This window comes from Shewanella sp. 2_MG-2023, assembly GCF_030548905.1.
GTDB classification, from domain to species: domain Bacteria; phylum Pseudomonadota; class Gammaproteobacteria; order Enterobacterales; family Shewanellaceae; genus Shewanella; species Shewanella electrodiphila.
This window is the reverse complement of the sequence record NZ_JAUOSO010000001.1, coordinates 461,372-519,042: the sequence shown is the minus strand read 5'-3', so window position 1 is coordinate 519,042 and position 57,671 is coordinate 461,372. Positions and strand designations below refer to the sequence as shown.

48 protein-coding genes (2 of these 48 running past the window's edge) are annotated in these 57,671 nt (G+C 40.9%); 28 read left to right on the top strand and 20 right to left on the bottom strand.

From position 1 onward, the window contains the following. On the bottom strand, positions 1–1,408 hold the 5' portion of the coding sequence (locus Q4600_RS02225) for a hypothetical protein (RefSeq protein ID WP_303518389.1). It extends 1,355 nt beyond the left edge of the window; only the first 1,408 of its 2,763 coding nucleotides appear in the window; the start codon lies at positions 1,406–1,408; the stop codon falls past the left edge of the window. Positions 1,409–1,662: 254 nt separating this feature from the next. On the opposite strand from Q4600_RS02225, the gene Q4600_RS02220 reads away from it, so the two are divergent. The 4 genes from Q4600_RS02220 to Q4600_RS02205 all read left to right on the top strand — a co-directional run bounded on the left by Q4600_RS02220 (position 1,663) and on the right by Q4600_RS02205 (position 8,617). Next, positions 1,663–2,949 carry a hypothetical protein gene (locus Q4600_RS02220; RefSeq protein WP_229370611.1) on the top strand — a complete coding sequence of 429 codons (1,287 nt, stop codon included), beginning with the start codon at positions 1,663–1,665 and terminating at the stop codon, positions 2,947–2,949. Positions 2,950–2,951: 2 nt separating this feature from the next. Beyond that, positions 2,952–5,396, top strand: coding sequence for a LamG domain-containing protein (locus Q4600_RS02215; protein WP_303518386.1), 2,445 nt, complete (start codon positions 2,952–2,954; stop codon positions 5,394–5,396). 101 nt (positions 5,397–5,497) lie between these two features. After that, positions 5,498–7,075, top strand: coding sequence for a general secretion pathway protein GspF (locus Q4600_RS02210; RefSeq protein WP_102438942.1), 1,578 nt, complete (start codon positions 5,498–5,500; stop codon positions 7,073–7,075). A 1,008-nt stretch (positions 7,076–8,083) separates the two neighbouring features. Further along, entirely contained in the window at positions 8,084–8,617 is a 534-nt protein-coding gene (locus Q4600_RS02205) for a HEPN domain-containing protein (RefSeq protein WP_303518384.1), read from the top strand. Positions 8,618–8,694: 77 nt separating this feature from the next. Here the strand turns inward: Q4600_RS02205 and Q4600_RS02200 are convergent, their stop codons facing one another. The 4 genes from Q4600_RS02200 to lolB all read right to left on the bottom strand — a co-directional run bounded on the left by Q4600_RS02200 (position 8,695) and on the right by lolB (position 12,572). Then, positions 8,695–9,699 carry an FAD:protein FMN transferase gene (locus tag Q4600_RS02200; RefSeq protein WP_303518382.1) on the bottom strand — a complete coding sequence of 335 codons (1,005 nt, stop codon included), beginning with the start codon at positions 9,697–9,699 and terminating at the stop codon, positions 8,695–8,697. A gap of 205 nt (positions 9,700–9,904) precedes the next feature. Further along, the gene (locus tag Q4600_RS02195) at positions 9,905–10,852 is read right to left on the bottom strand and encodes a ribose-phosphate pyrophosphokinase (RefSeq protein WP_102528060.1); all 948 of its coding nucleotides are present in this window, start codon (positions 10,850–10,852) and stop codon (positions 9,905–9,907) included. Between the two features lie 104 nt (positions 10,853–10,956). Beyond that, the gene (ispE, locus tag Q4600_RS02190) at positions 10,957–11,841 is read right to left on the bottom strand and encodes a 4-(cytidine 5'-diphospho)-2-C-methyl-D-erythritol kinase (RefSeq protein ID WP_303518379.1); all 885 of its coding nucleotides are present in this window, start codon (positions 11,839–11,841) and stop codon (positions 10,957–10,959) included. A 101-nt stretch (positions 11,842–11,942) separates the two neighbouring features. Beyond that, positions 11,943–12,572: a lipoprotein insertase outer membrane protein LolB gene (gene lolB / locus Q4600_RS02185; RefSeq protein ID WP_241906410.1), complete on the bottom strand. Its 630-nt coding sequence runs from the start codon at positions 12,570–12,572 to the stop codon at positions 11,943–11,945. Positions 12,573–12,889: 317 nt separating this feature from the next. Between lolB and hemA the strand changes: the two genes are divergently transcribed. From hemA to Q4600_RS02135, 10 genes are all read left to right on the top strand, one after another. After that, positions 12,890–14,140, top strand: a complete 1,251-nt coding sequence (gene hemA, locus Q4600_RS02180; RefSeq protein WP_229368126.1) for a glutamyl-tRNA reductase — start codon at positions 12,890–12,892, stop codon at positions 14,138–14,140. A 14-nt stretch (positions 14,141–14,154) separates the two neighbouring features. Next, entirely contained in the window at positions 14,155–15,240 is a 1,086-nt protein-coding gene (prfA, locus tag Q4600_RS02175; protein ID WP_102528056.1) for a peptide chain release factor 1, read from the top strand. 86 nt (positions 15,241–15,326) lie between these two features. Further along, a complete protein-coding gene (gene prmC / locus Q4600_RS02170) occupies positions 15,327–16,181 on the top strand; it encodes a peptide chain release factor N(5)-glutamine methyltransferase (RefSeq protein WP_303518376.1) in 855 nt (284 codons plus the stop codon). Between the two features lie 146 nt (positions 16,182–16,327). Then, entirely contained in the window at positions 16,328–16,723 is a 396-nt protein-coding gene (locus tag Q4600_RS02165; RefSeq protein ID WP_102528054.1) for a SirB2 family protein, read from the top strand. Between the two features lie 9 nt (positions 16,724–16,732). Then, entirely contained in the window at positions 16,733–17,521 is a 789-nt protein-coding gene (locus tag Q4600_RS02160; RefSeq protein WP_229368122.1) for a SirB1 family protein, read from the top strand. Positions 17,522–17,836: 315 nt separating this feature from the next. Continuing rightward, positions 17,837–19,090 carry a DUF819 domain-containing protein gene (locus Q4600_RS02155; RefSeq protein WP_102528052.1) on the top strand — a complete coding sequence of 418 codons (1,254 nt, stop codon included), beginning with the start codon at positions 17,837–17,839 and terminating at the stop codon, positions 19,088–19,090. Positions 19,091–19,150: 60 nt separating this feature from the next. Beyond that, a complete protein-coding gene (gene kdsA / locus Q4600_RS02150) occupies positions 19,151–19,999 on the top strand; it encodes a 3-deoxy-8-phosphooctulonate synthase (protein WP_102528051.1) in 849 nt (282 codons plus the stop codon). A 1,680-nt stretch (positions 20,000–21,679) separates the two neighbouring features. Next, positions 21,680–22,309, top strand: a complete 630-nt coding sequence (locus tag Q4600_RS02145) for a hypothetical protein (RefSeq protein WP_303512198.1) — start codon at positions 21,680–21,682, stop codon at positions 22,307–22,309. 305 nt (positions 22,310–22,614) lie between these two features. Continuing rightward, positions 22,615–23,511 (top strand): DMT family transporter, encoded by an 897-nt coding sequence (locus Q4600_RS02140; RefSeq protein WP_303512201.1) that lies wholly within the window; start codon positions 22,615–22,617, stop codon positions 23,509–23,511. Between the two features lie 127 nt (positions 23,512–23,638). Beyond that, positions 23,639–24,805: a YdiY family protein gene (locus tag Q4600_RS02135; RefSeq protein WP_229368106.1), complete on the top strand. Its 1,167-nt coding sequence runs from the start codon at positions 23,639–23,641 to the stop codon at positions 24,803–24,805. A gap of 35 nt (positions 24,806–24,840) precedes the next feature. Here the strand turns inward: Q4600_RS02135 and Q4600_RS02130 are convergent, their stop codons facing one another. From Q4600_RS02130 to Q4600_RS02120, 3 genes are read right to left on the bottom strand one after another with little or no spacing between them, the layout of a single operon-like run. Continuing rightward, complete coding sequence (locus tag Q4600_RS02130; protein ID WP_303512208.1) at positions 24,841–25,557, bottom strand: phosphatase PAP2 family protein; 717 nt, start codon at positions 25,555–25,557, stop codon at positions 24,841–24,843. Further along, positions 25,557–26,555 carry a ketopantoate reductase family protein gene (locus tag Q4600_RS02125; RefSeq protein WP_303512212.1) on the bottom strand — a complete coding sequence of 333 codons (999 nt, stop codon included), beginning with the start codon at positions 26,553–26,555 and terminating at the stop codon, positions 25,557–25,559. Before Q4600_RS02125 ends, Q4600_RS02130 begins: the two co-directional genes overlap by 1 nt. A gap of 11 nt (positions 26,556–26,566) precedes the next feature. Next, a complete protein-coding gene (locus tag Q4600_RS02120) occupies positions 26,567–26,941 on the bottom strand; it encodes a VanZ family protein (RefSeq protein ID WP_102529898.1) in 375 nt (124 codons plus the stop codon). Between the two features lie 169 nt (positions 26,942–27,110). Here Q4600_RS02120 and Q4600_RS02115 point away from each other — a divergent pair, with 169 nt between their 5' ends. The 4 genes from Q4600_RS02115 (at position 27,111) to Q4600_RS02100 (ending at position 31,199) form a co-directional block, all read left to right on the top strand. Then, positions 27,111–27,596, top strand: a complete 486-nt coding sequence (locus tag Q4600_RS02115; RefSeq protein ID WP_102529897.1) for a YajQ family cyclic di-GMP-binding protein — start codon at positions 27,111–27,113, stop codon at positions 27,594–27,596. A 101-nt stretch (positions 27,597–27,697) separates the two neighbouring features. Beyond that, positions 27,698–27,874, top strand: coding sequence for a plasmid segregation protein ParM domain-containing protein (parM, locus tag Q4600_RS02110; protein WP_303512940.1), 177 nt, complete (start codon positions 27,698–27,700; stop codon positions 27,872–27,874). A gap of 353 nt (positions 27,875–28,227) precedes the next feature. After that, positions 28,228–29,940 (top strand): hypothetical protein, encoded by a 1,713-nt coding sequence (locus Q4600_RS02105; RefSeq protein WP_303512218.1) that lies wholly within the window; start codon positions 28,228–28,230, stop codon positions 29,938–29,940. Positions 29,941–30,029: 89 nt separating this feature from the next. Then, positions 30,030–31,199 carry a BamA/TamA family outer membrane protein gene (locus Q4600_RS02100; RefSeq protein ID WP_102529895.1) on the top strand — a complete coding sequence of 390 codons (1,170 nt, stop codon included), beginning with the start codon at positions 30,030–30,032 and terminating at the stop codon, positions 31,197–31,199. A 98-nt stretch (positions 31,200–31,297) separates the two neighbouring features. On the opposite strand, the gene Q4600_RS02095 is transcribed toward Q4600_RS02100, so the two are convergent. From Q4600_RS02095 to Q4600_RS02080, 4 genes are all read right to left on the bottom strand, one after another. Beyond that, on the bottom strand, positions 31,298–32,707 hold the full coding sequence (locus Q4600_RS02095; protein ID WP_303512223.1) for an MFS transporter: 1,410 nt from the start codon (positions 32,705–32,707) through the stop codon (positions 31,298–31,300). Positions 32,708–32,827: 120 nt separating this feature from the next. Beyond that, positions 32,828–33,166 (bottom strand): hypothetical protein, encoded by a 339-nt coding sequence (locus Q4600_RS02090; RefSeq protein ID WP_303512226.1) that lies wholly within the window; start codon positions 33,164–33,166, stop codon positions 32,828–32,830. Positions 33,167–33,578: 412 nt separating this feature from the next. Continuing rightward, positions 33,579–34,163: a peptidylprolyl isomerase gene (locus tag Q4600_RS02085; RefSeq protein WP_248954428.1), complete on the bottom strand. Its 585-nt coding sequence runs from the start codon at positions 34,161–34,163 to the stop codon at positions 33,579–33,581. A gap of 39 nt (positions 34,164–34,202) precedes the next feature. Next, positions 34,203–34,769 (bottom strand): YajG family lipoprotein, encoded by a 567-nt coding sequence (locus Q4600_RS02080; protein ID WP_102529891.1) that lies wholly within the window; start codon positions 34,767–34,769, stop codon positions 34,203–34,205. Between the two features lie 324 nt (positions 34,770–35,093). Here Q4600_RS02080 and Q4600_RS02075 point away from each other — a divergent pair, with 324 nt between their 5' ends. Both Q4600_RS02075 and Q4600_RS02070 read left to right on the top strand, forming a co-directional pair. Beyond that, entirely contained in the window at positions 35,094–36,119 is a 1,026-nt protein-coding gene (locus Q4600_RS02075) for a DUF2804 domain-containing protein (protein WP_102529890.1), read from the top strand. A 55-nt stretch (positions 36,120–36,174) separates the two neighbouring features. Continuing rightward, complete coding sequence (locus tag Q4600_RS02070) at positions 36,175–37,083, top strand: sterol desaturase family protein (RefSeq protein ID WP_102529889.1); 909 nt, start codon at positions 36,175–36,177, stop codon at positions 37,081–37,083. Between the two features lie 271 nt (positions 37,084–37,354). On the opposite strand, the gene Q4600_RS02065 is transcribed toward Q4600_RS02070, so the two are convergent. The 6 genes from Q4600_RS02065 to Q4600_RS02040 all read right to left on the bottom strand — a co-directional run bounded on the left by Q4600_RS02065 (position 37,355) and on the right by Q4600_RS02040 (position 44,724). Beyond that, positions 37,355–38,656, bottom strand: a complete 1,302-nt coding sequence (locus tag Q4600_RS02065; protein ID WP_102529888.1) for an MFS transporter — start codon at positions 38,654–38,656, stop codon at positions 37,355–37,357. Further along, a complete protein-coding gene (locus tag Q4600_RS02060; RefSeq protein WP_102529887.1) occupies positions 38,653–39,000 on the bottom strand; it encodes a cupin domain-containing protein in 348 nt (115 codons plus the stop codon). Before Q4600_RS02060 ends, Q4600_RS02065 begins: the two co-directional genes overlap by 4 nt. A gap of 9 nt (positions 39,001–39,009) precedes the next feature. Further along, positions 39,010–41,403, bottom strand: a complete 2,394-nt coding sequence (locus tag Q4600_RS02055; protein ID WP_303512242.1) for an alginate lyase family protein — start codon at positions 41,401–41,403, stop codon at positions 39,010–39,012. Between the two features lie 2 nt (positions 41,404–41,405). Then, on the bottom strand, positions 41,406–43,721 hold the full coding sequence (locus tag Q4600_RS02050) for a polysaccharide lyase 6 family protein (RefSeq protein WP_303512244.1): 2,316 nt from the start codon (positions 43,719–43,721) through the stop codon (positions 41,406–41,408). 392 nt (positions 43,722–44,113) lie between these two features. Further along, on the bottom strand, positions 44,114–44,530 hold the full coding sequence (locus Q4600_RS02045; RefSeq protein WP_303512246.1) for a hypothetical protein: 417 nt from the start codon (positions 44,528–44,530) through the stop codon (positions 44,114–44,116). Then, on the bottom strand, positions 44,521–44,724 hold the full coding sequence (locus Q4600_RS02040) for a hypothetical protein (protein WP_102529885.1): 204 nt from the start codon (positions 44,722–44,724) through the stop codon (positions 44,521–44,523). Before Q4600_RS02040 ends, Q4600_RS02045 begins: the two co-directional genes overlap by 10 nt. A 313-nt stretch (positions 44,725–45,037) precedes the next feature. Between Q4600_RS02040 and Q4600_RS02035 the strand changes: the two genes are divergently transcribed. Further along, positions 45,038–45,778 (top strand): FadR/GntR family transcriptional regulator, encoded by a 741-nt coding sequence (locus Q4600_RS02035; protein WP_102529884.1) that lies wholly within the window; start codon positions 45,038–45,040, stop codon positions 45,776–45,778. A gap of 1,119 nt (positions 45,779–46,897) precedes the next feature. Here the strand turns inward: Q4600_RS02035 and Q4600_RS02030 are convergent. Further along, positions 46,898–48,034 carry a methyltransferase gene (locus Q4600_RS02030; RefSeq protein WP_303512252.1) on the bottom strand — a complete coding sequence of 379 codons (1,137 nt, stop codon included), beginning with the start codon at positions 48,032–48,034 and terminating at the stop codon, positions 46,898–46,900. A 164-nt stretch (positions 48,035–48,198) separates the two neighbouring features. After that, positions 48,199–49,770 (bottom strand): arylsulfatase, encoded by a 1,572-nt coding sequence (locus Q4600_RS02025; protein WP_102529882.1) that lies wholly within the window; start codon positions 49,768–49,770, stop codon positions 48,199–48,201. A gap of 215 nt (positions 49,771–49,985) precedes the next feature. On the opposite strand from Q4600_RS02025, the gene Q4600_RS02020 reads away from it, so the two are divergent. The 7 genes from Q4600_RS02020 to Q4600_RS01990 form a co-directional block, all read left to right on the top strand. Further along, complete coding sequence (locus Q4600_RS02020) at positions 49,986–50,966, top strand: MoxR family ATPase (RefSeq protein WP_303512255.1); 981 nt, start codon at positions 49,986–49,988, stop codon at positions 50,964–50,966. A gap of 3 nt (positions 50,967–50,969) precedes the next feature. Next, on the top strand, positions 50,970–51,920 hold the full coding sequence (locus Q4600_RS02015) for a DUF58 domain-containing protein (RefSeq protein ID WP_303524342.1): 951 nt from the start codon (positions 50,970–50,972) through the stop codon (positions 51,918–51,920). Position 51,921: 1 nt separating this feature from the next. Beyond that, positions 51,922–52,512, top strand: a complete 591-nt coding sequence (locus tag Q4600_RS02010) for a DUF4381 domain-containing protein (RefSeq protein ID WP_303512259.1) — start codon at positions 51,922–51,924, stop codon at positions 52,510–52,512. 1 nt (position 52,513) lies between these two features. Beyond that, entirely contained in the window at positions 52,514–53,668 is a 1,155-nt protein-coding gene (locus tag Q4600_RS02005) for a VWA domain-containing protein (RefSeq protein ID WP_303512262.1), read from the top strand. After that, positions 53,661–55,445 (top strand): VWA domain-containing protein, encoded by a 1,785-nt coding sequence (locus tag Q4600_RS02000; protein ID WP_303512263.1) that lies wholly within the window; start codon positions 53,661–53,663, stop codon positions 55,443–55,445. Before Q4600_RS02005 ends, Q4600_RS02000 begins: the two co-directional genes overlap by 8 nt. A gap of 1 nt (position 55,446) precedes the next feature. Further along, positions 55,447–56,829, top strand: a complete 1,383-nt coding sequence (locus Q4600_RS01995; RefSeq protein ID WP_303512265.1) for a hypothetical protein — start codon at positions 55,447–55,449, stop codon at positions 56,827–56,829. Between the two features lie 71 nt (positions 56,830–56,900). Beyond that, positions 56,901–57,671, top strand: partial view of a LysR substrate-binding domain-containing protein gene (locus Q4600_RS01990; RefSeq protein WP_303512267.1) — the 5' portion only. 165 nt of this gene lie beyond the right edge of the window; the window shows 771 of its 936 coding nt (coding positions 1–771); its start codon is at positions 56,901–56,903; its stop codon lies off the right edge, out of view.

Genomic DNA, 57,671 nt, shown 5'->3' with positions numbered 1-57,671 from the left:
TAATCACTTTACCTTCTTCGCTATTGGCGACTAACTGCTGAGTACCGTCGGCATCGTTAAGTAGCCAAAGTTCATATAAGGGATCGGCAAGTGCTAAGGTTTGATCCAGTAACTGTTCATCAGTTAATTGACCACATGCACGGATTTGTTCTTCAACAACAACCCGACAAAGATCCCAACTCAATAAATAACGTTGGCTGTTATCAGGTAATGGATATAAATGAGTTAAGCGCCCAGAAGGTGATAGCGCGTCTGCGAAGTTAAATTTAAAATCAAAACTGAGCGGTAAATCGTTTATGGCATTGTTAGTTGTGTTGTCGGTTTCGCCCGATACCGCAGTGGCTTGCTGGTTATCAATATACTCATCGATATTAATTGTCACAGGCCTTTTTTGATAACTCATTTCATCCTGTGATGACAGCAGCATAAGTATATTGCCATTTGGTAATTGCTGCGGTTTAACAAACTCAATTTGTTCATCTTGCTCATCGAGAGTCATCTGATGAGAATGCCAGCCAAACATTAATTCATTCTCGGTGCCATCTGGATTCATTTTGTAGAGGTTAATACCATGGTCGCCACCCATGTCATCCCAACGGCTATAGAGGATTTGACCATCTTGCAATACCAGTGGGTAGAAATCATGACTAAGATTGAAGGTCAGTTGCTCAATACCGCTACCATCATCGTTCATTAAATGGATGTTGAACGTTTCGTTATCGCGGCTTTCATCGAGAGCGGTGTATTGCGGTTTACCTTCATCGAGTAAAATGGCTCGTGATAAGCGCTGGCGGGTTGAGGCAAATATAATCCGTCCATCAGGGAGAAAGGATGCCATCAAATCATCACCTTGTTCGGCGGTTGTATCACTGTCTATTAATCGGGTCAGTGATTGGTCTGATAATTGGTAACGCCATATATTCCAACTAGGTTGCTCATCTTCGTCGGCATCAGCAATTTCTGGCGCGCGAATAGAGACTAAAAATTGTTGACCATCATCAGATACTGATAAATCACGAATATCTATGCGTTGGATAGTGTCAGGATCTTCAGTGATTAAATCGGCAAAAAGTTTAGTGGTGATATTGGTAACGGGTGAGTCAGTAAACGCATTTCGTTTTACAAATAATTGCGCGCCAGGATTAAATTGGCTTGGGTTTCTACTTTGAAAACTTGCGGATTCTGGGTTGTCATCACTGGGCTGGGTAATGAGATCGCGCTGAATGTAAACCACAGGGTATTCAACTAAAACAGGATCAGGCTGTTCATCCTTAAGCGCGGTATCCGTGTTACAACCGCTAACAAGAAGAAACGCCATTAATGCTTGATAACTAAAAGCTTTATAGCGTAAAACTTTATTGTCAAAAGTTTTACGGCCTAATCCCTTTAAGCCGAAAAATGGCTTCATTTATTACCCTTAATATATAATTGTTATTATTGCTATCGTTACATAGTTAAAATGTAATAACTCTTGACATTATTGCCGCCTAGTCTCAGTGTTTCAATACTTTTTAATAAAAATTATTTTGCCAAGTAAAAAATAAAGTTAACAAAAATAAAAACAACAAGCTTTATGATTCCCGAAATACTTATCATTGTCTGCGTTTTTATAACTCTGCCGCTTAAGGCGTTTGTTGGCTGAAATAACGACAAGGAGACAGTATGAAGAGGCAACTTTGTACGGTGAAAAGTCAACGATTTTCAAATAAATTCAATGTGCTAAGAACGCAATTAACACTGAATAAAACCCGAGCCTTTTTGCATAAATTAACACTGGGTTCAATAATTGTTTTTGCTCCTTTGTCTCATGCAGGGACGTTAGAGCAAGCAAAGCAATTACATGATCGTATCGCCGGTGTTCCCGCATCTGAACAAACCCTCAATGATATAGCGCAATTACTCGGCGATAGTAAACCGATAGAAGCGGCTTATTTAGCAATGGAAACCCCAGCTTTTTATTCCACGACCTTAAAATTGTTCGCCACCCCCTGGACTAATATCGATCAAGACAGTTTTGCACCACTAAATGATTACAGTGCAACTGTAATTGGTGCGGTACGAGATGACGTTGATTTCAGGCAGGTACTGCAAGCCGATATGGTGTATGTGGGGAAGAACAGCCTTAATTTACCAGCCTATAGCACCAGTAATAACCAACATTACCAATCATTAGAAGATCAGTTTATTGATTTAAAAGATGGCTTGGAGCGAACCAGTCAGTCTAGCTTAAATGGTTTGCCAAGTGATGCTACAGCAGGCGTACTAACCAGTAGAGCGGCTGCCAAAGCATTCTTTTATTTAGGTACAAACAGAGCCATGGTGCGTTTTACCTTAATGAATCATTTGTGCACTGATTTAGAACCCCTAAAAGATAATACCCGTTCACCTGATAGAATTCGCCAAGATGTTAGCCGCAGCCCTGGTGGCGATAGTCGCTTATTTATCAATAACTGTTTAGGTTGCCACAGTGGCATGGATCCATTAGCTCAAGCGTTTGCATTTTATCAATATGATTTTAACCTTGAAGCCGATCCGGTTGGTGATAATGGGGCTATTGCTTACAACCAAAGTGGCCAAGTTGACCCCGATACAGGCACCAGAGTGCAAGGTAAATACCATATTAACTCGACCAGTTTCCCTTACGGTTACGTCACTGAAGATGATGAATGGCATAACTATTGGCGTGAGGGGGTTAACCAAAAGCTTGGCTGGGATGAAACCCTTGAAGGTAAAGGCTTTGGTGCTAAGTCATTAGGTGAGGAGTTTGCTAATAGCCAAGCTTTCGCTCAATGCCAAGTAAAGAAAGTATTTAAAACCGTGTGCTTACGAGATGCAGAGTCCAATGAGGATATTAACCAAATTGCGGCGACCACTGAGTCTTTTCAACAAAACTCATACCAACTTAAGCGTGTATTCGCTGAAGTTGGCAACTACTGCATGGGAGAGTAACGGTGAAATTATCTCAAAAAACCTTATCTAGCCTCTCGGTGCTGAGTTTATGTTTAACCCTCACGGCATGTGGCGGCGGTGACGTAGAAAGTAATCCGCCTCAACAGCAAGAACCAGACTCTGGCGTGTATACCGGTCCTGCACCTGCCACTGAAGACATTCAAAAATATAAAGTCTCATTGTGGGACAATATCTCAACTCAAAATCGCTGTGGAGCCTGTCATACTGAAGGTAATCAAGCGCCATATTTTGCCAGTCGAGAAGACGTTAACGACGCGTATGCTGCGACTAATCCGCTGGTTGATTTAACTGATCCAGCTTCATCTCGCTTAGTTGAAAAAGTGGCTGGTGGCCATAATTGTTGGTTAGACAGTGATAGTGCCTGTGGTGAAACCATGACCTCGTGGATCAAATTGTGGTCAGATGAACGGGTCAGTAGCGCCAATACGATTGAGTTAACTGCGCCAGTCATTCGAGAGCCAGGTTCAAGCAAAAGTTTCCCAGATGACAGTGCGCTATTTAGCCAACATGTTTACCCCATTGTTAGTCAGTACTGCGTTGATTGTCATAACGAAGGAGCGACTTTTGCTCAGTCACCTTTCTTTGCCAGTAACGATATAGCTCAAGCTTACGAATCGGCTAAAAATGTCATCAACATCGATGAGCCATCTCAGTCTAGATTAGTGGTTCGTTTAGGCAGTGAGTTTCATAATTGTTGGACAAATTGCCAAGAGAATAGCAATGAAATGCTTGCTGCAGTGACTGCGATGAGTGATGCAATTGCTGTCGATGAAATTTCACCAGAAATGGTGGTGTCTAAATCACTACGCTTAACGGATGGTATTACCGCTTCTAGTGGTGGTCGATTTGAAACGGATGTCATAGCCTTATACCAGTTCAAAACTGGCGAGGGTTCTACTGCATACGATACCTCTGGTATCGCGCCAGAAGCGAATTTATCGCTGACGGGTGATGTTGAATGGCTCGGCAGTTGGGGCTTATCTTTTACTAATGGTAAAGCGCAGGCTAGTACCGCCAACAGTAAGAAACTCCATGATTTAATCACCTCAACTGGTGAGTTTTCAGTTGAAGTTTGGGTAACACCAAATAATGTCACCCAAGAAGGGCCTGCAAGAATCGTCACTTATTCAGCGGGTGATGATGCACGTAACTTCACATTAGGCCAGAGCCAATATAACTATGACTTTATGCTGCGCACTGAAGCTTCAAGCACCAATGGCGAACCAGCCTTAAGTACGCCAGATGCCGATGAAGTGTTACAAGCGACACTGCAGCATGTGGTATTAACTTATAATGCTACAGAAGGGCGAAAAATTTACGTCAATGGCAACTTAATTGAAGTGGCTGATGAAGATATTGCGCCGTTGGCATCTTGGGATGACAGCTTTGCGTTGATTTTAGGACGAGAGGCTTCAAACCAACATGTTTGGCAGGGTGATATTCGTTTGTTGGCGATTTATAACCGCGTACTAGAGCAAGAACAAATCAGCCAAAACTATGATGTTGGTGTAGGTGAGAAATTTTTCTTGCTGTTCTCGGTAAGTCATTTAATTGATTTACCCAATACCTATGTGATGTTTGAAGTCAGCCAATTTGATAATTACAGCTATTTATTTACTGGCGCTTCATTGGTTAATATCGATGGGACGCCAGTGGCTGAAGCATTTGATATGCGTTCAGTTCGTATCGGGATTAATGGTAAAGAAAGTGCCCAAGGACAAGCTTATTCTAACGTAGATTTAGCCATTGAAAGCGGTCAGGCGTTAGCTGAACCTATGTCGCTGTCGGCATTAGGCACTATTATTGGTCTCGAAAAAGGTGCCAGTCAGGATGAGTTTTTCCTCACTTTTGAGCAAATCGGTGAGCATGAAAATGTGGTTGTGCCTGGGGTGATAATCACACCTGATGAGTTACCAGCAAGTACCGAAACCGCGCAAATAGGCTTAAGAAACTTTGCTGAAATTAACCACTCAATGAGTGAGTTAACTGGTGTACCTCAGCAAACAACCAAAGTGTTTGATACCTATGCGCTAGTAAAAAGCCAACTGCCGAGTGTCGAAAATATCGATACCTTTATTTCTGCACAGCAAATGGGTGTGACGCAACTGGCAATTGCCTATTGTGATGTCGCCATTGATGACGATAGCTTACGCAGCGCTTGGTTCCCTGATATTGACTTCACGCAAGAGCCAAACGTGGCATTAAGCAGCGCAGAAAGACCTAACTTGCTCAACCCGTTAATTGGTCAACTTATGCCGCTGAATTTATCGAGTCAGCCAGATGCTAACTTGGTTTATAACGAGCTGGATTCACTCGTCAGTAATTTGTCTGTGTGTGGCACAAACTGTAATGCAGAGCGAACCCAAACTATTGCTAAAGCATCATGTGCAGCAGTGTTGGCAAGTGCTGTGATGTTGATTCAATAGGAGCGTAATGATGATAAAAATACCCACACAGATTACGACGCTTCCATTATTGAATATCGACAATCAAGCGGCGGCAAAAAAGAGTTTAAAAGGACTTCAACATGACTAAACGTACTCATCTTCACCCTGACAGTCCTTTATTGTTTTCCGATCATCGTAAACCCATGACTCGCCGTGAGTTTATCTCAACGGGCCTGGCAAAAGGTGGCCAAGCGGTCGCGGGTTTATCATTAATGAGCATGTTTGCTAACCCAAACCAAGCCAATGCTGCGTTGTCTTCTGACTTAGAAGCACTGCGAGACTCATGCGGTATTAGCGTACAAGGGGCGGGTAAAATTCCGTTTATCAGTTTCGATTTAGCCGGCGGCGCCAATATTGCTGGCTCAAATGTGCTGGTTGGTGGCGCAGGTGGTCAGCAAGATTTCTTGTCGACAGCAGGCTATAACAAGCTGGGTTTGCCCGGTGATATGGCGCCATCGATTGCAAACCCTGATGTTGGTATGTCTGATTTTATTAATACTGATTTAGGGCTCGCGTTCCACTCTGATTCAGCGTTTTTACGTGGCATATTGGAAAAGGTGTCAGCCGATACCGCATCACGGATTAATGGTGCGGTGATCCCTTGTCGTTCTGATAACGATACGGGTAATAACCCACATAATCCTATGTATGCTATTGCGGCGGCTGGTGCTAACGGCTCGCTGATGCCACTCATTGGCTCGCGCAGCACTGACTCTGGTGGCAACTCAATGGCAGCGGCTAATTTTGTCGATTTGAGCATGCGGCCAACTAAAATCGATCGACCGTCTGATGTGACTGGGCTTGTGGATGTGGGTGATTTGTTTAACTTATTATCTCAACGTGATGCCGTAACGGTGATGGAAAGTATCCAGCGCATTAGCGCCCAGAAAATGGCTTCGGTGAACACTCAAGTGACTCGTGATGATGTGATTAAAGACTTAGTCAATTGTGGCTATGTGAAAAGTGCTGATTTAGCCGATCGTTTTGGTGATCCTTCGACGCTTAACCCTGTGTTAGATCCTGACATTGTGGGCCCAAGCGGTATCTTTACCATTAATGAATTTGATTCAGAATCAGAGTTCCAAAAAACCGCTTCTATTATGAAGCTGGTGGTCAATGGATTCTCTGGTGCTGGCACTGTCACTATGGGTGGTTTTGACTATCACACCGGTGAGCGTGGCACTGGTGAGTTACGAGATTTACGCGCAGGTCGTTGTATGGGCGCATGTTTGGAATATGCCGCTCGTCGCAATCAACCTTTGATGATGTATGTATTCAGTGATGGCTCTGTTGCCAGTAATGGCCGCATCGATGACTCAATGGAAGGACGAGGCAAGGGCGAATGGACGGGAGATAACTCATCTACAGGTGCATCTTTCTTCTTGGTGTATAACCCAGCGGGTAAGCCACAATTAATGGGCGCAAGTGCCGATCAAATGGCGCAAAACCAACAAATCGGCTTTATGCGCTCTGATGCCTCAGTGGATACCGCATCAGCTCCATCGGCAAATAACGTGAACTTGCTAGTGGATACGGTGTTGCTTAACTACATGGCGTTACATGGTGAACAAGGCCAGTTCAATATGGTGGCACCAAGACAAGGTTTGGGGAACAGTGCGATGTTAGATTCGCTAACAGCGTTTCAACCGATAGTTTGATTAAAATATAAGTTTATTTTGCTGGTTAAATTGAAAGGCTCAGAGGTTTTCTCTGAGCTTTTTTGTTTTTATATTTGTTTTTATATTTGTTTTTATATTTGTTTTTAATTTTAACTGAAAACCAAAACTAGAATCAAAGTCGTGGCGCTTCGCCCACACCAGACTAAAAGGGAGTGGACTGCGACTCCCTCTTAGAACACCCCACAGCTCCGGCGAAATTTAAACAGCAAAATTTCCAACGGAGAATGATCCAGCTTTAAACTTCATTTTGAGTCCGCTTCGGCAAGCTACAAAAATCACTAACGCTTACGATGGGGCGTCCCTTCCCCTCGAAAGCTAGCCAGACATCCATGTCTGGACTCACGCGATTTTCTTACTTGCCTCAATTCAAATTGAACATTCAAAGAAGATCAAAAACACCTAAAACCTATCTATTCAATTTATCGCACAGACTAAATAAACGAACCTGCGGGCACAATGATCTCCGTTGAAAGTGTCCGAATGCGTTGAGCTAATTTGCGTGATGGAGGCAGGACGCCGACATAGCCTCAGTTGAGCCAGGGATGGCGAATCTGAGGCGGTAGCTAATTCGCTCTATAGCATGAGGAACAACACTTCGTCGGAGCGGCAAGGGATGTCGAGAAGGGAAATGCTGTTGTTTCCCTTTCGTCGGGTGTGGGCGAAGCGCCACGACGTGATCTCAATCTCAATGAACTTTGTAAATGAAGTAATGATATAAACCTTCATCACAATTGAACACTTCGAAATATTGATGCTCGTTTATACAATAGGACTCTGATAGAGTGCTTATTAATCAATACCTTTGCTAACACAAGGTACAGAAACAGTCAGTAGGATAAAATTTCGTGTTCTTCTTCAGTTGAATTTTTCAGCTAATTAGATATGCGAACTAAGACTAAAAACTTGGGTATTTTCGTTCATAAATATTTTATCTAATAAATTGTTGTCCATTATTATGGAGTTAATTAGCTAGGAGCTTTTTTATAAATGTCGATTTCATTAAACAACTTTAAACTTGCAATATCTGACGCAAAAGACTTAGTAGAATGTTATGACTTACTCAACGCCAATATAGATACTTCACCGCCTGAAGCCTTAAAACGTGCTGCATTGATAATGACTGTGACCGCTTGGGAAACCTATGTAGAAGATATTGCAACAGAGATATTTACTAGTAAATTTGGTGCGCTTAAAGGCTGCCATATTGGCAACTATCTTGAGCGTCAGTTCTCATCAAAACTTAAAATGTTCCATAATCCCGGTTCGCAAAAAACTAAAGAAATATTTGATGAGTTCTTTGGTGTAAATGTTACTGAGAGCTGGGTATGGAATAGTTATCAAACTCCAAAGCAAGTAAAACAAACTTTAGACTCTTGGTTAAAGCGCCGTGGGGAGGCTGTACACCGTTCTCAAATTGATATTACAAAACCTGATTTGATAAAAAGAAATGAATTGGATAAGTGTATTAGGTTTATATCTGAACTTGTTGAGATTACAGATAAGGCTTTAGAATCTGTATAGATTTTTAACATGCTATTTCACTGAAAATTAGTGGGGCAGCTCAAAGCTCCCCCACGCTTCCTAGTAAAAACAAGCAACTAATTCTCTTGTAACCCTTTAGATACATGTAAGGTTTGTTGATTATCAATAATAATCGCTTCGTATTCTGGCAATTGGTTAATCAGCGCCATGCCTTCTTGTAAGCCTTTTACAAATACGGCTGTTGATAGGGCATCAACGTAAGTTGAGTTTTTACCAATGATGGATACGCTGACCACTTTTCTGGCCGAGTCGCCGGTTTTAGGGTTAATGATGTGATGATAACGCACTCCATCTTCGATGAAGTAGCGCTCGTAATCACCTGATGTTGAAATTGACTCGTTAGCCAGTGGTAATTGCACCGCTGTTTTTTCAGCGGCTCTAGGGTGCTTAATACCGACAAACCATGGGCGGCCGCGTCTGTCACCGAGCAGTCCTGTATCACCACCTGCGCTGACTAAGGCGTGCTTAATACCTGCAGCTTGTAAAATGGTTAAGCATTGCTTAACGGCATGTCCTTTAGCTATTCCGCCTAAATCAATCCGTACATCTTGGTTTTTAAAACGAACACTAGATTGTGATTTGTCTAAGGTTACTGCGCGGTAATCTATAGCTTCGAGGGCTTGGTTTATCTCGGGTTTCGCTGGCTTTTGTCCTTGGCGGTAATCGTATTGATAACCAATTGAGGCGTAAGTGATATCAAATGTGCCGTTTGTCAGCTCAGCAATCTTGTGTGAATCAAGCAGCAAATCAAACAGTTCTTGATTAATCACAACAGCTTCTTTTCCTGCCAGTTGGTTGATTTTGCTTAATTCGCTGTCTGCTTTATAAGGACTCATTAATCGGTCGATGCGATGCATTTCTTGTTCGACGGCGATGATGAGGTTATCTGCAGTTTGTTGTTGAGTTAAACCTGTATTCTTATCTGCTTCTGAAAGCCAAAATTCAACATGAGCTTGGGTCCCCATGACTTCAAAGCTCTTTTGATGCCACTGCGCAGTGGCTTGAGTGGATAAGATTAGGCCAACAAAACACAGTGAGATTAATGAGAAAGGCTTAAACATGGATAATGACTTATTGTTGAATTATTTTTATAGCCAATAGGGTACTGAGTTATGGGTTATTAATCTAGATTGATTTATGCCAAATAACAGCCAATAAAAAACGCACTCGATTGAGTGCGCTTTTTCGATGTCGGCGCTAAGTCGAAGACCTAATTCAAAGACCTAAGCCAGATACCTTAAGCCAGCGACTAATTCAAATAATTGATTAGTGACGGAACATCGCTGAGATAGACTCTTCGTTGCTTACACGACGAATCGCTTCGGCAAGTACTGCTGACATTGTCAGTTGAGTCACTTTCTCTACTTTTAACATTTCAGGGCTTAATGGCACAGTGTCAGTAACGATGACTTCATCAATCACTGATTCTGCGATGTTAGCCGCTGCATTTCCTGAGAACACTGGGTGAGTTGCGTAAGCAAAAACACGGTTTGCGCCATGTTCTTTTAATGCTTCAGCAGCTTTACAAAGTGTGCCGCCAGTATCGATCATGTCATCTACGATGATACAGTCGCGACCTTGTACGTCACCAATGATATGCATTACCTGAGCAACGTTCGCTTGTGGGCGACGCTTATCGATAATTGCTAAGTCAGAATCATCAAGTAGTTTAGCTACAGCGCGAGCACGTACTACACCACCAATGTCTGGAGAAACCACAACTGGGTTATCAAGTTCTTTACCTAACATGTCTTCTAGCAGTACTGGGCTACCGAACACGTTATCAACTGGCACATCAAAGAAACCTTGAATTTGCTCAGCGTGTAAATCACAAGTTAGTACGCGGTCAACACCAACACTTGAAAGGAAGTCAGCAACAACTTTCGCAGTAATTGGTACACGAGCACTACGTACACGACGGTCTTGACGAGCATAACCGAAGTAAGGAATAACGGCAGTGATACGGCCTGCAGATGCACGACGTAAAGCGTCAACCATGACGATAAGTTCCATCAGGTTGTCGTTAGTCGGCGCACAAGTAGACTGGATGATGAATACATCAGCACCACGTACGTTTTCATTGATTTGAACACTGATTTCACCGTCGCTGAAACGGCCTACTACTGCATCGCCAAGTTTGCAAAATAAACGGTCGGCTATTTTTTTGGCTAGTTTAGGGGTAGCGTTACCAGCAAAGAGCTTGATATCGGGCACTTTATGAACCTCAGGTGTTGGCTTTAATGTTAGTGGCTAAAAATGTAGATAAAATACTGTGAACTGAACAGTTGGTTTTACCGTATTACACCTTTAGAAATATTTTAGCTTTGGCTTAATCGAGTCAATAAAGGTGACTGATTCAAGCCTTTAGCAACAAAACCATGCATAGTTGTTGGCAGTTTTGCCAGTGCATCTAATGCGGTTTGCTGCTGTTCGAACTCACCGAAGACGCATGCGCCAGTTCCGGTCATTCTTGACGGCGCATATTCTACCAGCCAGCTTAATGCATTGGCAACTTGAGGGTGCTTTTCTGCGACCAACTTCTGACAATCATTTGTCCAATTCTTATGCATTAATGTATCTATTGCTAATTTAGGCGTGTTGCGAGGAAGCAATGGATCTTGGAAAATTGCCTGAGTCGATACATGTACATCTGGCACGATCACTAAATAGTATAGCTCTTGTGGTTCAACGTTGATGAGTCGTTCACCGACACCTTCGGCAAAAGCAGAAAAACCATTAATAAAAACAGGGACATCCGCACCAAGCTTGAGACCGATTTCAGCCAAGGTTTGTTGCGGTAAATTCAATTTCCACAGCCGATTTAAGGCAATTAATGTGGTTGCTGCGTCAGAAGAACCGCCACCTAATCCCCCCCCCATAGGTAAATTTTTACGTAACCAAATTTCTGCGCCGCCTTGATAATTGCAATATTCTTGTAATGATTTTGCGGCCTTTAGAATTAAGTTATCTTTTTCTGCGACAACTTTAGATAATTCTGAATGTAAGGTTAATGTTTTATTTTCTGTGGGCAAAAAGTCCAGGTAATCACATTGGTCAATAAACTGAAATAACGTCTGTAGCTCATGATATCCATCACTGCGCTGGGCTGTAATGTGCAAAAACAAGTTTAACTTTGCTGGTGCTGGCCAGTTTGCTGAAATAGAGGCTGAAGTTTCATGAGTATTCAATGTCGCGGTGGTCATATAACGCTTCTTTATTAAAGGGCTTATTAGGTTAACTTTATTAGCTTAACGGATTTAACTGAACTGATTTAACTTAACTAATTTATCGTAGTGACGGTAAATTAACGGTTTTCAAGCATTGGGGCTAAAGCTTGCCATTGATTAATTTGGATCTTGATTTGTACATCAGCTCGATTAATCTGTAACAATCTTGGCACATTGGCGCCGCTTTGCTGCTGATAACTCATAAATTTGACTTGCCAATCTCCACTGATGTCTTTACTGGTAAAGGCTTTAATGCTGCCATCAGGGTGATATGCTTCAATTTGGTCGTCACTGGTGACTTGACCTGTAATCCAAAGTGGCAATTTATTCAATGGGATCTGCATGCCGCTAACACGTGAGATTAGCTGCTGTGGATCTCTATCTGTATAGGTTTTGCCTTGTACATCGATACTGGCGAGGCCTTGTTTTGAGCTTAGCGACAGTACCGTTGTGCCAATCACAGTAGTGAGTGTTAACTCATCATGAGGCTGATTAAAGCTATGGTCATGAAACCAGAATAGATTAGTACTGAATTTGTCGGCGTCAGAACGAAAAGCAAGCTTACCTTGTAACTCCCAAGCTTTAGTTTCACTAGCTTGGTTAACATCAATATTGGTGAGTTTATGGGGAGGCTTAACCGAACAAGCGGTAAGAAAAAGACAACAAACTAACATCATGCGTTGCAGGGAAAATGTTAAATATCGCAAAAGAATTCGCTACCTATATATAGTGATGCTTTATTCTACTGACCTAAAGCACGATTGTAAAAATCCATTTAGATATTTGGGTTTTTATTAACCTATAGAAGTAAATATAGTAAGAAAGCTTTGCTTGTTAGGCGTTTATAGGCATCATAATGTTTAATAGAATTGGTCAACTTTCCTATATTTTTGTTAACAAGATAGAATAATTAGAAAAAATATAGACAATTATTCGGTTTTGTTAAGCCAATTGTGTTTTTAGTTTTATCAATTAAGTAGAATAGCCTAATTAATGATCCCGCGAAGAACTTAAAACGAGTCAAATGAGCCTAGTAGCAATCGGAATAAATCATAAAACCGCCACAGTCGACCTTCGCGAGAAAGTCGCTTTTTCACCAGATAAAATTCATGACGCCATGAAGAGTCTGGCGAGCCGCACTAGTTCTGGCGAAGCCGTTATCGTGTCGACCTGTAATCGCACCGAACTCTATTGTAATAATGGCTCTAAAGCAGACATTATTGAGTGGCTTGAGGATTATCATGACTTAACTCACGAAGAGTTGTTGCCATGTATCTATAGCTATGAAAATCAAGAGTGCGTTAAGCATTTGATGCGCGTATCTTCGGGTCTTGATTCATTAGTGCTAGGTGAACCGCAAATTTTAGGGCAAGTGAAGCAAGCCTTCGTTAAAGCCAAAGAAGCGGGTACTACGGCAGTAACGATTGATCGCCTATTTCAAAATACTTTCTCTGTCGCCAAAAAAGTGCGCACCGAAACTGAAATCGGCGCCGCTGCTGTTTCAGTCGCATTTGCAGCTGTTAGCATGGCGAAACATATTTTCTCCTCACTGAGTACCACCAATGTGTTGCTAATTGGTGCGGGTGAAACCATTGAACTGGTTGCTAAGCATTTAAAAGACAATGACGTCGCCGGTATTGTGGTTGCTAACCGAACGGTTGAGCGTGCACAAGCCATGTGTGAAGAGTTCAATGCCACAGCAATTACCTTACAAGAAATACCAGACTATCTACCTAAAGCCGATATCGTGATATCCTCTACCGCCAGTCCATTACCGATATTAGGTAAAGGTATGGTTGAAAAGGCGCTGAAACAACGTCGTCATCAACCTATGTTATTAGTTGATATTGCCGTTCCACGAGATATTGAAGCAGAAGTTGGCGAATTAGACGATGCTTTCCTTTATACTGTGGACGATTTGCACAGCATCATTGAACAGAACATGGCTTCGCGTAAAGAAGCCGCCGAGCAGGCAGAGATAATTGCCGATGAACAAGCCCATGTATTTATGGAGTGGGTGAGATCGTTAGAGTCTGTAGATAGTATTCGAGAATACCGTAGCCAAAGTTTGGCAATTAAAGACGAATTAGTAGAACGCGCCTTGAACAAATTGACTCAAGGTGGTGACAATGAGCAAGTGATTTTAGAGTTAGCTAATCGCCTCACAAATCGCTTAATCCATGCACCGACACAAGCGTTAACATCTGCTAGTCGTCAAGGGGACTTGAATACCTTAGGCCAATTACGCGTCACGCTTGGTTTAGATAAAAATTAAGGTAACAGAGTTAAATGAAAGAGTCGGTTATTCGCAAGCTGGAAGGCTTGCTTGAACGTAATGAAGAAGTGTTAGCATTACTAAGTGATGCGAGTGTAATTGCGGATCAAGACCGCTTTCGTGCCTTATCAAAAGAATTTTCTCAATTAGAAGACATCGTTAAAAGCTTCACTTCATTTCAAGAGGCTCAAGGTAACCTTGAGTCTGCAAACGAAATGTTAGCTGAAGATGACGCTGAAATGCGCGAAATGGCGCAAGAAGAAATCAAAGAAGCAAAGTCTGAAATTGCCCGTCTTGAAGACGAATTGCAAATTTTGCTCCTACCTAAAGATCCTAATGACGATCGTAACGCCTTTATTGAAATCCGCGCAGGTGCGGGTGGTGATGAAGCGGCAATTTTTGCTGGCGACTTATTCCGTATGTATTCACGTTACTGTGAATCAAACAAGTGGCAGCTTGAAATCATGAACGCTAACGAAGGCGAACATGGTGGCTTTAAAGAATTGATCGTTCAAGTTTCTGGTGAAGGTGTTTACGGTAAGCTTAAGTTTGAATCTGGCGGACATCGTGTTCAACGTGTACCAGAAACAGAATCACAAGGCCGTGTACATACTTCTGCTGTTACTGTGGTTGTATTGCCAGAAGTACCAGAAGCGGAACAAATTTCGATTAACCCAGCTGACTTAAAAGTCGATACTTTCCGCGCATCAGGTGCGGGTGGTCAGCACGTCAACAAAACCGATTCAGCAATCCGTATTACTCACGTACCATCAGGTATTGTGGTGGAATGTCAGGATCAACGTTCGCAACATAAAAACCGTGCACAAGCAATGAGTGTGCTTTCGGCACGTTTGCAAGCGGTTGAAGATGAAAAGCGCCGTAGTGAAGAAGAATCAACTCGTCGTAACTTGGTTGCCAGTGGCGATCGCTCTGAGCGTATTCGTACTTATAACTTCCCACAGGGTCGTATGAGTGAGCATCGTATCAACTTAACCTTATATCGCTTAAATGAAATCATGGAAGGCGACTTAAACGTTATCATTGAGCCATTGATGCAAGAAGAACAAGCCGATTTGCTTGCAGCATTAGCTGACGATTAATTTCAAAGACTTATTTTAATAGCAAGTTTTAATAGCTAGTTTCAATAGCTAGCTTCAATAGTTATTAAAATGACTAAGGAACGACGTTGCCACAATCTTCTTTTTCTACCATTGCGGAATCTTTGCAGTGGGCGTATAGCCAATTAGTCGACTCATCCGAGTCGGCTAACATCGATGCAGAAGCCTTGCTTCTGCATTGTCTTAATAAACCCCGTAGTTACCTTTATACTTGGCCTGAAAAAGTGCTTACTGCCGATCAGTTTCATGCTTATAAAGCCATGATTGAAAAGCGTAACCAGGGAACACCTGTTGCTCATATTATTGGTGAACGTGAGTTTTGGTCGCTGCCATTTATTGTTAATGCTACTACGCTTATTCCGCGTCCTGATACGGAAATTTTAGTGGAAACTGCTCTAAATTTGCCTTTGGAGAAAGATGCTAAAATATTGGATTTAGGCACAGGAACAGGGGCAATTGCACTTTCGCTGGCGTCAGAGCGACCACAATGGCATATGACTGCAATCGATAAAGTCGACGATGCGGTTGAACTGGCTAAAGCCAATCGTGAAAACCTCAATTTGCCCCAGGTAAACATCTTGCAATCAGATTGGTTTAGCGCAGTTGCCCATCAAGATTTTAATTTGATTGTTTCTAATCCGCCTTATATTGACGAAACCGATGTTCACCTTGATTTAGGTGACGTACGTTTTGAGCCATCAAGTGCGTTAACTGCAGCTGAACAAGGCTATGCCGATTTATTCCATATTGCCGAGCATGCAACAGCCTATCTATCTGAAGGCGGCTATTTATTACTAGAGCATGGTTTTGAGCAAGCGTTAGTGGTCAGAAAAAAGTTAATTGATCTTGGCTATGACAATGTGGCGACAGTGCGAGATTTTGGTAGTAATGACCGCTGCACATTAGGGCAATGGCAAGGTTAATTAAGCTTTTGAACCTAAGGTCTTCTTCAATAAAGTCGATGGCTGACTAGGCTATAAAAAGGCGGTTTTGCCTAACGTTGCTATCCGGTTGCTTGATGAAGTAAACTAGCGTCCATTTTATCTGTAGCTCAAAGAGAAAAACAATAATGGAAACCTTTTACAGTCTATACCCTGCTGTTAAGCACACCCACTTAACCTTCATTTTATTAAGTGTGGTATTCTTTATTACTCGCTTTGTCCTGCATATGCGCCAATCTCCAGTGATGGACAAGAAGTTCATCAAGGTTGCACCGCATGTAATTGATACCTTCTTATTATTGTCAGGACTGACATTGTGCTTCATGATCAAGCAGTATCCTTTTGTGGATGCGTGGATGACAGAGAAGTTTCTTGCAGTACTTGCTTACATCGGTCTAGGTGTAATGGCATTAAAAGGTGACCGCAATAAATTCTTTAAAATCTTTGCCTTTTTAGGCGCTATTGGATGGCTCGTATTAGCTGCCAGGCTGGCTCATTTTAAACAAGTTGTATTAATGGGTTAATAGAGTTTCATGGCTAAACATCAAATGAATGATGCAGTGAAGATCCCCGACACTGCATTCGAAATTACGCAGCATTTAGGTTTTTCTCAAGAGAAAAAAGCATTATGGGCTTGGTATGAAATTGCCGGTTCAGTAATGAGCTTACATGTTGAAGATCCGCAACAACGTTTTGAAGGTTTACTGCGTTGGTTTTATACCGACTTAGGCTTTTGTGCGCGTGAAGATTATTTCAGTGTTGAAGCTGCCGATTTAGGCAGTTGTATTATGAGCCGTCAAGGCAATAGTACAACACTGGCAACGGTCATGATCTTATTGGCTAAGCAGCTTGATATCACCTTAGATGCAGTGCTGCTTCCCGGTCAAACAGTGGTCCGTTCAAGAATTAATGACAATATCGTGTATATCGATCCGTTAACGGGTCTTGAGCTAAGCCGTCACCAACTGCATCTGTTAGTACGCGGTGAACTTGGTAATTCGGCAATGCTAAAGCCAAAGTACCTTAAAACGGCGTCGCTTAAGCGATTAATCACCCGCATGCTGCATGAGCTAAAAGCAGGCTGTATTGTCACTCATCAATTTGAGCAGGCAATGGAGTGTTGTAACTTACTTCTGCAATGGCATCCTGATGACGTTAATTTAAATCGTGAACGTGCTTTTATTGCTCAGCAATTGGGGTGTATTAAAGTGGCGATTTCTGATTTACAGCACTTTATTGATAGCAGTCCACACGATCCCGTGACTGAAATCGTTAAAATGCAATTAAAAGAACTCAGCGACCAACCGCAAACTTACCATTAGATTTTGTTTGGTAAAGTGTGAATTCAGGCTCATTTATTGAGCCTGAATTTTTTATAATAACCACCCAGAAAATCAATAACGATTCATCAATAAAACCTAAGTAGAAAGACCTAAGTAGTAAAACTTAAGCAGTAAAACCTAAGCAGTAAAACTGAGTTGGTAACGATAAGTTAGTAACGTTAAATCATAAAAAATAGCTGTTAAAATTAACCGTTATGAGTTGATAAGCTAAAAAATAATAAACAAAAATAAGTGCTAAAAAGCACAACAATAAAAATAATTCACTATGAAATGCATTTGCAAGGGAGATTGTTCATGACTGCCACTCCGATGGTCACTAATGATGCTACGGCATTGGGCTTATTAGCCGTTATTCTAGGCTTCGTTTTCTACACCAGTTCTTCTTCACATCCATTTTGGCAAAAGTTTTATAAGTTCATTCCAGCCTTATTGTTGTGTTACTTCTTACCATCGTTATTAAATACTTTTGGGATTGTCGACGGCGATACTTCAAAACTGTATTACGTTGCCTCACGCTACTTATTACCCGCTTGTTTAGTGCTATTGATTTTAAGTGTCGATTTAAAAGCGATTTTAAGTCTTGGCCCCAAAGCGATTGTGATGTTTTTAACTGGCACCGTGGGCATTGTGATTGGCGGCCCCATTGCCTTACTGATTATTTCAGCGATTAACCCAGATGTATTGGGTGGTAATGGCCCTGATGCGGTATGGCGCGGCATGACAACCCTTGCTGGCAGTTGGATTGGCGGCGGCGCTAACCAAGCATCAATGAAAGAGATTTATGAAGCAGGCGGCAATATCTTCTCTGTGATGGTCACGGTTGATGTGATTGTGGCTAATATCTGGATGGCAGTGTTATTACTCATGGCATCACGGGCAAAACAGATTGATGCTAAAACAGGGGCGGATACGACTGCACTTGAAGCGCTAAAGGAAAAAGTTGAAAAGTATCACGCTGAACATGCACGTATTCCGTCACTGCGTGATTTAATGTTAATTGTCGCTATTGGCTTTGGTGTCACAGGGTTAGCGCATTTTGCAGCTGACTTTTTAGGGCCATTTTTTGAAACTAACTACCCGTGGACACGAGATTACAGCTTAACCTCTAAGTTCTTCTGGTTAGTGGTACTAGTGACTTCAATTGGTCTTGCGTTATCATTTAGCCCTGTTAAACAGTTAGAAGCGGCCGGCGCATCAAAAGTCGCTTCGGCATTTTTATACATCCTTGTGGCGACCATTGGTTTGCACATGGATGTCTCAAAGCTCGCTGACGAGCAAAATCTTTGGTATTTTGCCATTGGTATGATTTGGATGGTTGTCCACGCAAGCTTTATGCTGATTGTCGCTAAACTGATAAAAGCGCCGCTGTTTTATATGGCGGTTGGCAGCCAAGCTAACGTTGGCGGCGCAGCGTCTGCGCCAGTGGTTGCTGCAGCATTCCACCCTGCATTAGCACCTGTTGGCGTGTTATTAGCGGTATTGGGCTATGCTGTAGGAACTTATATGGCATGGCTATGTGGACAGTTACTACAGATTATTGCTGTTTAGCCCCATTTTATGTCGCGTTAAACACTTAACGCGACGAGTATTGATAAAAGAGAACTGACTATGGAACAAAAAATCATTGGTTTGAACGAACTTGAAATTGCAAATGACAAACCGTTTGTTTTATTTGGCGGCATGAACGTGCTTGAGTCTCGTGATTTGGCCATGTCGATTGCAGAGCATTATGTTGAAGTGACACAAAAGCTAGGCATTCCGTATGTATTTAAAGCCTCTTTTGATAAAGCTAACCGTTCATCAGTTAACTCATACCGTGGTCCAGGTATGGAAGAAGGCTTGAAGATTTTTGAAGAAATCAAATCAACCTTTAATGTGCCTATCATTACCGACGTACATGAAATTCATCAGTGCCAACCAGTGGCTGATGTGGTTGATATCATCCAGCTGCCAGCATTTTTGGCCCGCCAAACCGACTTAGTGGTTGCTATGGCGGCAACGGGTTCAATCATTAACGTGAAAAAACCGCAGTTTTTAGCGCCACATGAAATGCGCCATATCATTAAAAAGTTTAATGAAGCGGGTAACGACAATATTATTCTATGTGAACGTGGTTCAAGCTTTGGATACAACAACTTGGTAGTTGATATGCTAGGTATGGATGAAATGAAGCAGTCTGGTTACCCAGTCATTTTTGATGCGACTCATGCGCTGCAACGTCCTGGTGGACGTACAGACAGTGCCGGTGGTCGCCGCGCTCAAGCAACTGAGCTTGCACGTAGCGGTATGGCATTAGGTCTTGCGGGTTTGTTCATTGAAGCGCATCCAGATCCTGATAACGCGAAATGTGACGGCCCATGTGCATTGCCACTTAATCAGTTAGAAAACTACTTAACGCAGATGAAAGCGGTAGATGATTTGGTTAAATCATTTGAGCCAATTGATACCAGTAAGTAGATAAGAGATTGATTAAAAAGCCCTGAACTTATGGTTAAGTTCAGGGCTTTTTTGTGGATTCATATTTAAATTTTATTACTTTAAGTTAATGGCTTTTATTATGAGTAATTGATGATTTATTAGTGTTTTAGTTTGAAATAAGATCAAGGTCGTGGTGCTTCACCCACACCAGAGTCAAGGGGGAAACAGCTTGTCCCCCTTAACAATCCCTCAGCACCCCGACGAAAAATGCTGAAAAGCGCATAATTTTCGATGGGGATTGATCCAGCTTTTGACTTCGTTTGTAGACTGCTTCGATCTTATTCGAAAATGCTAACGCTTCCGATGGTGCATCCCTGCACCGCGAAAGCTAGCCTGACATCCTGTCAGGCTCACGCTATTTTCTTCAACGTCCTCAATTCAAATTGAGTCTTTTAAATGTAAGATCTACTAGCTTTAGCTCTTTAAATTATCACGAATGCAGTTAAATCGAAGAGATAATAATCCCAGTGTAGATGCAGCAGCGAACTTCCAAAACATGGCGAAGTTTCACAGTGTGAAACGTTCTGAGCGAGAGGCATGGATGCCGAACTGGCCGTTTAACATGGATGTTATTTGTTTTGGCAGAGCTTACATGGACCTTTTGATTTATATAAAGAGTGCAGCGTCTCGCAGCTGTATTTGCACATAAGCCTGCGGCAGGCAATGGATTAGATTGAAGTGATGGTCTTAAGTCATTGAGCCAATATAGATGAAGTGCAACACATAAACGGGTAACTCGTTTATGCCCCAAAACGATTTAGCAGCTTTAGTCAGCTAATGATTTCTAGATTTGAATAGAATCTAAATCAACGTCTAAACCAACGTCGTGGCGCTTCGCCCACACCAGACGAAAGGGAAACAACAGCATTTCCCTTTTCGATATCCCTTGCCGCTCCGACGAAATTTAAACAGAAAAATTTCCAACGGAGAATGATCCAGCTTTAAACTTTATTTTGAGTCCGCTTCGGCAAGCTACAAAAATCACTAACGCTTACGATGGGGCGTCCTTTCCCCTAGAAAGCTAGCCAGACATCCTTGTCTGGACTCACGCGACTTTCTTGCTTACCTCAATTCAAATTGAATCTTCTAGCTAATTAAAACTAGATATTTTAGTTTTTTAAATTGACACGAATACAGTCAAATCGAAGAGATGAAAATTCGGGTGTAAGCACGGCGGTGACCGTCCATGACATGGACGTCATGGCCGAGCTTTCAGGGACCTTTTGATTTAAATAAAGAATGCAGCGTATCGCAGTTGTATCTGCACGATAGCCTGCGGCAGGCGATGGGTTAAATAGTAGTAATGGACTACAGAAAAAGAGCCAATATAAATTAATATAAAGTTGGTGCTGGTAAAACGTTTTTGCCCCTTTGCGACTTACATCCGATAAGCAGTACAGATAAGTAACAAGACCGTTGACCTACTTTTGCTAATCGATAAGTGACTGCTGCTGATTACTTCAGATAAGGCATCAATTTCAATGCTCACTTTGAAAATATTTGTGCTCGTTTATCCAATACCACTCTGGTAGAGTGTATATAAATCAATAGCTTTACTTTAGTAAGGCTTAAATAATAGGTTTATTAAATGTGCATGCGCGCTTGCCAAATAAACGCGCATGCGCACTATACAAATGTTATGTTTCAAAGGAGTAGTAGGTGTTACCTAAAGAAAAAATCTTGTTTCTTTGCGCATTTTTAGTCGCGGCATTTGCTGTAGTAACATACTTTTTCAACTTTCATTATGGATTTTCTAGTGAAGCAGCTGACTGTGGGAGTTTTGGTAGTTATTTGGCAGGAACAATTACAATTCCATTTAGTATAGTAACGTTGTATTTTATATATAAAACATATGTAGCTACTGAAAATACTTTAACAAGCAATTTGATCTCAATTAGAACTTCTGAAGCTCACGATGCAATACGTGAAGCTTCTAATTTTGTAGAACAATCTCTAGATAATACGGTTTTATTCCAAGATAATGAAGTTACCTTTAGAGACTTGCACAATGATTTATCAAAATTTAAGCATATTCCAACACTTATAGAAACAGATCATATTTTCAAGCATCGCTACCGAATTTCTGTAGCTAAACCTATTCTTTGTCTCTATGATTTTTTAAACGCAGCAGAAAGTCAATTTGGAATAACGCCAACAATTCGGTTCTACAAAATACGTTATCAGTGGCTCATTAATTTACACAATGAACATAATCTTCAAGAAATAAATATGCCAAAATTTGGTATTACGTCAAAACAACTTGAAGATTACTTCTACAATATCGAGTGAAAACATAACAAGAAATTCCAGCAGACGCCTACGGCGCAGTTGAATTTGGCGTTACCGAATATCCGCTTGCCATATTTCACTACTGAGACTCATCACTATAAGAGCTTTACTCTATCTAATTTCTGTCCATAAACATGTCGGGACGTAAACCATTTACCTTCTATTATTGAGTTTGCAAGCGAACATATTCTAATGTTTTCCACCACCTATCTCGTAATTCTAAGCTAGAACAAATTACCAACAATGCTATTCAGATAATGTGATACTTTATCTGTCTCAAACCTCTGTATTATTGGGATAAATCTATGTGGATAGCGCTGACAATCCTTGCCGCTTTTATGCAGTCTTGGCGTAATGCATTTCAAAGTGAACTGAGTCAACAAGTGAAAGTTAGCGGTGTTACCCTTGCGCGGTTTATTTGGGCTGGGCCTATTGCGGCCGTGTATCTCATTAGTCTTTATCAGCTGCAACCGAGTGCTATTCCTACCTTTAGTTATCCTTTTTACCTGTTTGTTATTGGTGCATCTTTAATGCAAATCCTTGCTACGGGGTTGATGGTTAAATTATTCCAACTGAAAAACTTTGCGGTTGGGGCAGGGCTTGCTAAAAGTGAAGCCTTAGTGGCCGCTATATTAGGTGTACTGTTTTTTGGTACTAGCTTGAGCTTGTTAGGTTGGCTCGGGGTTATTATTGGTGCTGTTGCTGTCATGCTCCTGAGTACTCAAAAAGGGGTTAAACGCTTATCGCTTAATACCATAATACTGGGTATTAGTAGCGGTATTGCGTTTGCGTTTACTTCGCTATGGGTACGAGAGGCGAGTTTGCTGTTAATGGTCGACTCTGCAGTTTCTGCTCCTATTCCTTTTACTCACCGCGCTGCTTGGGTGCTGCTGTCAGTGATTGGCTTGCAAACAATTATTCTAGTGACTTATCTAGCGATGAAAGACCGATTGACGTTATTGGCATTATGGCAGCGACCAAGGCTGACGATTTTGATCAGTGTTTGCAGTTGTATCGCATCCATTGGTTGGTTTAGCGCGATGTCATTGCAAGCGGTGCCTTATGTAAAAACCTTAGGCCAAATTGAAGTGTTTTTTACTATGCTCATCAGCGTTTTTTGGCTCAAACAAAAGATTAAGGTAAATGAAGTATTAGGGTTAGTGCTAATCGCAGTCGCCGCAATTTTAGTGATGTGGACCTAGTGCGTACTTAATCATTAAGTGTTTTAAACTAATGATGAAATAATGCCAAAAGGTGATTTTAATTTGTTGTTTTTTCATACTATACTGGCGTAAATAAAACCAAGAAGTTCGATTCAGGGAGTGTTTTATGCGTTATTCTTTTCGGCTAACTCGTATCGCGTTGGCGTGCGCCAGTTTATCTTTAGTATTCAGTAATCATTTATTCAGTGCCACTATAGATGCTAATAGCATACCTACTGGCACGTCTACCTCCGCAGTAACTAATGCTAGCAATGATATGCCACCTGCAGCTTTTACTCCTGAGCAAGTCACTACGCCTCAAGACAGCGAATTTGATTGGTTGCAATTATCTTCACTTGAACTGCTAAAAGGTGAGATTAAGAACCTTTATGATGATCAATTAGAGTTCGAAAGTGATGAGTTAGACACCTTATTTATCGATTGGGAAGATGTAAAGGTGCTGCAAAGTGCTGATGTGGTGAGTATTGGCTTTATGGATTTAAGCACCCAAAGCGGCAAGCTATTAGTCCGAGATGGCAAAATGTATATAGACGGGCAAGAATTTCAGCGAGATCAAATTCTAACGATCATTGCAGGTGAACAATCTGAGTCTAATTATTGGTCGAGCAAAATTAGCTTAGGGGCAAACTTTCGCTCAGGTAATACGGAACAAATAGACTATAGCGCCATTGCTAAAACGAAACGTCGTACTACTGAATCTCGTTTCAATATTGATTATATTGGCAATTATTCAAAATCGGACAGCGAAGAGAAGATTAACAATAATCGTATTAATACCAACTTTGATTGGTTTTTATCAAAGCAGTTCTATTTACGTCCTGTGTTTGCCGAAATTTATACCGACAAGTTTTTAAACATTGAATACAAGGTTACTGTCGGTTCTGGTTTGGGTTATAACATTATTGATAACTCGAAAACGGAGTGGAGTATTTCGGGCGGTCCTGCATATACATATACCAAGTTTAATAATGTTGAAGATGGTGAAAGCACTGATAGCAGTTCGGCTACAGTGGTGGTTGAAACGGTGTACGATACTGAATTAACCAGTGATATGGATTTTATTACTTCTTATCGTGTGCAATACGGTGATGACGACTCTGGTGGCTATACTCACCATGCTTTGGCGACATTAGAGATTGAGCTAACCGACATTTTTGATTTAGATTTATCGTTCGTGTGGGATCATACCGCCAGTCCGCAACCTGATTCAGACGGTTTGACGCCGAAAAAAAATGATTATCAATTTATTGTGGGCTTTGGTATCGATATTTAAGTGAGTTTTTAGGCTTACAAGTTAACGTTAAAGGCTCAGTATTGAGCCTTTTTTATTTCAGCTGTCTCGTTCTGGCATGTGTTTTGATTGTAATGACTATAGCCATTAATCACTAAGTGGCTGACTAAGGTGCCAATCAATGCACCCGCAAGTAAATCCCCTAAGTAATGATAGTTCTGACCCAATTGTCCCATCAAAACAGCCACCATTGAGCTACACCAAAGCAACCGATATCGCGGCGCAAAGTGCCAAAATAGACTGGCAAAAGCAAAGGTGAGCAATGCATGACCTGATGGAAATGAATGAAAGCTATTAGAAAGTGAAAAGGGGTGAAACTCTTCAACGCCATGGGTAATCCACGAAAGATTATCGTTAGTCCAGGTTTCTGGCCAAGTACGGCCAAAGACCATTTTAGCGCTTACGCGCACTATGGTGGCGATGATGGCGACTAAAATGATGATGCGCCTGAGATGAAAAAGGTGTTTGTAGTGTCTGTGAAAGCTTACTAGCACAATAATGAGTGCAATGATTTCAAGTAATAAAGGGGTTTTAGAAAAGCTTTGTAAAAGCAGGTTAGATTGAAGATTAACGTGCATGTACTCAGCAATAGTTCGATCAAAAAACGCGATACTGATCAGGGTTACTAGCCCACAACAGATGTAAGCAGCAACCATTTTTCGAGTAAAAGGAATTGTCTGAACCACAGAAGGTGTTTTAATTCGTTTGCTATTGTCGTATTTATTAACAGACATTATAAGTCGGGTTGAGTTAATTGGTTGATCTTGTCCGTCATCGCGTTATTGGCTGGGGTTTTGATTTGATGAACACCGGCACGAGCTGCAACAAAGCCATTAATCTGAGCTATTTCTGTCATGCGTTGATGTTTCACATCTTGATGCATGGATGAGAAGTTATTGGCTGTGAGGGTAATGACCTGAGCAATAGTCTCAAGTGATTCCGATAAAGATATAGTGATGCCTTCAGCATTTGCGACAGCGACACATTCAGTGGTGATGGCATTTATTTGCTGCTGATACTGTGGTTGAGCTAATTGACCATTTTGACATTGCTCGATGGCAGTGATGGGGTTAATGGCGCAATTCACAATGAGTTTTTGCCATAAACCGAGCAAGATATTATCACTGATTTGACAGTTAGGAATGGCTGTAACGAGTAATTCAATTAACTGCGGAGTTAATTTATGGCCATGAAAATGTCCGAATACTGTTTTGCCGGTACCTGTTTGACGGACATGACGCTCAGTTACTTTTATTGCCGCTTGAGAGGTTGTGCCGAGGTACAGATTGATATCAGTTCTTTGCTGAGATGCTAACAGCGCCATGACCTGTAAATGCGGCCCCATACCGTTGTGCAAAAGGAGTAAAGTGGCATTGTGGGGCAGTTTGTCAATTAACGCTGTTAACGCCGCTTCAACTTGATAGGACTTAACGCACACAATAACTAGTTCAATGCTGGCCAACTGCTTAGGTGTCACCGTTTTAAGATTGTTGACTAAACATGGTTCGGTATGCACGTTAACAACATTGTTAGGCTTAACGTCACTGGATAAAGCATCAAAAGTCAGCGGCTGAGTTTGGTTTTCTGCATCAGCTAGAGTGAAATTTCGTCCCAGTAATAATGGCTGAGTAAATGCATTAAGCTGATGATAGATCAACATGCCAATGGCGCCAGCGCCGACAATTGCAATGTTTGAAGTCACAGTGTTAGGAGCCGGGGAGTGTGAGCGCATAACAGGCTCTCTTATGATGCTTTTGAAGAACGTTTAGGGAACAGCTTGGCTGCCTGATACTTTCTAAAAACAAACAGAAAGATATAAAACAACGCGATACCAGCCAAATCGGCAACTACATCGGCAATAGAAGCACTGCGATAAGGAATTTGAGATTGGATGACTTCAATTAAAATAGCGTAAAAAGCCAGTATCGAACACATCCAGTACCATTTAGGTTTAAAGGCAAAATAAGCTAAAAATGCCAAGCCGAAAAAGCTTAATACATGACCGACTTTATCCATGTTGTTAAACGTAACGGGGTAATTGGGCTTTGAGAAAACAAGGTAACTGACAACAAGTACAGCAAACGCAAATGATGCTGTAAAAAATAGTTTTAATTTCATGCTGTCGAGTACTTAGCCTGATGCGATATCTTTTGATTGCAGCAATAATAAAAAATGCAGCGGCTAAAGTCATTAATTTCCAGTTAATTATTGTTTTCTATTTTATGGAGGGTTTGCGCTTTCGCTGAAAATGTTAGTATTAGCACAAAGATTAATTGGGAGAATAACAATGCCATCAATGGACATCGTTTCAGAAGTAGATGAAGTTGAATTACGAAATGCTGTTGAGAACTCACGCCGCGAACTTGCTGGTCGTTTTGATTTTCGCGGCAAAGAAGCCGATATTGAACATAAAGATCATACCGTGACTTTAAAAGCGGAAGATGATTTCCAATGTCGTCAGTTAGTGGACATTCTGCGTATTCAATTGAGTAAGCGTAGCGTTGAGCCTTCAGCTATGGATGTTGATGAAAAGTCAGTTCATAGCGGTAAAACCTTCAGCTTAAAAGTTAACTTTAAGCAAGGCATTGATACCTTAGTGGCTAAAAAGCTGGTTAAGCAAATTAAAGACAGCAAGCTGAAAGTACAATCGTCTATTCAAGGTGACTCAGTACGAGTCACGGGTAAAAAACGTGATGATTTACAAGCGGTCATGCGTTTAGCGAAAGAGTCTGAATTAGGCCAACCTTTTCAGTTTAATAATTTCCGCGACTAGTTTTGATTGGCTTTAAGCCATTTATGTTGTTTTAAATAAAAATGATATCAAAAAAAGATGCTGTAACAGTTTGCTGTTGCAGCATTTCTCAATGAAAGAAGATACTTAATTATCAAATCCGCTCAACCCAATACACCTTTGATGCCACATCTGACTTAACATTGTCGATCACTCACCTCGCGTTCCAATATGATGATTTAACCTTATTGTCGGTACATCATGCGCTAATGCAAACCAGCCGATTTGTATCATTTGCCAGAGCCAGAGAAATGAATTGACATTAAATGAAGTAAAGTAAAGCCAAAGGCTTGTGCTAACTGGGCATCAGTTGTTTAAAGTCATTGATGCTGATTAATCTGAATCTGTTGGTTTTTATACGCTATTTCGTTACCCCTTAGCTTAAAAGCCTCAACGTTCTTCCCTCAAGTGTGCCTCTTTTAAAATTATGTAGGGTTTTATCCTTCATGCGCGATTATGACTGTCATCTTATCAGCCATAGAATCAGCGTTAATTAAATACCTGAAATCTCCATAGGCCTTAATTGCGCTCTTTAACAGAGATTTTTGCGTTGTAACAACCTGATTTCAATTATGGCCGATATTCAGTGCCAGTGATAAAAAGTGACATAACGATGGAAGAAATACAGCTTTTATTGGGAGAATCACCATATTTTTCCGTTTTGGTCACCTTAGTTTTAGGGTGTTTGCTAGGCAAGTTATCAATCAAAGGTTTCTCTTTAGGTTGTGTGGCGGGCACCTTGTTAGTTGGTATTTTAATTGGCCAATTGGGTGGTTATATTGAACCTTCGTCTCGATGGATTTTCTTCGGTTTATTTCTGTATGTTATCGGTTATCAAGGTGGTTATAGCATTTTAAGGGTGTGGCAATTACGTAAAAAAACAATCTTAATGACCAGTTTGATTATAAGCCTTATCACTATATCCACCATGTGCTTGGCCACCTGGTTTTTTAATCTCGATTTGTATACCAGCATAGGCATGATCTCTGGAAGCTTTGTCCATCCAGAAGTAATGTATATGGTCACTGATTCGATTGAAAAGTTGCCTGAACTTTCTGAAACAGTGAAATTAGTGGCGCTTAATAATGCTTACATGGGATATGTACTGACGGTCATTTTTGGCATGGTAGGGCCTGTGATCATGATGAAATGGCTCCAATCTGCTGCAATGAAGCAAAGTGATTCACCTTTTGATAAAGCGACTCAAAATGAATTGGATGAAAGTCATTGTGATAGATACTACCCAATCGACACTCTTGAAACGGTCGTAAAACGTGTTTTTGAAGTTAATCCAACCAGTACGGTTCTTGGTAAAAGCATTGAACAACTGAATGCACCGTATTTTGACATCATGTTCGAACGAGTCAATCTAGTTGATAAGGCAAAAAGTAGTTCGAATGAGATTGATGACGCAGTTAATCACAATGAGCCACTTGTCGCGGGCGATATCGTTACCATAACGGGCAGACACGACACGCTATATTATTTTGAAGATGATGTAATAGGTAGTGAATTACCTAGTGACACTCAAGTAGATAACAATGAAGCGCATTTTAATATGCTCATCAATACCCATGGCTTTGTTGGCAAATCATTAAATGATATCAAGACTGAAATTAACCAAAATACCTACAAAAATCTTTGCATCATTCGACTTGTCAGAGATCAAAAATCTATAGAAATCACGCCAGATATAATTGTGAAACAAGATGATATTTTACAAATCATGGGCAGTGCTAGTGATATTCAATTCGTTAAACATAACTTTAGTAACAATGTTGGCCGTAATACCGAGAGTTTCGCCTTGTTTGGAATAGGGTTAGTGGCAGCTTATTTAATGAGCTTATGGAATCTCAACATTGGTGGTTTGTATTTTTATTTAAGCATTGGGCTGAGTAGCTTGATTGCTGGTACTTTCGTAGGCTGGCTGAGCAATAAAATCAATCCACTTTCTCAGTTACCTCGTCACACTATCACGTTTGTTAGAGAGTTATCCTTGCTGGCATTCATCGCCATCACAGGCTTGTATTTTGGCCCGCAAATGATTAACGAAATGAATACCAGTGGTATGAAAATCCCCTTAATTGGTTTAGGTGTCGTACTCGTATCCCAACTATTTTCATTAATGATTGCCAGTAAAATGCTGAAATTTAACAAACCTTCAGTAGCAATAGGCAAGAATATTGAAAGCAAAGCTGATGGTGTTGGCATATCAAGCCGTTATCGTTTGCACGAGCAGAGTGCAATGTATGCGATAGCCATTTCATATATTACTTCAAGCTTTTTGATGTTGTTGGTTATTTCCATGGTGTTGAACTTTATGTAGCGCTGAAACACCACATGTCACTGCCTATCGCAGTGACTCAAATCTTACTTCCTCTATATTTAAAACCACATTAATAGGTTGAAAAAACCATGTTTAAATTTGTTTCTTTGTGCTTTCTGAGCTTAGTTTCTTCAGTGGCGATCGCCGAGAGTTCGTACTTTTTTGATGAAAAAGATGGTCAGTTTGATTTAGGGTATCACCTTGCTGAAAACGCTTATGGGTTTCTTCCTGTTCCGGTATTAATTACTGAACCAGCCGTTGGTGCGGGTGGGGGTATCGTTGGGTTGTTTTTACATGAAACAGAAGCTGAGAAAGAAGCGAGAAGACAAAAAGCCCTTGAGTCAATTGATGGCGGAGCCCAATTAATGCCAGCTGCGATGACATTGGTTGGCGCGGGTGGGACGGCCAATGGTACTTGGTTTGGTATTGCAGGTCATCGTCATTCTTGGTTAGATGATAGCATTCGCTATACCGTAGTAGGCGGCGCAGCTAATGCCAATCTTGATATTTATACTCGTTTAGGTGGGCTACTTCCTCCTGATAAAGCTATTCAATTTGATACCACAACAGAAGCGCTATTCGCCTTACAAAAAATTCAATTTAGAGTGGCTGAAACCCCATTAATGCTAGGGCTTAAACAATTCTGGGCTGAATCATCAGTTTCATCTTCTAACGCTGTGGTTGACTGGATTTTACAGCAACAATTGGGTGATAAAACAACAACCTCTGGTTTAGGGCTTATTGCGGAATATGACACCCGCGACAATATTTTCTTTCCTAAGAAGGGTTATATATTCTCGGCAGAATATATGGTGTTTGATGAATCTATTGGCTCTGATCATAATTATCAAACATTAGAAGCAAGCGGTGAAGTTTACCTTCCTCTTTCTAATCATTGGACATTAGCGTTCGCAGGTGGCTATGACCAGTTATATGCTGGCGATATTCAGCTGTCACCTACGACTAAACCTTATGTAGAGTTACGCGGTGTGTCGGCGTTTAAGTATCAAGGTGACCAAGTGGCTACAGTTCAATCTCAGTTGATGTATCACCTCAATCATCGTTGGACGTTATCTGCATTTTACGGTTATGGCGTGACAGACAGTGATGCTATTGAAGAAAATAGTGATTCTGTTGATAGTTATGGGGTTGGCTTTCGTTACCAAATTGCCCGTCGTTATGGCATTCATATGGGGATGGATTTCGCCACCAGTGGTGATGAAAATGCGGTTTACTTTACCTTGGGTTCAGGGTTTTAAAAGTGAGGGTTTACCACAAGCTCTGATGGCATGATTACAGCAATTATTATCTAATCTATGCCAATTGAGCTTGGGTGGTATTATTGAGCGCCTTACTATTACGGTGTGTTTTGTGGCTCTGTTTCAGAGTTTATATTGCTTTTATCTGACTGCTGCTCGGACTGCATACGCGATAACAGACTGATTAATATTAACACCGGAAATCCAATCAAACTGGCGGCAATAAAGAAGTTTACGTAGCCATAAGCATTGACGTATACCCCTGAGAATCCGGCAATAAACTTAGGGAACAACAGCATAATTGAAGACAGTAAAGCATACTGACTAGCGCTGTAGCCACTACTGGTTAAGCTGGATAAATAGGCGATAAAGGCTGCGGTGGCTATGCCTGCACTGAAATTATCAACCGATATCGCAAAGGTTAAGAATGGTACGTTATAGCCAATGTAAGCTTGCCATGCAAAGAGTAAGTTGGTGACAGCAACCAATAAAGCACCGACAAATAGTATCTTCATCGTGCCATAGCGCATGATTAAAATTCCGCCTGCGCCCGCGCCAAGTAACGTCATGATTAAACCATATACTTTACTTAAAAAGGCAATTTCTTCTTTACTGAAACCCATATCCACATAAAACACATTGGCCATAATGCCCATGACAATATCGGAGATCCGATAGCAAGAAATCAGCAATAAAATCAAGATGGCACTTTTGCCGTAACGTTTAAAGAAATCGACAAAAGGCAGGACGCTGGCACTGTATAACCAGGCCATAGCACTGGCTATTTTAGTCGGATACTTTTGGGCAAACTGCGCTTTAAGTTGGCGTTCTTTTTCATCTGCAGCTTTTGTATCGACTTGTGGCTCTTTACTAAACAAAGTGGTGATTAAGCCTACAGACATCAGCATTGCCATGACAAAATATGCGGTTTGCCATGCTTCTAAATTATATTCGGTATTACCTGGGTCTACCCAAGCGGCAATGGTTAGCGCCCCTGCGGTTGCTACAATCATTGCGCTACGATAGCCCACTTGATATGCAGCAGCTAATGCTGCCTGCATGTCTTGGGGGGCTGATTCGATACGGAAGGCATCAATGACAATATCTTGAGTCGCTGAGGCAAATGCCAGTATCAGGGCAAAAATGGCCAGTTGCTCTAAATCAACTAAGGGATCACTTTGTGCCATGCCCAATATCGCGGCCACTAGGCCGAGCTGGGCGAAGATCATCCAGCCTCTTCGCCGTCCGAAAAATCGGGTGAATAGGGGAAGCGCCATACGGTCCACTAATGGTGACCAAGCCCATTTGAATGCATACGTTAATGCGATCCAACTAAAGTAGCCAATAGCGGCACGGTCAACACCTGCTTCGCGAAGCCAAAAGCTTAATGTTGAAAACACCAGCATAAGCGGTAGGCCAGCAGAAAACCCCAGCAATAACATGATTAGAACACGCTTGTGATAATAAACAGACAAGGCTTCACGGGTACGAGTTAGCAGTTCAGACATTAAGGCAACGGATTGAAGGAGAATGGCTCTAGCTTATGTCGCGTAGCGTATTGGTTCAAGCCATTCTGGTTGGAAATTTTGAAGAGTGTAAAATTAACTTAAAGTAATTGAAGTTGTTGGTCAATTTGTCGGCCTGATCCCGATACAACCATGGGGCATATCCCCTCCAATATTAATGTAGTCACAGCAATCATGAATTTGTTGCCTTAGATACTGATTACCTCTAATAACCATATCTGGCCATTGATCGAAGCAGTGTAATAAATGCCAAAACACTTTTTCGGTATCTGTGGGGGTTGCGGCGTCTGTGTTGGTATCGAGGCTGATAGTTTGCCATTCTTCCAGTACATCCCACATGTAAAGCTTGATTTCTTTATGCTCTAGTTGGTTATCTAAAAAAGCCTTTCCATAATAGGCCAGTTGTGGCGCCTTGGTTTCTATGAAGTCATTTGGGGTCATAGATGACATCCTTTTTATTACTGCTATTAATCAAATAGCACTCAAAACTAAACGAATTTACTCATCAAATAATGCAGAGTGAACAAGCAGCGATTTATTGACAACTTAATGAGTAATTATCTAAACACGGGAAAAAGCTGCTTACAGGTAAAAATAAGTATAGTCAGGATTGTTGAATAATTACTCAAATTTACAATGTAAGTGCTAAAAAAGTGGTTTTAGCTGTCATTAGAAATCAGCGAAGAAGAACATGCTAAAAAAAAGTGGAATGAAATCAATATTTCACTCCACTTATTCTGTTTTGTGTATCACGCAGTAGTAATCAAATTAAACTTTATTTACTTCAAAAAGTGCTTGCTGCAGTCTTATTTCTCGAGTCTTTAACGCAAAAAAGACATATAAATAAAGTCGCTTATTGCGGCAAAAGCGTCGCTTTATTAAGTTTAATTTCTTTTACTGGAAAGTCAGGCCAATTTAACTCTGGATTGGTCATGGTTGGTGTGTAAGACATTGCTTCAAGCACCGCCATACCTTCAATGACTTCACCAAATACAGCGTAGCCCCAGCGGCGTTTAGATGGGTTGAGATTTTTGTTGTCGCCAACGTTAAAGTAGAACTGACGCGTTGCAGAGTGAGGATCGTTATCGCGTGCCATTGCAATAGTGCCAACAGAATTTGATAGACCATTACCCGACTCATTAACAATAGGGTCCATTGATGGGCCTTCTTCTAACTGCGGATTTAACCCTCCACCTTGAACAACGAAATCAGCAATCACACGATGAAAAAGGGTGTTGTCATAGTCCCCTTGAACCACATAAGTGAGGAAGTTATCGACGGTGATAGGCGCTCGAGTGCGGTCTAGCTCCACCACGACTTTGCCCATTGTGGTATCAAATTCCACTTTTGGGTAAAGGGTATTAGGCTGAATATCGACGGCAGCATTTGCCATCATTGACGAAAACAACATTACACTGGCTACAATCCGTTTAAGCATAAGGCATTCCTAATTTGTGGTCTGACGTTATTATTGAGATTACTGTTGTAAAAACTGATGTAATTCAGGGTCGTTAATAATCTTAGTTGTAAGCTCATCGATAAGCTTGTTCATATCCAACTCTAAGGTGGCAAAATCTGGGCTAAAAGGTCCTTTTAACATGCCTTTACCATTATAAATTTTAGTGAATTCTTGGGTTTGGTTTTTAGCGACAACATTGATGGTTAAGTTAGTGTTGGCTTCAAAGCCAAAAGTAGACTCAGTAACATCTGTCAGTAAGTAATCTAACTGGAACTCAACAGTATTGCTGGCGGCGGGATCCACTTGGTATCCGGCATTACTCATTGATTTTTTAAACACGCTATCAAGTTGCTGTCTGATTGGTTCACTCGGACTAACAAGCTTTGCTGCCTCATCGCCTTGATTAAAGCGAACAATAAAGTTGGCTTTACGGACATCAATGGTGCTCACTGCGACAGTGTCGTAACGATCAATTTTATTGATGACATTAGGCACATTGGGATTAAGTGCAATATGAGTAGGAGTATGACTAGCACAAGCTGATAAAAATAATGCGGAGCACAACAATAATGACAATGATTTCATGACTAAAAACGGTAAAAAATGGTGCGGTCAGAATAACAGATTTTTAGCGCCTTTCCAGTCAAAAAATGGCAGTTAATTAGATTGTGCCAATATAGTGAGTCGCAACAAATTTTAGCTCGTTAAATAAAAGCAGTGCCATCTTAATTCAATCACTAGCCATTGACTTATGCTGATAATTTATTCACGTTAGTGTGGTGTATTTGATGATTTACTCTAAATAAATACTCTTGATAAAAACGCTAGAAAGCAATCAAGCCATTATTACCTCGGATAATGCTCGACAAATATCGACACTGTAACCAGTTTTAATATAACGGATGAAGTATGTCTTTGAATCATTTACAACTTGCGCCAGACAAGCTAATGAACACTGAAGGTCAGCCTATTTTCGGACACTTTGATGGTGTGGTAGGGGACTTAGGGGTAAAACAGTTTAACTATTTTAATGAAATGGATAAGCCTTGCTCTTGGTTTGCTAAGTATTTTGATTATAAACAGTTTCAATTTATTAATATTACCACTGCGAGATACATCATTGGTGTCGCGATTGCCGATATTCGCTATGTGGGCAGCAGTTTTTGTTACTTATATGATATTGAAAAGAATAAGCTGACAGAAACTCAAGCCTTAAAACCGTTATCCTGGGGGATGTCTGTATCACGCTCGCCTCAGCAAGGTAAGGCAAGGATTAAGCACCGCCAAGGTAAGATTGAATTTTCAATTAAAGACTCCCTGTGGCAATTAACCATTAACACCGATGATATAAAAGCAGAATTACAGCTCAATCCTCCGCCATTAAGTTTACCCATGAGCTTGTGTACTCCAACTGGCTATAACGGCTGGACTTATACTCAAAAGCACAATGGTTTAAAAGTCTCTGGTCGCTTAACCATAAAAGATGAACCGCAGCCGCTTAACTTCGCTTTAGGTGGTTATGACTTTTCTGCAGGTTATATGCGCCGCGAAACCAGTTGGCGCTGGGCGTCAATCAATGCGCAAGTGGAGCAAGGGGTTTTAGGCTTAAACCTTGCCGCAGGGGTGAACGAAACAGGCGCGACTGAAAATGTCTTATGGATTAATGGTGAGCGCCATTTACTCCCAGGAGTAAAGTTCGATTTTAATCGGCATGTGAGTGACGACTTTTGGCAAATCAGCACTGCCACAGGTCAAGTCGATCTGACTTTTAGGGCACTTAATTGCCGCAGCGAAAAACTCAATTTTGGTTTTCTAAAAAGTAACTTTAGGCAGTACATCGGCTATTTTAGCGGCCACATCATCGATAATAATGGCCACAAACATGTATTGCGTAATCAGCTTGGTTTAACTGAAGATCACTTTGCTAAGTGGTAGCGTTTAATTATCCGCCCAAAACAATTTAAATAAAATAATAATATAAAGGTTTTCAATGGATTTGAACTCAATCATCAATCACCCGGAAATGCTGCTGCTTGCATTAGCGCCAGTATTTTTTGTTTGTATTTTCCTCGAATGGTATTTAGGTGATAAACGCCAAAAACTCCCTCTTTCCGCGCGATATAAAAAAGCGGAAGTGTTTTGCAATATCAGCTTAGCGGGCATGCATCAGTTAACTGATATTCTTGCAGGGCTGCTCATTGCCAAAATCTATTTAGCAGTATTTGGCTGGAAATTATTTGATATCCAAATGGGCGCGGTCAGTTTTATCGTATTAATGGTGCTACAGGATTTCTTCTATTACTGGTTCCATCGTGCAAGTCATAGAGTGCGTTGGATGTGGGCGGCTCATGTCGTTCATCATAGCTCTGAGAATATGAACTTTAGCACCGCATTTAGACAAAGCTTAATGTACCCGCTTGCTGGAATGTGGCTGTTTTGGTTACCGCTGATTGTGATTGGCTTTGACCCTAACTGGGTAGTATTTGTGGTGCTTTTAAATCTTGGGCTGCAATTTTTTGTTCATACCCAGGCTGTCAAATCATTGGGTCCAATTGAGTGGCTATTTAATACCCCTTCACATCACCGTGTTCATCATGGTCAAAACCAGCAATACATAGACAAAAACTACGCCGGTGTATTGATCATCTGGGATAAGCTTTTCGGCACATTTGAGCCGGAAAAAGAAACCGTGATTTATGGGATCACTAAGCCTGTTAATAGCTTTAATCCTTTGATTGTCAGTTTTGCTGAATGGCGCGAGATGTTTAAAGAGGTGAGTAAGTCAGGATTGAGCATAAAGCAGCGACTAGGTGTTTTATTTTCACCCCCGTCTCAAGCTGATGTTAATACTCGTGAGAAGGTCGCTGTTGAAAGAAATGATGATAGTGTGGTCGATTGACCCATTGTCGTGTAAAGGAAAGAAGGTTTAACCTACTTACCACATACTCGGAAGGGGTTGAGTACGTGATAAGTAGGTCTCACCAAATAAAAAAGGGCTCTTTGGGTACAGCCCCAGCTTAAATTATCAATATCAAATCCATAACCTCATTCTAAAAATCAACTGAGCAATGAGTAGTTTTTCAGTCAATCTATCGACATGGTTATCAATTTATACGTTAAAGATAATGTCTTGCTAAATCGTTATAAATCGCAGACTTGTTATTTCACCACTACTTTTGAGGTGACTTAACAGGTTCGATTTTAGGGATCAAAATCCACACAGATGCAATGGCAATAACCGCTAAAGATGCGCCAATCACAAATGCAGGGGTGTAGTTGCCATCAGCAGTTAGATAAGGCACTAAAGCGGTTAAGCCTAATGCGCCTAATTTTGCTGCCATACCTGAAAATCCTGCTAGGGTTCCCACGGCTTTTTTACCGAACAAGTCACTTGGCAGTGTTTGCACATTACCAATGGCTGTTTGAAAACCAAATAGGATCACTGCCATGATCATCACTGCAGTTGTGGGGCCACCTGGACTTGCCATTGAAAGCAAAGCAGGCAACATAATTAAACAACCTAAAGTGATAGTCAGTTTGCGCGTTTTATTGATATTCCAACCGGCTTTGAGTCGGTTTTGTGCTAATAAACCACCAAACCAAGCGCCAAGCATTGCACCAACATAAGGGACCCAACCGTATATCCCAATGGATTTAACATCCATTGCATACACTTCATTCAGGTAAATAGGGATCCAGAATACAAATAGCCACCAAATAGGATCGATAGCTGCCGAAGCAATAATCACTCCCCAACTTTGCTTATGAGAAAGCAGTTGGACGGTTGATGGGTTGTACTCTTCAGCATCACTTCCATCGTCAGTGTCAGTGGCTTTTTGCCCAGTTAGGATGTATTGACGTTCTTCTTCAGTAATCCAAGGGTGAGATTTAGGCGGCGCTTTAACTAAGATAATCCAAGGGATTAACCAGAGTAAACCGACCAGACCGATGATCACAAAGACCATTTGCCAGCTAAAGTAGACGGTCATATAGGCAATGAGTGGAATAGAAATAATACCACCGATTGCAGCCCCTGAATTAAAAATGCCTTGGGCTAAAGCACGCTCTTTAGTTGGAAACCAATCAGCGTTACTTTTAGCTGCACCTGGCCAGTTACCGGCCTCAGCGACACCTAAGATTGCTCTAAAGATACTGAAACTCAGCATACCTTGTGCAAAGGCATGGGCCGCGGTTGCAATAGACCAAACACCAATAGATAAAACGAAACCAAGACGAGTGCCAATCCAGTCAAATATCTTGCCGAATATCGCCTGACCAAACGCATAAGATAAGATGAACACAATAGAGATATTGGCGTAAATCTGTTTACGCTCAAGCGCGGTTTCGTTAGGAAATATATCTTCAACAATATCAGGCCAAAGCACACTAAGGGCTGAGCGATCGATATAATTAATCACCGTCGCTAGCGCAATAAGGAGGATGATCCACCATCGAAGATTGTTTATCTTCATTTTAAGCCCTCGATGAAGTCTTCTCGTGCTGGGCTAAAGGTATCAATCAAAATACCGCCGGTTGGGCAAGTTGCGCCATGGTCAGCATGAGGTGGGATCATGCAGCTGTCACCCGGTCGAAGGATTTTAGTGACGCCATCAATGTTAAAGTGGAACTCACCTTCAACAACATAAGTCACTTGAGAATGTCTGTGGGCATGGTTGTAGCCAATAGCGCCTTTCTCAAACCAAATTTTTACAGCCATTAATTCTTCATTAAACCCAAGCATTTGACGCTTAAGACCGCCGCCGATATCTTCAATTTCTGTTTCATTTCCGAAAGAAAAATGTGCACTCTGTTTCATGGTTAACTCCTACTGCGTAATGGTTAATAACTGGTATCTTCCGCTAAAGCTGTATGGCTTGTTTGCGTAAGAAAAACGATTAGTTATTGGTTGGTTTGATTGTTGTTTTTGGTTGTTTTTTACATTCTCGTTCTCAAGGTTGCGTTGCAAACGAGTGGCAAGGTTCAAATCCTGACGGTGAGAAATAGCCAATACGAACTGCTGAGTTGTACTTGGTGTCGTTTGTAGACTAAACCCAATGACACTGATGTCGTCCTGACTATCATAGGTTAATGATTGCAACTTGCTGGTGGCATTTAATGTGTATTCTGCTGATGGGTTATATTCGCCATGGGGCTCTAATACACTGACAAATTGATGTTGCTTACTGTCTTGCACTCGTTGAATAAAGCTATGCTCAAGGCGAAGGTTTTGATTTGGGTCATTGGCACCAAGCTGAGTAAATAGTACTTCAGTATTGCCGGCATTGATGCTGCTATGAGTGTAAAAATGGCCGTTGTCATTTAACCAAGTTATTTGAGCAAGGTTTGATGCTGCCTCAAGTTTTGATTTTGCATTTGGCAGTTGAGACGTAGCGGTTAACCATAAATGCTGGTAACCCGAGTGTTCACCTAATGGATTGAGCTGACGAGTATAAGCGTGGCGCGTAAAGTTTGAATCAATAAACTGACCTTGATAATGCACGGGTAAGTCATATTGATGAGCATTATCACTGCTGACATCCATGATATCGATAACAAGAGGGTATGAGGCATTTGCTGTTTCAACTGTAACCATCGCCATGGTGCGGGTGAAACTGACATCTTCATAGGCGCTGTTAATGCTTGCAGATGCTAATGTGGCTTTTGCATCATGATGATAAAACAGGATGTCAGGGTGATGTTTGTTGCCCACTTTTGTATTGCCACCAAAGTGACTTGTTTGGTCAACGATGAGGGTGTTGTGGGCAATGGTTTGTTTCGCCCAAGTTTTATTTTCAGTTAAATAACCGCCACCAGATTTGGCTTCGATATTCAGAAAACGCGCCGCGCCATAGTCAGAGACAATTTCTTCACCATCATCATAAAACTGCCAATTAAGCTTATCGAAATGGCCATGACCTAAACCTTGGGCTGTGGCTTTAAACACTAATGCTTGGTCGGTAAGCTTTTGTTCGATTGGTGCTTGCTGGCGCATAACAATCAATGCCCCTTCATTTCCCGCTTTACCGTCACGGAATACCATAGATGAAAACGGGTATTGGCTGATGCTATTGGTTTTAGCCTCTGCATCAATCGCTTGGGCGAGTTTAAGTCCATCACCTGTGAGTAAAATACGATTCTGTTGTTTGGCAATATCAAGCAAATTGTTATCGCCGTTGAGCCCATAAGCAATACTGACGGCAATAACCAGTTCCATGGTATCGATGCCTTTACTTTTAATCGCATCATTTAACGGAAAGAATAAGCCGTTATAGCTTAGCTCGATGGTGCTATAAATTGCTTTTAATAAAATACCATCGCGATAGCTGAAGATTTTTTGCTGCGGTTGGTTTTGCTCAATGGCTTTAGCAAAAGTGACAAAAGGTAGCAGAGCAAAACGTTGGTAGTAAGGGCCTTCGTTATAATAACCATCTGGTGAGAACAGCTCATCGAGTTGACGCAAGAAACCACCTGTACCGGACTTATCTAATCCAAGTAGAGCTATTTCTACTAACTCAGGTTTATTGAGTACAAATCCTGTCATCCCAACAGCGGCTGTTGCCCAAGTGCCATGATTATGGATTTTATCGAAGGTCTTAGGTGACTCTATCGACAAGAAATTAGCCACAGGCAAAATGATGCCAGTTTCTATCATTTGTTGGTCTTGTTCATCTAAAGCATCAATAATAAAATCATAGGCTTGAATGGTGTACACCAGCCACATGGCTTCGTTTAGCCCTTGCCAGAACAACTTACCTTCATTGCTGTTTCTACGCTTTGGATGACGCGGTAATCTTGGATAAAGTTCGGCATATTGTAGCAACATGTCGCGAACAAAATGCGCGTATTGAATATCTTGAGTGAGCTGATACATCACGCCCGCATCGTACATCTGCAGGTAGTTTTTCTTATGACGTTCGTGTGAATAACCACCGCCGCCATCTACAGGAAACGGCACAACTAACGGTTGGTTTATCACTTTATCTACAGCTGTTTTTTTAGCAGTAAAAGTTTGCTGAAAAGCGCCTGCTTGTTTAAGTGCTGCGCGCATCTGAGTCACATCATGCTGATTAATCACTAAACTAGGATGGCTTAATGTGCTTGCCTGTGCAGCGAATAAACTGCCTTGGAGCAATAAAAAGCCAATTAACAAGTGTGCTGTTCTCATCACGTTAATCTTAGACATGTTGTTATTGATAAGCGCTTTCATGATGTTATTCATTATTAGAGCGCTTTTTTATCTGATTGTTGTACAAGGTTGTCGCTTAGCTTGGCAGTGGATTCACTGATTGAATAAAGCTCTGTCACTTTTACTGCCCCAGAATCTATAAATTGGTTATACGTCACCTGAGTCATTGGTTCACCTGTAGTGTGTTCGATATTAATGTAGGCACTATTGTTAAAGTGGTTTTTATTGATATCTGCAACTTGGGCACCATGAAGGTATAAACTGGCTTGGCTCTTATTTCGCTTACCATTTCCTACATTAGTAATGTCGTTGTTATTAAAGCTAATGTGCGGGCCGAAAGTGCTTTCGTCAGTGCCTCCACGATAAAGCTTAACCAGTGCACCGCCAATATCATTAAATTGATTGTTATTGATCGTGAGATATTCCACGTTATAAATACCGCGATCATCGGTTTCTTTGTTAAGTCTAAAAAGGTCGCCTGTGATAGTGCTAAATTGGTTATTAATAACCTCAATTTTGTTGGCAAAAGCGCGAGCGCCAGAGTCAAAAAAGTGGAAGGAATGGTTGATGTTTAACTGGCTAATTTTGCTGTTGTACATGCTAAAGCGATAGTTGGTTAGCATGCCCCATTTACTGGTTCTTACCACAGTATTACCAGATGAATCTGGGCTGCTTGTGCCTGTAATTATCAGACTATCAAGCTTTAAGCTGCCGCCATTTTGAATTTCAAATAGATTACCTCGACTAAAGGTCAATGTTGGTTTTTGAGTATCTTGGGCAATAATCGAAAGGGTTTTGTTGATTTCGATGATTTTCTCTATCTGATATTTGCCTGCTTTTAGCGCAATAATATCGCCATCTTTAGCATTACTTACGGCAGTCAACAGTTGTTCGGCTGTAGATACACTATGAGTTATTCCCGAATCGAAGGCGGTGTTAGGCTCAGCTTTGGTGTACCAACTCACGCCAGTGTTAGCTTTTAAGGTTGGGATGAGTGTTTGAGTCGCACCAAATTCAGCATTATGGCTGTTTGATGGGTAAAATAGGCCATTATCTGCACGCTGTAGTGATATTGCTGTTGGTTTAATACCTTGGTTTATTTGATTATTATTAAGCTCATTGGATAAGTTGTCAGAAAATTGAATCCCTGAGATGTCATCAAAAATGGAGAAGGGTGCTTGTTGGTTATTATTAACAAATAAATTGTGTGTAAATGCTGAGTCTTTTGGCACTGCAGAGCGCTCTTTATCACTGCCTGCAGCTAAATGAATATGGTCGACATTGATAAAGCTGTTGCGGCTTACCTTGGCATTAACCACTTGATGATAGCGATTGATTGGCGAATTTGGTACACCATTCATAATGGTAAAGCCACTGCCGAAACGATAGCCTTTTAGCCCTTCTAAATAGTTATTAGTAATTGTTTGATCTCGGTTAATAATCCGAATACCGCCCGTATGGTCAACGCCATTACCTAAAAACACATTACTGTCGACTTGGTTACCGTTACCGTGGCGCATAGTCAGAGTGCCGCGAGACTCAAAAAAGGTGTTATTGCGAATTATATTCTTGCCGGCTTTGATTGAGATAATTTCAACCTCGCCATCACAGCGATCAAAATAGTTGTCTTCGATTACCGTATATGAATTCGTCATTGAGAAATGACTGGTACCGATGCGAATGGTTTCTCCGCCATTTGAGCCTAAAGTTGGGCGAGGGCCAAAATAGTTATGATCTATTCTGTGGTGATTTTGTTGACTGTCTTCACCGCGAAGCCTAACTGTCAGCGTAACGCCTTTGTTGCGTTTACCGACGAGGTGGTTGTGATCAAAACGGTTATGTTGACCATATAGTGCAACCCAATAATCAGACTCATGACGGTCAGGATTATTAAAATTGTCGATAACCACTTCTGTTACACGGGAGTGGTTGGCTAATTCATCCTCACTGGTTCGATATGAGATAACCGAATTGTTTGGGGTGTAGCCGTCTTTAAAGACTAAGCCAGACACTTCTAAATAGGTGCCGGACATTTGTAGATTGGATTGACCCGATAAAATCACTTTGCCTTTGGTTTGAGCTGAAAGGCGAATAGGGGCTTCTTTGCTGCCTTGGCCGATGAAGTTGATCTCAAAGTCTTGCCAAGTGCCATTTGAAAGAATGATGTCATCGCCCGCGACCAGTTTTTTTACTGCTTGATTAAACTCATCTTGCGTACTTACGGTAAAGGTTTCGGCGTTGACTTGAACAGACAGCAGACATAAACCCATTAAGAGAGTTGATTTAACAGGAACCGATAACAGTGTGCTGTGAGCAACTGAGTGAAGCTTGATTCTGTTTTGAAAACGCATAAAGACTCTCTTATTATTTTTAGTGGCTGTAATTGTTATTGATGTCAGGCTAAACCTGCGATTTCATACTCATTAGTTCGTACATTGATTCAGTGCATTATTTCTCTTACTTCACTTTCTACTTCACTTTCTCTACTTCACTTTCTTTACTTTACTTTTTGCTTATATTGCTCGCTTCTAAACAAAATAACTCCTACCTCAATATTAAGGTAGGAGTTGCACGACTAAGTTTTACTTAAGGCTAAAACTTAACTTTTGCACCAAGGAAATATTTTGAACCAGAACGAGAGTAGTCCGATACAGTAGTATCGTTACCACGAGTCATAATTTGCCGTTCATTTAACAAATTCAGCGCTTTAAGTGATAGTGATAAGTAATCTGTCACTTTGAAGTTAGCTGAGAAATCTAAGTAGCTTCGCATCAGCGACAGCATAAGGGCTACCAGGCTCAGCTGTGACAAAACTTGAATCAGCATAGTTGTAAGCCACTTTGGCACCTAAGCCATCAAATGGGTAAGGTAGCTCAGAGAAATTTTTTTGCGCAGTGACTTCAATACCCTGAATGACAGATGAGTCATCAGAGGTTTGACGAGTGGTATGAGACACGTTTGGATAAATGCTATCAACACCATCGAGCGACACCGTAATATCACGGTTTTCTTCGACATTTTCATAGCCACCAGTAAAGTCTTTATAGTAATAAGCTAATGAGATCGCAGCATCTTCACTTGGATACCACTCTAACGATAAGTCATAGTTGTTAGAAAGATAAGGATCCATGTGGTTACCACTGACTTTGATCACTTCCATTTCTGAATCATCTTTTTAACGTCAACTGTTTGTTCTGCTACTTGGGCAGTTGGCGCTGTAACTTCAATGGCTTCATTTTCATCTTGTGCGAATACCGGTGATGCTAATAACGATAATAATGCTGAACTATAAATGGCACTTTTAGGCTGTATTCTGATCGTGTTTAATGCGCGACTTATTTTATTAAGTTTCACGTTAATCTCCCCAGATTAATTGTTTGTTTAAATAAAAGTGAACATAATCCTTTAAACATGATCTTTAAATACAACTTTGCGTTAGATAGAAACTTACTAATGGTCATGTTAGTTGTCAACCAATTTATGTTACCAACAAGATCTTAAATATATGCTACTGTTATTACCAATAACATTTTTTTAACCAAATCAGGGCTAATATGAAATTTGCTCTAGTACAACAAATTTTCAAAATAGGATTTGCGTTGACTAGGTAAACAGATATTATGTTAGTAATACAATAAAATTGGTTTTAACCATTGAAGGACCAAAGATGAAAAGTAGGCGTATGTTTTGGCGCATCGTAGAAGAGATCGAAGCGTCTATTGCTAGCGGCGAATATACTCCTGGAAGTCGTTTACCTCCAGAAAGGGAGTTGGCTGAAAAATTTGATGTCAGTCGACCAACAGTTCGTGAAGCAATTATTGCACTGGAAGTGCGTGAGAAAATTGAAGTTAAAACGGGCTCTGGTGTATATGTATTGCACTCTGCTAATCAAGCTGATCAAACCAATAAGATTAATGCATTTGAGCTGACGCAAGCTCGTGCTCTTATAGAGGGTGAGATTGCCGCCCTTGCTGCAAATACGATAACTAAAGAAGAACTTGTTGAGTTAAACAAAACATTGATAATGATGGAAAATAAGTCATATGTTGAAGAAGCGGATGAGATGTTTCATCAGATCATCGCTAACTCGACTCGCAATGGTGCTTTGATTAAATCATTTCAAAACTTGTGGGCATTACGAGCTTCAAGCCAAAAGATTATTACTGATTACGACAGTGTATGTAGCAAGGATAATAAGAAAACCCTTGATGAGCATACTTCTATATATGAAGCTTTGTTAGCCAATGATGCTTCTGAAGCAAGACTGGCAATGCATAGACACTTTAACCGACTCATTAATGTTTTATTTGATACTGTCGAAGCGCGATCTCTTGAAGAAGTCCGTCGTAAAAACAGTGAAAAACGCGACTTATACTCTATTGATAATTTGGTTAACCGATTAAGTTAACGTGGTTCTGTTATTTAAGATAATAATCGATTCGTTAACAAGTAACTGATTATATTTCATCAAAGCCTTTCTATATGAAAGGCTTTTTTATATCTACGAATTGACTAAAACCTGCATAACTTATTAAAATTAAAGCATTTACTTTGAAGGAGGAAAACGCTAGAAATGAGAGTTGTTTTACTTTGAACTAATCGAGGGGGAAGGTTTAGAGCGAACTTTGACGATTTAAACATTCAAGATGACAAAGCGAGTAGCGCTACTGATTAAAAATTGAATGTCACCTCGTATAAGCTGTTGATTATTTTCACCGTACTAGCGTTCAACTCTGTTCATTCCTTTTATGGTCATCATGATTTTCAAATTGTTTAAAACAGTTTTAGGCAATTAATTTTATCTTTGAGCTGAAACAAAATTCATACAATTACACTTCTTTTTTTGAATTTTGGCAAAATTTGGTTAGCCTAAATTCACGTTTTTATCTTATAAATCGATTGGGATTATATTGTTTGTTGCTAGGATGTTAAGTTATGTTTGTGCAATTCTTACTGTTAAACATCATGTTATGGCTATATAAAGGAGCGGGTCGAAACTCTTTGTCGACCAATGGATTCTTATGTTATTACCAATATCCCGATGTGGCAGTGAGATTTTAGTTGTGTATGCCAAGGAGCAATCTATCTCAAGCTCCTCATTAATCATCCGTTTCAGGCTACTAGTTTCAGGCTACTAGTTTTAGGCTATTAGTTTTAGGCTACTAGTTTTATGTTATTAGTTTTAGGCTACTAGTAATAGCATCGACTTCAATATTGAGCATGTGCGGGTTGAGTTAAGCTTATGATTTTGAGCTCAACACTTAGGTATCACTATTTACATACCGTCTGTACTTAATACAAAGCAGCACTTAACGCCTTGCACTTAGGGATATAGGTCATAGTGTTAAGCTGAGTTGTAGGGCTTGGAATTAACACGTGGTTTGCTAGTGAGTCGCGCTTGGTTTGTAAAAGCGTTTACATGCTAAAAAATAGAATAAGGTGTTTAAAGGAGATAAACCATGAGCTACTTTATTTAACTCACAGTTTTTGTCCAGAAAACGCGTTTAAATCAGGTAAATAGATTTTGCTATTTTCGTGCTTGCAAAATAACAAACTTACCGTTTGATGCGACCGTCTTACAGTTTTTGAATATGCGCTGTAGCTTGATGTGATAAGACAAGTGGCGATTACCAACAACTTGTAATAACCCGCCAGGCGCCAGTCTTCTTCTAGCATCGAGGAACATTTGCCAAGCGATATGATCGGTAATGGCTTCGCCTTGGTGAAATGGCGGGTTACATAAGACTAAGTCAGCACTGATTTCACTGTCTAAATGGGTTAAACAGTCATCCCAATGAAAGTGACCTAATTCACTCGGTAAATTGTTTAGCTGCCAATTATGTTTGCTTGATGCAACGGCCATTTCAGAATCGTCGACAAAGTGAATATTCGCATCTTGATATAATTGCGCTGCGCGCAACCCTAAAACGCCATTCCCGCAACCTAAATCAATCACTGTTTTAAATTCATCTTTTGGCATGTTGTCGAGCATGATGCGGGCACCAATATCGAGCTTATTGGCCGCAAACACATTACTGAGGTTACTGATGGTGAGATTCAGTTCATCGACCGTCCAAGTGATTTCAGCCACGCTTGGACGTTTTTTTCCATCAGCTATACAACTAATTACTCGAGTTTTCTTCCAGGTTAAACTGGCAGAGGCAGAGCCCAGATGTTGCTCAATTAACGCCAATAATGATTTGTTGATGCTTTTGGCTTTCGCGCCAATCAGTACTTGTGTTCCTTTAGGGAGAACTTGCGATAATCGCTGTAGCTGGTGGGCAAAGTAAGTCAGGTTTTTAGGCAACTTAATTAATACAAGTTGCGTGTCTGCAGGTAATAAGTCGCGGCTATTAAAACGAGTAATATTGCTATCTGCTAACTGATTGTCTGTCAGGTTTTGTTTCGCACCCAATAAACTGGTTTTAGCATCGGTTTCAACAAATAAAGGCCATGAAGCTTCTAATTGGGTTAGGGCACATTGAATTGCGCCAAAGTTGTCATTAAGAATGGCGGTATTTTGAGCGATAATCTCGTTATCGACTAAGTGTTTAATTAGGTGTTCATCGGCAGCATCCCAAGCTTGAAGGTTTGACTCTTGCTGTTTAGGATAGCGAAAAAGTGATAACTCAATCCCTGAACAAGAGAATTGGTTTGCCGTCATGATGATTACCTTAATTAAAAACTCGAAGTCAGCAATTATCGCAGTTAAATGCAGTGATTGAAATCTTAGACACGGTTCAAATAAAGAAAAAGCCAGTATCTGAGAGATACTGGCTTGGAAAGGTACTTTTTACTCACTTTTAAACAAAGCAGTTAATTAAAAAGTTACTTTAATACTTTTTGGCGGATTTGCTCAATTTGTTGCAGTTTACCCTGAAGCATATAAGTATTTTGGTTAATGTTACCTGGGTTCAATACCTGACTTTCCTGACGAGGATAGTCTTTTAATGTTGCCATGAACTCTTGTACTTGGTTACCAACAGGAACGAATAACCACATGTTGTCAGCCATCCAGCGTAAGTACATACCAGATTCGTGAGGCGCTTTTTCAAAAGGGTCAGCTCTTAAATGAACCACTTGAGGCCAGTTTGACTGGAAGCGAACCGCATCAACAATATTACCTTCTAGTGTGGCAAACGATACTTTGAAGTCACCTGTACGAACAGCATTTAGCTCAGCGTTAGCTGAAAAATATAACATACCGTCACGAGGGCCTTTATCAACTTTACCTTCGAAGTAAGGTTTAAAGTTGTAACCATCTAAATGTACACGCCAGTTTGTGCCATTGTAACGAGCACCTTTATCTGACTTAAGCTTTTCAATGACTTTGTCATCACCCGCAACAGCTGCGAATGTTGGTAGCCAATCTTTATGTGACATGATGTCGTTAATTTTAGTGCCAGGTTTAATAACACCAGGCCAGCGAACTAACTGAGGTACTCGCATACCACCTTCAAAGGTTGTCCCTTTTTCACCGTGGAAGTATGTCGCACCACCGTCAGGCCATGAAACCGTTTCAGCACCATTATCGGTTGTGTAAAGTACGATAGTGTTATCAGCAACCCCTAATGAATCTAGCTTATCAAGTAAGATACCAACATGATCATCATGTTCTATCATGCCGTCAGCGTAGATAGAGATACCTGAAATACCTTGATATTTTTCTTGTAAACGAGTCCATACATGCATACGGGTTGTGTTATGCCAAATAAAGAATGGTTTTTCAGCTTTTACCGCTTTTTCCATGAAGGCTAGCGATTCTTCTAAAAACTCTTCATCAGCATGCTCCATACGCTTACGCGTCATCGGGCCGGTATCTTCTATTTTTCCGTCAGCACTTGAGCGGATAACACCACGAGGACCATACTTTTTACGGAACTCAGGATCCTTTGGATAGTAATAAGTCTCTGGTTCTTCTTCAGCATTTAAGTGATATAGGTTACCGAAAAACTCATCAAAACCATGGGCAGTTGGCAGATGTTTATCTTGATCGCCCATGTGGTTTTTACCAAATTGCGCGGTCATATAACCTTGCTCTTTTAACACATCAGCAATCGTAGGAGTCCAATCAGGAATACCAGCATCAGAACCAGGCATACCAATAGTTAATAGGCCTGTTCTAAATGGCTCTTGTCCTGTTAAAAACGCAGAACGTCCAGCGGTACAAGACTGTTGAGCATAGTGATCAGTAAATAATGCACCTTCATTCGCAATTCGATCAATGTTTGGGGTTTGATATCCCATCATGCCATTGTTATAAGCACTGATATTGAATATACCAATATCATCGCCCCAAATAGCGAGAATATTGGGTTTGTCAGCAGCGTTTGCAACTGAAGATGCAGCTAGCAACCCTGTGCAAAGAGCGATCTTACTCGTATTAAAGAAACTTGCCATATAGACTCCGTGATGCTTTGTTTAGCTTAACGTTTTTAATCGTAAATAATTTAAATCAATTAGTTAGTTTGATTTTTTAACTGTTTAATTATATTAAGTGGATAAAATTTAGCACTGAATACAGAATATAACCTTTTGTTATACGTCTATTTACTTAAAAACGTTTATGATTATTGATTAAAAAGTATGGACTAAATGATAGTGAGGAGTGACGAATGAGCCATAGTTTACAAAGTATTACGGCATTAATAAGCCAAGTTGAAAAGTCTGTCATTGGACAATCCCATGTCATTAGAGCTTTAGTCATAGGTTTATTAACTAAAGGCCATGTCCTATTAGAGGGTCTTCCTGGTACAGCGAAAACACGCTCGGTAAAATCTCTTGCTGATGCAATGAATGCCTCATTTGGTCGAGTACAATTTACCCCTGATTTATTACCTTCCGACATAACTGGCACGGTGCAATATCAAGACAACAACGGTAGCCCATTGCTAACCTTTCAACAAGGACCACTGTTTCATAATTTAGTATTAGCTGATGAAATCAATCGTGCTCCAGCAAAAGTGCAAGCTGCATTATTAGAAGCGATGGCTGAAGGCACGGTAACTGTGGGTGATACCACGCATCAACTTGATGAACTTTTCATGGTGTTAGCAACGCAAAATCCAGTTGAGCAAGAAGGAACCTACCCATTACCTGAAGCGCAAATGGATCGCTTTATGATGAAAATTAATGTGGATTATCCAGATGATGAAGCTGAGTTAAATATTATTCGCTTGGTGCGTGCAGAAGAAAATGCGCCTGTAATGAATGAAGGATCAGCAGTGTCGAAAATAGACCCATTGGTTTTTCTAACGGCTCGCCAGCAGTTATCCACTCTCAGCGTTTCTGACATTGTAGAACGATATATTGTTGCCTTAGTGATGGCTACTCGACACCCAGAACGTTATCCTGACTCGCCTTTATCCGCTTGGATTAAAACGGGTTCTAGCCCTAGAGCTTCAATTGCACTGGATAAATGTGCACGTGCAGAGGCATGGTTATCTGGCCGAGATCATGTTCTTCCTGATGATGTCAGAAGTATTGCTCATTCAGTGTTATCTCACCGTATAACCCTTAGTTATGATGCATTAGCAGATAATATTGATGGGCAAGCAGTGGTTAATGAGTTATTGGATATTGTGGCTGTTGGGTAATTAATGATGAATGGCAATATACCGCGTCATGCAAAGCAATCGACATTAGATCCACGATTGCATGTCGAATATCGACATTTGGTCAAGCTGCAGGCATTGAGCCATTCATTTAGATTATTACCTCATTGGCAGGCAAAGAGTTTAATGGCGGGTCGTCATAGCTCCCAGTTTCGAGGCCGTGGATTAAACTTTGAAGAACTAAAGCATTACCAGATAGGCGATGATATTCGTTGTTTAGATTGGAAAGTGACCCTAAGAACTGGTCAACCTCATGTGCGTTTATATACCGAAGAAAAAGATCGTAATGTGGTGATTTTGGTCGATCAAGGTGCCAATATGTTTTTTGCTTCTACCCATACCATGAAGTCAGTGGTGGCAGCTGAAGTGGCAGCATTAATTTCATGGCGGGTATTAAGAGAAGGCGACCGCATTGGTATGCTACTTAAAACACCGAAGGCATGCCTATGGTCAGAGCCGATGCGTGGCCAAAACCATGTATTGCAGCTATTAAAAACACTCAGTCAAAGTAACCAATCTCTTAATGTGAACTCGACTGATTCGGTGAATTTTTCTGAGTCACTAACCAAGCTAGCCCAGCGAGATCTTCGCCAATCCACAGTGATTATTTTAAGTGACTTTTTGTCATTAAATCTTAGCGATATCAATAAACTTAAACAAATTCAACGTAGCAATGACTTACTGGCAGTAAGGATTTCAGATCCGATGGAACAAGCGATTCCTGATGATGCTCAGTGGGTGATGGGTGATGGTAATTATCAACTTAGTTTGCATCAAACTCAGCAAATATCAAAGGTTAATGAAAGCTTTACCACGACCGCGACAGAAAATGCTAAGGCACTTAATTACTTGATGGCACGTCACAATTTACCGTTAGTTGAGTTGAGTACAGACGGTAATCATTTAAGTCAGCTTAAACGCGCTATTGGAGCTTAAAATGCAGCATAACCCGCCGTCGACTTATATTTTACGGGAGCTTGTTGATGTCTACCCAGTTGATGCTGTGTCATGGTGGCCAGGGTTTGAGCAACTTCCTACAGGTTGGTGGTGTCTGCTTGTCATAACAAGTGTATTGATTGTCACAGCAGTGATTATTGGTTTGAATTATCGCTGGCAAAATCGCTATCGCGCTGAAGCGATATTGGCGATTAAACAAATCATGTTAGGTCATCAGGTTATTCAACCTGAGCCTAAAACTCAGGCTATGCTGAATCAGCAATTATTTTTTGTAGTAAAACAAGTTCTCATTTATGTAGAGCCGCAGACTGCAAAACTTGCTGATAACTCGGTATTAAATGCAATGGATAAATTAATCAGTCATCAATCTAAAAATGATGCATTTAGTTGGCAAAGTGACGTAGGCCAGCGCTGGATTAACAGCTTATACAACCCCAATATTTGTTTGAGTGAAAGTGAAATGACGACATTAGTCCAACAGTTAATACTGTGGATTAACGGCCACAGAAATCAATTTTCGATTAAGTCATGGCCTTTATCGGTTGTACGTTCATTTGTGAGGGGTCAGTAACATGTCCTCCATAGACCTAACTTACCCATGGTTATTACTATTATTGCCGTTGCCTTTTCTCGTTATGCGCTTCTCGAAAGCCTATAAAACTAAGCAAACCGCAATTAAAGTGCCATTTTTTCAAGTGCTGATTGATACCTTAAATGAAAAACCCAGTGAGGGAGCGAGTATGCTCTCACCGCGTTTGTGGCAACGAGTTATCCTAGTGTTGAGTTGGTGCTGTTTAGTGCTAGCAATGACTAAACCGACTCAATTAAGTGAGCCACAATTACGCGAACAATTAGGTCGAGATGTGATGATCGCATTAGATTTATCTGGTTCGATGAACGAAACCGATTTTGTGGATGATTCAGGTAAGCGTATTAGTCGTATTGATGCTGCAAAACAAGTTTTGCAGGACTTTTCAGCAACGAGGCAAGGCGATCGTTTAGGGCTGATTTTATTTGCCGATGCGGCCTTTTTACAAACCCCATTTACTGCTGATATTGCTGTGTGGCAGAGTTTATTAGCACAATCAGATACTGGGATGGCAGGGCAAAGTACTCATCTTGGTGATGCGATTGGTTTATCAATCAAAGTGTTCGAACAAGCTGAGCAAGATACTGTTTCTGCTCAAGGAACAGACCGAGGCATAAATGAAACTTCGGTTGAGAAAGTCGTTATTTTGCTAACTGATGGTAATGATACCGGAAGCTTTGTTGCTCCTATAGATGCCGCTAAAGTGGCTGCAGTTAAAGGCATTAGGGTACATGTTATTGCGATGGGCGATCCTTTGACTGTAGGTGAGCAAGCGTTAGATATGGAAACTATTGTTCGGATAACCAGCGAAACGGGCGGTAGCACTTTTACTGCGTTAGATAAACAACAACTTGATGAGGCATACCAGGCAGTTTCGTTACTCGAACCTCAACTATTTAATAGTACTAATTACCAAATAACCTATACATTGCATCATTATCTAGTCATTTTTGTCGTCATGCTTTACTTGCTCGCCTTTAGTGTCAGTTTATTGCTTCAAAGTGGCGGGCATCAATCTAAATTAGCTGGCTCAAAGGTCGTTAATACTAAAGCGACTCAAGAAACTAAAGCTACTCAGGAAACTAAAGCTACTCAACAAACTAGTGTAGAAAAAATCAAAGGAGAGCAAGATGTTTGATAGCTCCTTTTTGAGTTTATTATGGGCCAACTTTCATTTTATCCGTCCATGGGCGTTGTGCTTATTGTTGCCGCTTGCACTGATTGTGTATATCCGCTGGCATCGAAATGAAGCTGCGCAATCTCAACAAGTTTTACCTGAACATTTGCGAAAAGCGTTAACTGTTGGTGAACAAGGCTGGCGAAAACTATTGCCACTAAAGTTACTCACAGTGTTGATGATGATGGGCATAATTGTCAGTGCAGGACCCACCTGGAACCGTTATGAGTCGCCATTTAATGAAGATAAAGCCGCTTTGGTGGTTTTAGTTGATTTAAGCCAATCCATGTTAGAAAAAGATGTTGCGCCAAATAGGCTTATTCGAGCGCAACATAAAATTCTTGATTTAATTGAATTAAGAAGCGGCGGTAAAACAGGATTAATTGCTTATGCTGGCTCGGCACATGTTGTCGCACCGCTAACCGAAGATAAGCAAGTCTTTACGCCTTTTGTCAGTGCATTAGCACCTGAAATTATGCCTGTAGAAGGTAAGCAAGCCCAAGAAGCCTTAACCTTAGTTGATACATTATTGGCAGATGAAGTGGGTGCTAGTGTTATTTTATTTACTGACGGTATGGTGCCCAACGCCATTGATGCTTACGAGGCTTATTTTGAACATTCCGCTCACCAGTTATTAATATTAGGTGTGGGAAATTCTAATCGCGAAGCCACTATTCCCCTAGATGTTCGCTCTTTAGAAACCTTAGCCAGTAAAGCTAATGCTAGTTTGCAGTTAGTGACAGTCGATAACCAAGATGTGCAGTGGTTAATTAGAAAAATAGATCGGCATATGCAGATATCAACTGACAGCATTATGCCCTGGAAAGATATGGGTTATTACTTGCTCTTTCCGATGGCATTACTGTTATTGCTTTGGTTCAGAAAGGGCTGGTTAGTGCATTGGGGGCTAGTATTAATCGTATGCGGTAGCAGCGTTGTTGCTCCTTCGCCAGCGTACGCAGCAACATCGTCATTACCTCAAGATGAGTCTGCGAGTGTTAAGGCGCAGGCATCAACTCCAGACACTGATAGTGATCTCCAAGCTAGTGAAAGTTCTGAACTGGCTAGTCAAGAGCTGAAGACTGATGTTTGGCAGAATATACATCAAGCTTGGCTGGACTTTTGGTTTACGCCTGATCAACAAGGCGATCGGGCTTTTCATCAACAAGAATACTTTCAGGCTGCTCAGTATTATCAAGATCCTTTACGCAAAGGTATTGCCTACTATTATGCGGCTCAGTACAAAGCGGCGCAGATTAGTTTTATGCAACAACCGTCGCATCTAAGTTTATTTTATGCTGGCAGCGCATTGGCAAGACAGCGTGAATACATAGCGGCTAGAAATTTATTGCGCGATCTCATCAATGAAATGGATAAGTCTCCACTTGAGTCTGAAGTTCAATTGCGTGCCGATGTGGCGCATAACCTTGCCGCTGTTCAAGCTATCATTGATGAAATTAACCGTTTCAGTGAGAGTCAGCAAGGTACGACCGATGGACTGGAAGAGTCTACTGAACTTGGTAAAGATGAGCCACTGACCTCTGACGGTTTTGAAGAGATAGCCCCCGAAGAAGTGCTAGGTAAAGATACGCTAAATGCTCGTGAGATATTAGGCAGTGAAGAGTTAGCGAACAAATGGTTATCACGAGTTGAAGCCGATCCTAAACGTTTTTTACAAGCCAAATTTTATTTACAGCGACAGTTACAATTGCAGCAAAAGCAAGATGAGGCGCAATAATATGAACATGTCATTGAATAAACTTAATCCGCTGCTGTGTTTGATATGTTTGATTTCATTAGTTTCGTTCTCTGCTTCAGCAGTGACTGTGAGTGATTTACAGCATCAAAAAATGTTAACTATCGAGACCTGGTTATCTAGTGAGGCTGATTCGAATCGAGCGGACCGAAATCAAGCCAGTCAGCAGCCTGATAGTGCTAAAGGGGAGGCTTTGCTAACAACGGTTGTGGGCGAACAGATAACCTTAAATATCAAACTTGGCACCAATAGGTGGTTTACTCGTGGTACGCAAATAGACAATATCGAACTGCCTAATGTGATGAGTAAGCAGCGTGAACAGTTTTCAGTGAATTCTACCCAAAGAATTAATGGCGAAACCTGGTCATTTCAATTGTGGCAAATTTCTTTGTATCCACAAGCTTCTGGACGTTATCAAGTTCCTGAATTAGGACTATCAGTAGAGGTGATGACCCCGAGCGATGGCAAAGTCAGTGGCATGCTTGTTAGCCAAGCACAATTGTTTGAATCGATTATACCTGATGCGAGTTTACCCGATGATAATTGGTTCAGTTCGCCAGACGTTAATATTGAGCAACAATGGCAGCAATCAAACTCACCTGTATATGTTGGTGATAGCTTTACGCGAACAGTAACAATTAAGGCCGCTGATACTTTATCTGTTTTAATCGGCGATATTATTCCCCAAACGGCTAATGAACAATTTCAAACCTATAGCGATCCTGTTCAATTATTTGATTCTGAACAACGCGGGGATTATTTATCGACTCGAATTGAGCAGCAAGTTTACATTGTTCAACAAGGCGGAGAGCTGAAATTTGATGATGTGGTTATTCGTTGGTGGGATACCGTTAACAAAGAGATGAAACAACAAGTACTCGAAGGAAAAGTTGTTATTGTTAAGCATACTTTAACTTCTTGGCTTAAATATTATCGCAATACACTCATTGTAATGACTTGTTTAGTGATTGGTTTGATAAGTTTATTTTTGGCTATGGCTAGATATTATCAAAGTCACCAGAAGCCAATAGGCTGGTTATATCTGCAGGCGGTGAAAGCTAAAACCTGGCCCAAGGTGCGCAGACTACTTTACTACAAGGTGCGTCAGTCAAACCAACAGCTCACGTTGTTTGATGGGGTTAAGCAACAAAATCAAAATCTTGCTGTTAATATTCAGCAACTTGATCCATCAAAAGCAAACTCAAAACCATTAACTAAGCGTTCAGCTTATACCTTATGGTTTGCTGTTAAAACGGATGAGGAAAAACCGCAAAGTCGTTTAATTCGACGATTTCTAACTAAGGTTTTTCCTAAAGCATTGCCGCAGCTAACAAAATATTCAAATCAAGATCCTGAATCAAAGTAATCCTTGTTATGCTTAAACGGGTAAATAGTTTATGATTATTGGGTTTATGGCTAGGTGAAAAATGCGTAAAAATGAAAAATACCGATCTAAACCTTATTCCCATTTTTGTGGCTATTTATGAGGAGTGCAGTTTATCTAAATCTGCCAATCGATTAAATATCACTCAACCTGCGGTAAGTAAAGCATTAAAACGGTTACGGGATATTTATAATGATCCGTTATTTTTACGCGATAATAGTGCCATGGTACCGACACCTCGTGCGATAGATATTTACCCTGCGTTGGCTGCAGCACTGACAAATTACACGAGTACTATCGCAATTGATGGCGGTTTCGATTCGGCCTCTGCAGAGCGTGTGTATTCATTTGCAGTTATATCGGGCCTCGGCCATACGTTCTTGCCATTGGTATTTAGCCATCTTCGCAAAGAAGCGCCACATCTTCATTTTGAAGTTCACCCCATATTTTCAAAAGATACTGAATTAGATTTGCGCTTGCAGCGCTATGATTTTGTCATCGATGCAGATCATTTTTCGCCATCTTTTATTAAGTCTCATCACTTATTTGATGAAGAATTAGTGGCTGTGATGAATGCTGAGCATCCACGGATCCATGATGAGATGACGTTAGAGCAGTTTTTAGCTGAAGAACATATTACAGTCTCAGGTTGGCAAGCGCGGAGTAGTATTATGCGATCTGCTCATATCTCTGAACTGGATTCTCGTAATGTGGTGTATCGAACTAGCACAGTGACTGAATGTTTACCTTTGGTTTCACAAACCGATTTATTGGCTATTTGCGCTAAGAGTATCGTCAAACAGCAAGGCCTGTTATATAAGGTT

Coding starts and splice junctions, on each gene's coding strand:
- Q4600_RS02220 (WP_229370611.1), top strand. CDS start 1,663: ATGAAGAGGCAACTTTGTACGGTGAAAAGTCAACGATTTTCAAATAAA.
- Q4600_RS02210 (WP_102438942.1), top strand. CDS start 5,498: ATGACTAAACGTACTCATCTTCACCCTGACAGTCCTTTATTGTTTTCC.
- Q4600_RS02205 (WP_303518384.1), top strand. CDS start 8,084: ATGTCGATTTCATTAAACAACTTTAAACTTGCAATATCTGACGCAAAA.
- Q4600_RS02200 (WP_303518382.1), bottom strand. CDS start 9,699: ATGTTTAAGCCTTTCTCATTAATCTCACTGTGTTTTGTTGGCCTAATC.
- ispE (WP_303518379.1), bottom strand. CDS start 11,841: ATGACCACCGCGACATTGAATACTCATGAAACTTCAGCCTCTATTTCA.
- hemA (WP_229368126.1), top strand. CDS start 12,890: ATGAGCCTAGTAGCAATCGGAATAAATCATAAAACCGCCACAGTCGAC.
- prfA (WP_102528056.1), top strand. CDS start 14,155: ATGAAAGAGTCGGTTATTCGCAAGCTGGAAGGCTTGCTTGAACGTAAT.
- Q4600_RS02165 (WP_102528054.1), top strand. CDS start 16,328: ATGGAAACCTTTTACAGTCTATACCCTGCTGTTAAGCACACCCACTTA.
- Q4600_RS02160 (WP_229368122.1), top strand. CDS start 16,733: ATGGCTAAACATCAAATGAATGATGCAGTGAAGATCCCCGACACTGCA.
- Q4600_RS02155 (WP_102528052.1), top strand. CDS start 17,837: ATGACTGCCACTCCGATGGTCACTAATGATGCTACGGCATTGGGCTTA.
- kdsA (WP_102528051.1), top strand. CDS start 19,151: ATGGAACAAAAAATCATTGGTTTGAACGAACTTGAAATTGCAAATGAC.
- Q4600_RS02140 (WP_303512201.1), top strand. CDS start 22,615: ATGTGGATAGCGCTGACAATCCTTGCCGCTTTTATGCAGTCTTGGCGT.
- Q4600_RS02135 (WP_229368106.1), top strand. CDS start 23,639: ATGCGTTATTCTTTTCGGCTAACTCGTATCGCGTTGGCGTGCGCCAGT.
- Q4600_RS02130 (WP_303512208.1), bottom strand. CDS start 25,557: ATGTCTGTTAATAAATACGACAATAGCAAACGAATTAAAACACCTTCT.
- Q4600_RS02125 (WP_303512212.1), bottom strand. CDS start 26,555: ATGCGCTCACACTCCCCGGCTCCTAACACTGTGACTTCAAACATTGCA.
- Q4600_RS02120 (WP_102529898.1), bottom strand. CDS start 26,941: ATGAAATTAAAACTATTTTTTACAGCATCATTTGCGTTTGCTGTACTT.
- Q4600_RS02115 (WP_102529897.1), top strand. CDS start 27,111: ATGCCATCAATGGACATCGTTTCAGAAGTAGATGAAGTTGAATTACGA.
- Q4600_RS02105 (WP_303512218.1), top strand. CDS start 28,228: ATGGAAGAAATACAGCTTTTATTGGGAGAATCACCATATTTTTCCGTT.
- Q4600_RS02100 (WP_102529895.1), top strand. CDS start 30,030: ATGTTTAAATTTGTTTCTTTGTGCTTTCTGAGCTTAGTTTCTTCAGTG.
- Q4600_RS02095 (WP_303512223.1), bottom strand. CDS start 32,707: ATGTCTGAACTGCTAACTCGTACCCGTGAAGCCTTGTCTGTTTATTAT.
- Q4600_RS02090 (WP_303512226.1), bottom strand. CDS start 33,166: ATGACCCCAAATGACTTCATAGAAACCAAGGCGCCACAACTGGCCTAT.
- Q4600_RS02085 (WP_248954428.1), bottom strand. CDS start 34,163: ATGCTTAAACGGATTGTAGCCAGTGTAATGTTGTTTTCGTCAATGATG.
- Q4600_RS02080 (WP_102529891.1), bottom strand. CDS start 34,769: ATGAAATCATTGTCATTATTGTTGTGCTCCGCATTATTTTTATCAGCT.
- Q4600_RS02075 (WP_102529890.1), top strand. CDS start 35,094: ATGTCTTTGAATCATTTACAACTTGCGCCAGACAAGCTAATGAACACT.
- Q4600_RS02070 (WP_102529889.1), top strand. CDS start 36,175: ATGGATTTGAACTCAATCATCAATCACCCGGAAATGCTGCTGCTTGCA.
- Q4600_RS02065 (WP_102529888.1), bottom strand. CDS start 38,656: ATGAAGATAAACAATCTTCGATGGTGGATCATCCTCCTTATTGCGCTA.
- Q4600_RS02060 (WP_102529887.1), bottom strand. CDS start 39,000: ATGAAACAGAGTGCACATTTTTCTTTCGGAAATGAAACAGAAATTGAA.
- Q4600_RS02055 (WP_303512242.1), bottom strand. CDS start 41,403: ATGAATAACATCATGAAAGCGCTTATCAATAACAACATGTCTAAGATT.
- Q4600_RS02050 (WP_303512244.1), bottom strand. CDS start 43,721: ATGCGTTTTCAAAACAGAATCAAGCTTCACTCAGTTGCTCACAGCACA.
- Q4600_RS02045 (WP_303512246.1), bottom strand. CDS start 44,530: ATGGAAGTGATCAAAGTCAGTGGTAACCACATGGATCCTTATCTTTCT.
- Q4600_RS02035 (WP_102529884.1), top strand. CDS start 45,038: ATGAAAAGTAGGCGTATGTTTTGGCGCATCGTAGAAGAGATCGAAGCG.
- Q4600_RS02030 (WP_303512252.1), bottom strand. CDS start 48,034: ATGACGGCAAACCAATTCTCTTGTTCAGGGATTGAGTTATCACTTTTT.
- Q4600_RS02025 (WP_102529882.1), bottom strand. CDS start 49,770: ATGGCAAGTTTCTTTAATACGAGTAAGATCGCTCTTTGCACAGGGTTG.
- Q4600_RS02020 (WP_303512255.1), top strand. CDS start 49,986: ATGAGCCATAGTTTACAAAGTATTACGGCATTAATAAGCCAAGTTGAA.
- Q4600_RS02015 (WP_303524342.1), top strand. CDS start 50,970: ATGATGAATGGCAATATACCGCGTCATGCAAAGCAATCGACATTAGAT.
- Q4600_RS02010 (WP_303512259.1), top strand. CDS start 51,922: ATGCAGCATAACCCGCCGTCGACTTATATTTTACGGGAGCTTGTTGAT.
- Q4600_RS02005 (WP_303512262.1), top strand. CDS start 52,514: ATGTCCTCCATAGACCTAACTTACCCATGGTTATTACTATTATTGCCG.
- Q4600_RS02000 (WP_303512263.1), top strand. CDS start 53,661: ATGTTTGATAGCTCCTTTTTGAGTTTATTATGGGCCAACTTTCATTTT.
- Q4600_RS01995 (WP_303512265.1), top strand. CDS start 55,447: ATGAACATGTCATTGAATAAACTTAATCCGCTGCTGTGTTTGATATGT.